We start from the raw sequence: 57,671 nt of genomic DNA on the forward strand, positions 1-57,671 counted from the left end.
ACGTCCTGTCACAGTGATTAGCCTCGTGGCACTGGTGGTGCAAATTCCACTCAACTTTATTTTTATGTATGGTATTGGACCGATTCCACATCTAGGGAGCGCGGGGTGCGGTTTCGCCACAGCATTATTGCAATGGCTCATGTTCATTACAATCAGTACTTATATTTTCAAAGCAAAGCGTTATCAGTCGACTCAACCCTTGAGTAAATTTGAGAAAATGGACAGTGTACTCATCAAGCGTATTCTTAAACTGGGTTTACCGATTGGTTTAGCGATTTTCTTTGAAGTGAGTATTTTTAGTACGGGTGCAATTGTGCTCAGTCCATTGGGAGAGATTACGGTTGCCGCACATCAAATTGCCTTATCCGTCACCTCTCAGCTGTTTATGATCCCAATGTCACTCGCTTTGGCGCTGACGATTCGTACAGGAACCTATTTTGGTGAAAAAAATTGGTTCGCCATGCGTAAAGTGCAAAAAGTTGGATTAATGACCAGTACCTTATTTGCCTGTACCACCATGTTATTACTGTTGCTATTACGTCCAGAAATCGTTTCTGTTTATACGCGTGATTATGATGTATCTCAAGCTGCCATTTATTTGATTCTATTTGCAATTGGCTATCAGCTCATGGATGCTTGGCAAGTGAGTGCTGCTGGTTGTTTACGTGGAATGCAGGATACCAAAGGACCCATGTGGATCACGATGCTGGCTTATTGGATCATCGCCTTTCCAATTGGAATCTATTTGGCACGTTATACTGATATGGGTGCGGCGGGTGTCTGGACAGGTTTAATTATTGGATTAACGGTTGCTTGCGTCTTATTGCTTATGCGCTTATATAACAATAACAAACGCTTAGCACAAAACTAATAATTAAAATTTTAAATAATGCTGTTTTATTAGCAGCATTATTTTTTCTAAATCAAGTCAACTCAAACTGAGTTATATCATCTAAACAATACATCATCTGTCTAAATCCTCAGGTGACTTGACCAGATCATATAAAGTTCATGATGAACTTAAATTTTTCCATCTATTCAGATTGAAGCTGATAGGCATGTTGAAATTTCTCAGACATTTCCGATACATCTGCAACCTCTTTGATGATTGCTTGCCCAACAATCACATCCGTACCATTAAACGTCATGGTTGGCGCGCCGTATAACGCATAACCTTCGTTAAGCGCTTTGCTCACCCTTGCACAAAAGTGAACATCATCTTTGCCCGTTAAATAACGATAAACTTTCATCCAACTACAACTATATGAATATGTGAAAACATTTTAATCCAAAATACACAAAAACAGGCTTATACTGTCCAACGAGTTTAAATATCAAAAATAGCCAAGCAGAAACAAACGCTTAACAAATTAGAGTAGGCAGTTTAACAATAGTCGCCTATGATCAAAATAAATGAAACATCTAATCTAAACTGAAGGATGATTACGAATGTCGAAAAGTACCAGTACACCCGGTCGCCGCTTTATGAAACTTGCCAGTATGACTGCAAGTATTGCGACAAAAACGGTATCAAATTCAATTCGTAACTTCAATGCAGATGAAGAGCAGAAAAATGAAGCGCGCAGCAAGCTGTTTCAAGATATTGGCGTACAAATCGCAGACACCTTAGGTGAAATGAAAGGTGCTGTAATGAAAGTTGGGCAAATCGCCTCTCAGTACAAAGATATTTTTCCGCCAGAAGTTGCTCGTGCCATTGCCAAATTACAACGCCAAGCACCTGCAATGCCCTTTATTGAAATTAAGCAGCAAGTCGAACGAGAGCTTGGCAAACCCATTGATCAAGCCTTTTTATATTTTGATGAGCAACCTTTTGCCGCAGCCTCAATTGGTCAGGTACATAAAGCAACTTTGAAAAATGGCACAGAAGTGGTGGTTAAAGTTCAGTACCCAGGTGTGGATGAAGCCTGTGAAAGTGATTTAAAACAAGTTCGCCTAGCATTACGTCTTATGGGGGTACTTAAAGTTGATAAGAAATTACAAGACCGCTTATTTAAAGAAATTCAAGACAGCCTGCATGAAGAATTGAATTACGAAATCGAAGCACAAAATTTACAAGTATTTCGAACTTTCCATCAGGCTTTGGATAGCAAAATTATTATTCCAAAAGTTTTTACTGAATACTCAAGTCGTCGAATCCTGACCTTAAGCCTTGAAAAAGGTGAAAGTATTGAAACTGCAAGCACTTGGGACTTAGATATTCGCAATGAAATTGGTCGTCGTTTGATTCTAGCACTGGGTCAACAGATCTTTTTCTTAAAACGCTTCCATTGCGATCCACACCCAGGCAATTTTGCTTTCCGTGAAGATGGTAGTGTGATTATTTATGATTTTGGTGGAGTAAAAACCTTATCCAATGAAATCATTACCCATTTTAAAGCTTTAGTCAGAGCTGCGAGAAAACAAGATATTGCTAGCATTGAAGAGCATTTAACCGCATTGGATGCATTGGCTGAAAAAAGCGAGTTCCCTGAAGAGCTTTATCAAGCATGGCTCGAAGTTTTATTACGCCCACTGACGACACATTATGATTTTGCTGAAAACTCAGCCCATCATGATGGTATTAAATTGGTGAAAAAATCTCTGAAATACTGGGATGTATTTAAGCCATCTCCAGATACTTTAATGGTAAATCGTACCATTTCAGGGCAATACTGGAATCTGATTCAACTGAAAGTTCATGATAATTTGAATGATCTTTTCGAAGAATTGGTTCCACTGCAAGATTAAGAAAAGGTTGATAACTAAGGTCATTTATACAGTGAGTGAATCAGGGGATGTATCGTTAAAACTCGAATTGAATAATCATTATCTCTCACGGTAGTGATTAATTTTATTTTAAGGCAATCATCTTAAATTAAAACCATATTTGAAACCTAAGCACCCTCCTCCTGCTTAGGTTTCTTTTTTATTTTCAGCAATATGAAATCATTTTTATCTGACAGATTGAACTCAAATTTAAATAGACTTTACAAATTATATGTTATGTTATAATATTTCATTAAGCCAAAATAATGAGAGGATCAAATCATGCGTCCAGGTATCCATCCAGAGTATCGTGAAGTGTTGTTCCATGACACCAATGCAAATGCATTCTTCGTAATTGGCAGTACGATCAAGACTGCAAATACCAAAGAACATGAAGGTAAAATATATCCTTATGTAACATTAGATATATCGAGTGCTTCTCATCCTTTCTATACGGGTGAAATCCGTCAAGCAAGCAATGAAGGTCGTATTGCCAACTTTAATAAACGTTTTGCACGTTTTAAACGTTAAGTTTAAAACTGTTGTTCAAGCCTAAGTTACCTCTCTAAACTTAGGCTTTTTTTTATTCTTAGATTCTCTGATGAAGTGCAACAGAGATTTATATTATTTTGTTGATAAAATCATTTGCACAATATAAAAACCAATCGCTAAAAAGACGACACCGACAATAACACTTGAAACTGTATAGGCCAGCGCAATAGGAAAGTGTCCTTGGCGAATGAGTTGAAAAGTTTCTAAGCCAAAACTGGAAAAAGTCGTAAATCCACCGAGGATTCCCACCATGAAAAACAAGCGTGTTTCTTGTTGTAGAATTGGATAACGCAGGGTAAAAGCAAAGAAAATTCCTGCCAGAAAACACCCTAAAATATTAATTGACCATGTTGCCCAAGGAAAAAGGCTGAGAGGTTTAGAAATCAAAAAACCAGCCCCATAACGTAAGCTTGCACCAATTGCTCCACCACATGCGACCAATAGCCAATTCATGTTCTAACGTCCTTCAATCTTCTTTAAATCAATTCTTTTAACACTAACGACGCAATGCCACTTTGTTTGTGTATAACCCAATAGTTATCCACAATTTTACACAACAATAGTAAGCAATCTAATCGAGTGGTGTCTCATTTTTTACATAAAAGTTCAATGCAGGAACCACAAATGCAAAGACATCTTGTTCCCGAACTTCCCACTGTTGTAGTAATGGACAATCAATATTTAGCACCTGTGCTGCTTGAATTTGATTAAAATCAAAAGGCATTTCAATATCACCTTGTGACAAATGTTCAGGCTGATCAACCCATTCCACCCAAGCATGATCTTGATCCACAAGATAGGCAATAGCGTCTTTCCATGAAGGAAACAAAGGGTGCCAAGCTTGAGGGAGTTGCTGATCTGTTTTGATCTTAACTGCGCTGGAAAGTCGATAAAGTGCATCTAGCTCAATCTGTGTCTGAATAATATCATCTTGTCTTTCATGGACAAATTGCAAGGCATATTGTGCAGGCATCGCATCACTTGTTAAACGCCCACTGAGTACATACAGTTTCTGATCAATCATGACCTGTTCAAAAATCACCGTTTTGTCTTGTTGCTCAGGTGCAATATAAAAACGCCAATTGCTTTGTCGAGGTGATGGCATGAGCTGACGTAAACGACCTAAAAAAGAAAAGCCAAAATGCTGGTGTTGGTAAGTCAAAATACTAAAAATCGTTTTACCTTGTTTTTCCCACAATTGAACATGACTCGGATAGCGTGAACGGACTTTTTCTATATCCACCAACCACGACAAATAAACAATATTTTTTACCTGACTTTGTAACTGCAAAAAGGGAATAAAACGCATCAAGATACGGCGTAAACGAAGTAAAAATGAGCATTGCGCAAAAAATGCAATGAGTTTTAAAGTAACGCCTGCAGTTTGTTTTTTAAGACGATGTCGGTTCATAAGACACGATGACTGTTCCCTTCAAGCATTTGATTCTAACAAATACCGTTAAAAAATAATTTATCTGGCAAAACACATGAGAACATTACTGATCTATGAACGATAGGTTATGCTATGTGCACGACTGAATATGGAATTCTCAAATCATGGTTCAAGATTTATTGAAACGACTTCAAACTGGCAAAGCAAAATTTGCCGATGTTATTCAACATATTGAAGCGCGTTATACACATACCCCAACCGCATTTCAAAATGGTCAACAACATAATGCAGCAACAGAAAACCAAGGCAGTGCTAAAGTTTTTTCTTTTGCTCAGCTAAATCAACTCGACCAACAGCAAACCTTGAACTTGTTCGCAGAACACTATGCTTCTGTTTTGGCGACTCCAGATGCGTCAGATCATCAAAATATTCGTCAATTTATGCAAAATGGTTGGGATGGCATTCAATTTGAGGGTGTAGCTTTAACTGCGAAATAATATCTATCATCATTGTAAACATCAATGAATTGGCTCAAGCTACATATCGCAATTAAAACAATAAAGGGATCAAATTGATCCCTTTATTCTGCGCTTATGGTCGCTCATCATATTGTGGCAAACCATCACAAATATGATCCCACTCTGCTTTATAGGCTGCATAAATATGCATGGTGGGTTGATGTTCCAATGCCGTGTCGAGTGTTCCAATTCTTAAACGATAGGTCTCTGGAGCTTCAGCTTTGATGCTGATAATCGGCGAGCCACACTCCTGACAAAAACATCGCGTGGTAGTCTCGGTTGATGCAAACTGTTTTAGCAACGACTCACCCTTTACGATTTTAAAGTCTGCTTTTTGAATGGGTGCATTGGTCGCAAATGCCGTACCATTTGCTTTTCGGCAACGTTTACAATGACATTGGATGACTGGACCTACTTCACCATGAACCTCATAATGAATCCCTCCACACAAACAACTTCCTGTATATAATTTTTCAGCAGACATTTTTGAAAATCTCACCATGTGCAAAATGATTAGTTACTCCATCAAGTTAGCACAAAATATCTACTTTTAGCGGAAATAAATCCTTTTTTATAACAGGTCAGAAAGATATTGATGCACGCCTTCACCTGCCGCTCGACCAGTAGCAAAACAAGCCGTCAATAAATATCCACCTGTCGGTGCATCCCAATCCAGCATTTCACCACAACAAAACACCGAAAGATGAGATTTGAGTTGTAAATCCTGAGTCAATGCTTGTTCTTTGACACCACCTGCACAACTAATCGCCTCTTCGATAGGGCGGAATCCCTGTAATTCGATTTTGAGGTGTTTAATCTGTTGCGCCAACTGTTCTGGATCATTCCAAAGCGCTTTATCAACCAATTCACGTAGCAAACTTGATTTTGCTGTGTCTAAGCCTGCTTTACGCCAAATATTGGCAGTCGACTGCTTTTTAGATGGCTGTAATTTTTGTACCAATTGCTGAATAGATTGATCGGGTAACAAATCCAGATACATGACGAGTGGTTGACTTTGTTGAATCAGTTGACGCAATGAGCGTCCTTGCTTATAGATGAGCCCACTTTCCAAGCCATAATGGGTAATAACGATATCACCTTGAGTTTTAACCGAAGGCTCAACCCAAGCATCTACGCGCTTTAAAGGCTGACCAAAAACAGACTGCATATAGTCTGACCATGGATAAACTACGCCCGCATTACTGGGTTGAAAAGTTTCAATTTCAGATGAGGACAACCATTTTTGCCATGCGCCATCACTGCCTAAACGAGACCATGACACAGCACCACATGCCAAAATAATCGCATCAAATTTCTGCTCATTGATTTGATTACTTTTTAAATCAATCATCTTGAGTTGCTGATGTTTCAGGTCAGTAACTTGATGACGATAATGAAACTTAACCTGTTGCTCAACTAAATGCTTCAACCATGCTCTTAACAGTGGTGCAGCTTTCATTTCTACAGGAAAAATCCGCCCAGAACTGCCTACATAAGATTCAATGCCTAAACTTTGCATCCACTTTTGAATCCAAGCAGCATCCCACTTTTCAATCCAAGGTCTCAACCATTCCACTTGATCATAACGTTGAATAAATTGCTCAAAGGTTTCAGCATGTGAGATATTCAGTCCCGTTTTTCCCGCCATCAAAAACTTACGTGCTGCCGATGGCTTTTGTTCAAAAACATGAATCTCATAATTTTTATATTGGCTTAAAACATCTGCCGCCATTAAACCTGCAGGACCTGCACCAACAATTGCAACTCTCTTAATCGACATGTGCTTGCTCGGATGATGTCTCGGCTGCCTGCCCATGACGAGGTTGCATATCATCAAAACGAGTTAAATAATGCTCAGGCTTACGAATAATCAATTGCTGACACAACTCACCACGTTCTAAGTATTTAATTTCAAAATGTGTTCGTGCTGAATCTGATGCAATAATTTGTTTCTCGTAAGGAAGTTTCCAAACGTCTTGTAACTGTTGCTCTGCTTCCGCGATATATTCGGGAATATTACTGGCCAATGTAATGCTGCCATTTGGCTGTAGCCTAGAAATCAAAAACTCAAAAAAAGGCATATTTAACCAGCGTTGTGCTGGATTATGCGGTTCAGGATTTGGATAGAGAATAAACAACTGTTGCACCTGTGCTGGGTACAATGCATGTACAACCCATGGCAATGCATCGGCATGAATTGGTGTTAAATTGGTTTGCCCTTCTAATTGATGCTGTTTTTGCATCGCCACAAATTTTTCACGTGTGCGCTCGATTGCAATCAGGCTCAAGTCTGGATGTTGTCCTGAAAACAACAATGCATGTTTGCCTTTCCCTGCCCCAATTTCCACACAAATAGGAGTATTTTCAATACATTGAAAATCACGGGGAGCATGCATACGCTGTGCTTGAAATTGACGAATCGGCATAATCAGATCAAACTAAGAAAAATCGCTGCAAGTTTAACAATTCTTTGCAGGTTTTGCTTTTCTAAATGAGAGTTTCTGTATGGCTAAAACATTTCCTTGTCCACGATGTGGTGAACCTTCAACATGGGAAGCAAATGAATTTCGCCCATTTTGTTCTGACCGATGCAAATTGATTGACCTCGGTGCCTGGGCGAATGATGAATATAAACTTCCTACTCAAGATGCGCCTCAAATGGATCAAAAACGACATGAAGATGATTATGAAGATTAATCAATCATGTGGCTGCCCAAATTCGTTTAAGTACCTTAAGCCAATTTTTAAAGCATATTTGTTCAATCAATTGATCTGAATAACTGCGTTGTCGCATTGCACTGATGAGTTTCGAAACTCCCATAATATCTTTGAGTTCATTACTAATCAGTGCACCATCAAAATCAGAACCAAAGCCGACATGTTCTTCACCTAAGTAGCGCATCATATATTCCAAATGATCTAAAATAATATTGATGGCCGTATCGGCATTGCGCTGTCCGTCTGGTCGTAAAAATGCCACATCAAAATTTACTCCAACCATACCTTGACTATCACGTATCGCCTTTAATTGAGTATCCGTTAAATTTCGTGCTTGTGGACACAATCCATAAGCATTGGAGTGAGTTGCAACAATCGGTTGCGCTAAAATCTCTGCTGTATCCCAAAAAGCACCCTCATTCATATGTGAGACATCAACGAGCATCTTTTTATCCGCACAACGTGCAATTAAAGCTTTACCCTCAACTGTAAGACCGGGACCTGTATTTGGAGAATGAGGAAATTTAGCATTTAAACCATGTCCAAACTGACTTGGTCTATTCCATAGTGGTCCTATACTACGCAACCCTGCATCATATAAGACATCCAATAGTTTAGGATCTTGTTGTAAAGCTTCTGCCCCCTCCATATGAAGGACAATACTCAACTTTTTTTCAGTGATACAAAATTCAATGTCTTCAACAGATGTACAGATTTGAATATTGTGCGAACGTCTAGTCAACTGTTGAGCTAAATCAAGCTGCTGCAAACAAATCTGTTCAATCTGTTGTTGGGTAAACTCATCAATGCTTTGATCGAATAGTTTATTCGGATGATGTTGCTTTACATAATCAAATGGCGGTAGAAAAATAGCAAAAAACCCACCTGCAAAACCTGCTTTCTGACAGCGTTTGAAATCAAGATGCCCAGGCAATCCTTGATGGATAAAAGCATCGACAGGATCATGATCATCAGATAACCACAGCCTTGTTAAAACATCATTATGACCATCGAAAATTGGAATTACATCGTGGCGCATACTGCACATCTCGCTAAAATTATCCATTTGATATGTTTAAAACAGAAATGTGATTATTCATTCGTTTAGAATTTTTACTATTGCGAAAAATCAAATTACTGAGGGAAACATCTTGTTCAGTTTCTGCTCGTGCTTGTTCAATCAAATGATGATATGGCGATTTAGCACAGACTGGATCAGCATTAGATGCATTGCCCGTTAACATATAAGCTTGGCAGCGACAGCCACCAAAGTCACGGTCTTTATCAGGACATGTACGACAACCTTCAGGCATCCAAGCATCTCCACGATATTGGTTAAAAGCCTTAGATTCATACCAAATTTTTGCTAAAGATTGTTGACGGACATTCGGAAAAGTCATCGGTAATTGACGAGCCGCATGACATGGCAGTGCCATGCCATCAGGCGCTATCGTTAAGAATATTTTCCCCCAACTATTCATACATGCCTTTGGACGCTCTTCATAATAGTCAGGTACCACAAAAATAAGCTTACAAGGACGCTTTTGCTGACGTAATTTTTCTCGATAAGCATTGGTAATGCGCTCAGCACGTATTAACTGGGTTTGAGTAGGTAATAAATACTGACGATTTAAAAAAGCCCATCCATAAAACTGACAAATTGCTAACTCGACAGTGTCCGCATTCAATTCAAGACAAAGCTCAATGATCTGTTCAATCTGATCAATATTATGTCGATGAATGACAAAATTAAGCACCATTGGATATTCATATTTTTTAATAATACGGCACATATTGTATTTTTGTTCAAAGGCATATTTCGAACCCGCCAATGCATCATTTACCAACGGATCGCTTGCCTGAAAACTCACTTGTATATGATCAAGACCTGCTTGTTTTAAACAGCTTACTCTTTGTTCCGTCAACCCCATACCCGAAGTGATAAGATTGGTATAAAAACCTTGTTGATGTGCATGTGCGACTAACTGATCTAAATCTTGACGAACCAAAGGCTCTCCACCAGAAAAGCCTAACTGCACAGCACCAAGCTGGCGAGCTTGATCAAAAACATCACACCACTGTTGGGTCGTTAACTCATTTTTATGTTGTGTATAGTCTAAAGGATTGGAACAATATGGACATTGTAATGGACAACGATAGGTTAACTCTGCAAGTAACCATAACGGTAGTCCAATATCGGTTGTCATTTAAAATCAATCCAATATTGTTGTTGAGCAACTAACATGTAATCAAAAACATCATTGTCTATTTCAGCAATATCTCCAAATTGTTGTTTTAAATAAGTAATAATATCTAAAATACTATTTATCCCATCAATACATTGCCCAATCGCACCAGCGCTTTCATTTAACTTGATCATGCCTTCAGGATATAAAATAACAAAACTATTTTGCGCAGGTTCAAACTGAAAACGGTAGCCAGGTCGCCAAATAGGAATAAGATTTTGATCAAGTGCTTTATTGTTCATCTAAATAATCCTTTATGCCAAACTCGTTGTTTAGTCACAGTATGATAAGGCGCTTCATGATGTATATAAGCCAAAGTTAAAGCATCTAAAATGCTCCATAAAACATCAAGTTTAAACTGTAGTATTTCTAACATTCGTTGCTGTTGCTCATAACTGGTGAAGGAATCCAGTGTAATCGTCAAACCATGCTCAACATCTCGTCGAGCTTGACTTAATCGAGAGCGAAAATATTGATACCCCTGATCATCAATCCAGGGATAATGTTTTGGCCATGAGTCTAACCGCGATTGGTGGATTTTAGGTGCAAATAATTCAGTTAATGAACTACTTGCAGCTTCCCGCCATGACGCTCTGCGTGCAAAGTTGACATAAGCATCTACAGCAAAACGTACCCCTGGGAGGACGAGCTCTTCAGAAATTACCTGTTCACGTCGAAGACCTACAGCTTCTGCCAAACATAACCAAGCCTCTCGCCCCCCACCATCGGGATACGTACCATCTTGATCAATCATTCGTTGAATCCACTCCTGACGTACCCGTTGATCTGGACAATTTGCCATGATCGCAGCATCTTTAAGTGGAATATTAATTTGATAATAGAAACGATTTGCAACCCACGCCTGAATTTGCTGTTGGCTTGCCTTTCCTTCCGACATCATGACATGAAACGGATGATAAATATGGTAATACTGTCCTTTGTCTATAATCGCTTGTTTAAATTCTTCTAGTGTCAACGCTTTTGGTATTTGATTCATAGGGCATCTTATTAAAGTTCAATGTGCATTCCGTCGTAAGCAACCTCTACCCCATTTGCTTGAAGTTCAGCAAATTGGATAGAGTTCTCATTTAAAATTGGATTGGTATTATTAATATGAATCAGTATTTTTTTTACGTCTGAGAGCTGATTCAAATAAGACAATGATCCACCTTCACCACTAATGTACAGATGTCCCATTTCTCTTCCAGTTTTTACGCCTACACCACATTTTTGCATCTCATCATCTGTCCATAGTGTCCCATCAATCATCACACAATCTGAGTTCCTCATCGTCGCCATAATCATGTCATCAACTTTTCCAAGACCAGGCGCATAAAACAACTGCTTTTGTGTTTTTTGGTCTTTAATAATTAAAGCAATATTGTCACCCTCATGCGGATCATGGCGATGGGGTGAATATGGCGGAGCCGCACTTTGAATCAGCAGAGGAATGAATTCCAAATGCTTAAAACCATCTATTCGAAAAGCATGATTTGGGTCAATCTGGCGATATTGCAGTCCACCATTCCAGTGCTTCAATATATTAAATACGGGAAAACCTATACTGAGGTCTTGGTAGACCATTTCAGTACACCATACAGAGATTGGACATCCTTCACGTAAAATAAGAAGCCCTGAGGTATGGTCAAGTTGACTGTCCATCAGAATGACATTCGTAATGCCAGTATCACGTAATTTACGCGCTGGTTGAGCTGCCCTAAAATCAAATAACTGTTGGCGAATATCTGGTGAAGCATTTAACAAAATCCAGTCCGTGCCATTTTCAGAAATGGCAATCGAGGACTGTGTTCGAGCTGTGGCTTGGATCGTGCCTTTACGGATACCATCACAATTAACACAATTGCAATTCCATTGTGGAAATCCACCACCTGCGGCTGAACCCAATACATAAATATACATAGCAGTAAGATCTGATGATGATAAAGATCTAAGCCCCAGATCAAGGCTAGGGCTTATTTGGGTTTGAAAGTAAAAATAATTAACGGGCTTCGAAGTACATGGTAACTTCAAAACCAATTCGTAAGTCAGTAAAAGCTGGTTTTATCCATTGCATAAAATTTTTCTCCAAATTCAATTCTTATTTAAAAAATTAACACCTAATCAGTACCACAACAGTGTTCAAATTTTATTCTAAATAAAAATACTATCCTTGTAGACCCTGTTTAGTTAATATTTTGTTCGATAGTCGTTATCGTTAAAAATGAGTAAAAATTATTCGCCATGTCCGACGAGGTAGATCAAAATCCAAAATTAAGACAATTTTTGTTCCATATTTTAATTCAGTGTAACTTTCTTACTCTGATTAAACAGTTTTTTTATAATTTAAACACAATAGACATATATATTTCACAATAAACGCCTATTTTTTAACACACGCTTAGCTATATGATCATTGCGTGCTAAATGTCACACTTTTCCATATAAAAAATTAAAAAAAGTTTCATTGAAACTAAATTGGAGTATCAAAATGTATATAGGTTTAAAAGTTTTTACTGCTATTTTAGCCATTTTATGTGTATTTTTTACCACGATAGGCATTTATGCACTTGATGCATCACTGATTATTATTGGTATTCTCTTTGCAGCTTCAATTCTCTTGATTGTTTTAGAGGCGCAAAATCGATCAACCAATCCGTTTATAAAACGCTAACACTACCATCGAATAAATAATTGAGAATGAACGATCATTAGCTCACTCATTGCATTATCCAACACTGACTGAGCTGTATTTTATTAGATGGCAAGTTTCGAAAAAATTACCCTGCTTTACTTGCCACGAATGGATTATGCTGTTTCTCAAACCCAATCGTACTCATAGGGCCATGCCCTGAAATAAATTGGGTTTCATCAGGTAAGCTAAAACATTCACGCTGAATAGAATCTAGTAATTGTTGATGATTGCCTTTTGGAAAGTCTGTGCGCCCAATTGAACCTTTAAACAATACATCACCCGTCCACAGCACAGCATATTTAGCATTGTAAAAGATGACATGACCAGGGGTATGTCCAGGCGCAAAACGAACTTCAAATTCCTCCTGCCCTAATTTCAAAGTTTCACCACCTTCAAGCCATTGATCAACTTTAACTGGCTCGGGAATAGGAAAGCCATAACGAGCAGACACTTCTTGAATCATATCTAACCAAAATTGGTCTTCTTTATGTGGACCAATCACAGGTACATTCCATGCTTTAACCAATGCACCCACAGCACCTGCATGATCCAAATGCCCATGCGTTAACCATAACGCTTTTACCGTTAAGCCAAGCGCTTCAACTTCTTGTTTTAATTTTTCAGGCTCACCACCTGCATCAATCAGTACCGCTTCTTTAGTTTCCGAGTCCCAAACAATCGAACAGTTTTGAGCAAACGCCGTTACGGGTACAATTTTGACTTGTAACATAATAATTTTCCTAAAAGAATAGCGTCTGTTGACATTGCAAAAAACGCTAAGCCTGTAACTGTGACTTGAGTGCCTCTAATTGAGTCTGTAACAGCAGTCCCAATAGATCAATATGGTCGTCTCGATCATTCAATGCAGGGATATAAGCATAATCTTTACCCCCTGCTTTCAAAAATAATTCAGCATTCTGAATTGCCAACTCTTCTAAAGTTTCTAAACAATCTGCTGAAAATGCAGGACTCAGGATTTGCACAGATGCTACACCTTGTTCTGCCCATGATTGCAATAATTGATCCGTATAAGGCTTGACCCATTCCTGTTTCCCAAAACGTGACTGGAAACTTATCGCCCATTGGTCATCACTCAACTGTAGTGCCTGAGCAACCTTTTGCGCAGTCACACGACAACGATCTGCGTACGGATCACCCTTATCTGCATAAGGTTGCGGAATACCATGAAAAGACATTAATAACTTTTCCGCTTGACCGTGCTGTTGTTGATAATCACGGACACTATTGGCTAAAGCCTGTATATATAACGGGTGTTGATAATAATCACGAATGAAGCTTAGACCTGGAATATTTCGTTGTTTCAGCAGCCATTTTGCCACTGCATCATATAACGGTGCGGTGGATGTTGCCGAGTACTGAGGAAATAGCGGAAAAAGAATAATGTGATCATAAAGCTGTGATTCAGCTTCATCTAACACACGATCAATACCTGGTCGACCATAGGTCATTGCAGGAACAATGGTTAAATCAAAATCAGTATTGAATACGCTCAATTTCTTTTGAAGTTGTTGAACCTGTTTAAATAAAATTTCTCGCATTGGAGAGTCATTCGACCATACCTGCGCATAGGCTTCCGCTACACGCTTAGGTCGGAACGGGAGAACAAAAGCATTTAAAATAATTGCCCACAAAATTTTGGGAATTTCAATAACCCGCTGATCCGATAAAAACTGCTTTAAAAAAGCCCGAACCGCTGGAGCTGTTGGTGCGTCTGGTGTGCCAAGATTGGCAATAATAATCAGGACTTTAGGTTTGGATAAAGACATTTTTACTCTGTTTGCACAATACCATGATCTCTAAATATCAGCTTAACAGAGTCAATCTATAAACAGAATTTTTATCTGTATATTCACACTGTATACCCTTAAAAAATAGAGGAACGATGACTGATACGTTGTGAATTTTCCAGCAATTTGACACATTTATCGGTCATTTGCCATAACATACGCTGACGATCATCACGCCCAACAGGGACAATCCATTCATTTTGACGAACTTGTTGTTTAATCGTATGTAAAGAACGTATATTGATCTGTGCTCTAGATACAGCATGCGCACGAGGCATGACTACTTGTGCATCTGTCAGACCTGTATTATTTAAATAGTCATTCAGCACTTTAGAGAAAAAATCCTCAGGTGTTGGTTTCCTGAATTCAACAGACAATATTTTTAATAACTCTGCCCAAGTCATTTCACGTGCTGGAGAAAGCTCCCTAAAATTACCATCTTGATAAGCATGCATACGGTAATCGAAGTTAAATACTTCATGCAGTGAAACTTTTGGTAAGGTTAAAAATGGATCTGCTTCTTTACGTCCTTGTTCAACTGAGACCTGTGCTAATTTTGCTTTTAAACGATCAATTTCGTCTTGCAAGACCTGAATATTTTGTGGTCTTACCCAACCAACAACAGGATAACGCTCAAGCATTTGTGGCATGTAAGAGCGTACAGCGAGCTCTAAATCTCGCAAGGTGCGATAGGTTACAACCTGCTCAACTTCTTTTTGTAGCTGATGACGAAATTCATTGAATTTGCCTTTTAATATCGCGCTTTCTTCTTTTAAATGTGGCTCACGAGAATCTGGATTTTCATGCATAAACACAATAATTGGCTTTTGTTTGGTCACTGCATAAATATATTCAAGATGTAAATAACTCACCCCTGAAACAGACTGCTCACCATATTGGCTCCCCAACAGCAATAACACATAATCACAATCATCAATCTGACGACGTGCAAAAGCGGTACTTAACGGTGTACGCTGTTCTAATCCCCAAGAAAAGAACCCCATCCCAATCAATGTTTGAGACACAACCATACGTTCTGGCTGCATTTCTTTGCCAGATGTTGTAATAAAAACTTGATAACGTTTATCGAGCATAGGTTAACCCATTCTTGTCATACTCAACTTAAATCCATCCTTGAGCTTTAAGTAGAATATGCCCTACACTTATTAAAAATATTAAATCTTTCCAATATTGAAAGAATTAGCCGAGTTTTTCAACAATATTTTCGATAGACCATGTAATTTCAGGTTGTATGAGATGCTTGAGGACGCTTTCTAATTCTTTTGCATTTTGCCCGCTCACAAAACATCGCAACCGCACGCCACTCTCTTGCGAATCAGTCGATATTAACTCATTTTTCAATAATATACGCGCCGTTTGTCGTGCAACCGCCAGACCTGAATCGATTAAGCTCAATTTAGCACCATAAAGCTCTTGAATACTTTGCTTTAAATACGGGTAATGTGTACATCCCAGAACCAAGTAATCTGCACCTTTTGCAACAGCAGGATCCAAAACCTTCTGCAAACTTTGTTTACACTCCAGCGTGTTATAGCGTCCAGATTCGACCAATGGAACTAGGTCTAAATTGGTAATGGTGAGTACTTCGACTTGGGCAGGCTCTGCAAAGCGTTGGATAACATCTTTAATCAGTTGCCCACGAAAAGTTGCAGGAGTTGCCAACACTGAAACCACTTTAGACTGGCTTTGTAAAACCGCAGGTTTTAATGCAGGAACCAAACCGACAATAGGAAAGTTTTCACCATAATGCTCACGCAAATAATCCAGACTAAAAGCAGATGCAGTATTACAAGCGACAACAGCAATCTTACAGCCTTGGCGATACAGCCACTCAATCGCTTGTGCTGTTAATTCTCGAATATTCTGATCTGTTCGTGGACCGTATGGAACATGTGCGGTATCTGCATAATAAACAATACGTTCATTTGGCAAATAATGGGCAATTTCTTGTGCAATTGAAAGCCCGCCAATTCCTGAATCAAAAATCCCAATAGGTGCATTTGCCAAAGCTTTTGGCATAGGATTTTCTAAAGGATACAGGGGAAGAATAGCGCTCATTTGATCCACTATGGATAGGTATTGAAAATAATTAACTAGCTTAAACCTCAAGTGCCTAATTGCAAGTGCAAATCACCACTTTGTAAAGACAAAATGGTATCTCCTTGCTCATTTTCAAGTAAGCTTCCATATTCAATTAAATGAAAAAAAGCATTGCGTTGAATTAACGCATTTATCCCAAAACGGATATGCACGTATGGTCTTAACTCACCTTGATATTCGCGCATAAAAATAGCATGTTCTTTATCCACCAAACAGATGTCTTGATTGGTGGTAGTGACTTGTAAATAAGTCTGTCCGTCGATCTCGACTTGATCAACCTGATTAACCAATAAAGGCTCATCTTCAACCTCGATTTCAATCTGCTCAACAGGTGTTTTTAAGTAGAATTTCCCTTGTTCTTTCCAAAGTACTTTTGTAAACAGGTCTAATAGTGCTTGACGCTTAATTAATTGACCTTCGTGCCACCATTCTCCATTGGCTTTTACCTTCAAATCCATTTTGCCACAATGCTTTGGCTGCCATTGCTCTAAAGGGGGTATTGACCTTTTGTGACCCGCCTGTACACCTTTTAAGTATTGTGTAATAGACATTAAGTTTTTATTATCAGAATCAGGCTGATTTTGAGCCGCTGATGTTGAATTATTTTGATTTACCATGGTTTATGCCTTGCTGACTAAAAAATAATACGACTCAGCCAATTGGCTAGATTGAGGTTTATAACTATACTAGCGCAAAATATATTATTGGTACGAGCGTTAATTCGTATCTCGGAATTTTTAGAACACTCATGGCAGCACCGATTTATTAATTCCCAATAAATGCTCACGGTTGCCACCCTTAGAAATATGAGGAGTCCTACATGGAACACATCGAACGCGAATCGATGGAGTTTGACGTAGTGATCGTAGGCGCAGGTCCTGCGGGTCTTTCTGCTGCGATTAAAATTCGTCAATTGGCTATTGAAAACAACCTTTCAGACCTTTCTGTCTGTGTGGTTGAAAAAGGCTCTGAAGTTGGTGCGCATATCCTTTCTGGTGCTGTACTTGAACCTCGTGCAATCAATGAACTTTTCCCTGACTGGAAAGAACAAGGTGCACCTTTAAATGTGCCTGTGACTGAGGACAAGACTTATTTCCTCATGTCTGCTGAAAAGTCTCAAGAAGCACCGCATTGGATGGTTCCTAAAACCATGCACAACGATGGCAACTATGTCATTTCATTGGGTAATGTTGTTCGTTGGTTGGGTCAAAAGGCTGAGGAATTAGAAGTTTCTATTTTCCCAGGCTTTGCTGCTTCAGAAATTCTTTATCATGAAGATGGTTCTGTAAAAGGGATTCAAACTGGTGATATGGGCGTTGGTAAAGATGGTGAACCGACGCATAACTTCACGCCTGGTTATGAACTTCATGCCAAATATACGATTTTTGCAGAAGGTTGCCGTGGACATCTCGGTAAGCGTTTAATTGCAAAATACAACTTAGACCAAGATGCCGATCCGCAACATTATGGTATCGGGATTAAAGAGCTTTGGGAAATCGACCCTGCAAAACATAAACCAGGTTTGGTGATGCATGGTTCAGGTTGGCCACTTGCTGAAACTGGTTCTTCAGGTGGTTGGTGGTTATATCACGCTGAAAACAACCAAGTGACTTTGGGTATGATTGTCGATTTATCTTATGAAAATCCACATATGTATCCATTTGCTGAAATGCAACGTTGGAAAACACACCCACTGATCAAGCAATATCTTGAAGGTGGTAAGCGTATTTCTTATGGCGCACGTGCAGTTGTAAAAGGTGGTCTAAACTCACTGCCAAAATTGACTTTCCCAGGTGGATGCCTGATTGGTGATGATGCGGGTTTCTTAAACTTTGCTAAAATCAAAGGCTCTCATACCGCAATGAAATCAGGTATGTTGTGTGGTGAGGCTGTATTTGAAGCAATCCAAGCAGGTCATGCAAAAGGTGGTGATTTAGCCATTGCTCGCGTGACTGAGGGTGAAGACTTCTTTGCGAAAGAGTTGACGGCATATACAGACAAATTCAACAACAGTTGGTTAAAAGAAGAGTTGCATCGTTCACGCAACTTTGGTCCTGCAATGCATAAATTCGGTTTATGGATGGGTGGCGCATTTAACTTTATCGACCAAAATATCTTTAAAGTTCCATTTACTTTACATGATCTTGTGCCTGACTTTAGCGCATTGAAAACTGTAGATGCATCTACTTTTAAACCGAACTATCCAAAACCAGATGGTAAATTGACTTTCGACCGTTTGTCTTCTGTATTCGTTTCTAACACGGTACATGAAGAGAATCAGCCAGCACATTTAAAACTGACTGACCCAACGATTCCTGTGAATGTCAACTTACCAAAATGGGATGAACCTGCTCAGCGTTACTGCCCTGCTGGCGTCTATGAAATCATGGAAAATGATGATGGTTCTAAGCGCTTCCAGATTAATGCAGCAAACTGCGTTCACTGTAAGACGTGTGATATTAAAGACCCTTCTCAGAACATCACATGGGTAACACCTGAGGGTGGTGGTGGTCCTAACTATCCAAATATGTAAATCAATAAACCCGCTTCGGCGGGTTTATTATTTCATATTATTTATAGATCAACATTTAATGTATCGTAAGAATCAATTAATTAAAAGCATGATATAAACAAGAAATATAACTAATGAACATTCAAAAATTTAAAAACGTTAGGATTTTGATAATCTTTGTTGATGCTGTAACCAAGCTTTTGCATTTTATTCTCAGATCTATCTCTTTCAATCTTCCATTTATTTAAATCATTAGACAGTAATGTGTTCCAATCTTTATCTCTAATTTTCTCATCATATTGGTAAAAATAATGAGAAAAGAAAGTAACGAAATCCAAATGAATTTTCACATCATCAATAGATTCACGAAAATTTATCGTTAAGATGACATTGTTTTTATAAAATCGAAGAGGTTGACGTTTTAAATCACTCGAATACTTCTCCCATTTTTCTTCACTATCTAAATAAAAACCATCCAAACTCCCGAGATAGTTAGGTATTTTATTATTCGCTTCAAATGATTGCTTTCCAAATATTCTTGGCTCAGACTCGAAGTAAAAGACTTTCCAACCATTTTTATTCAATTGCTTTACAATTCCCTCATAAGCAAGATAACTACTTTTTTCATTAATTTTTTTGGCCTCTATATTACTCATATCAAAACCTATATCAGTAATTCCTTGCTTTGGATAGTTAGCATCTGATACAAAAACTAAATTTTCTAAATGATTGAAAACTAAAACTGTATGGTCATATCCATCTTTTAAATTTAACTTAAGCTTTCTTTCTTGGTTAGTATCTAAATTTGGTCTTATAAAACCTACACTTGCACCTGAACTATATTGTGAAAAAAATTTAGCATTATTACTAATTAAATTTTCTCTAGAATCTCCAACAATAAAACTAATAATATAATCAGATTCATTCATTTTCTTTTCTTCCTGTTTACTCATTGTCTCTGAGGATGAATTACATGCTGCCAAACTGAATATTAGTGCAATTACCAAGACTTGAATGATTTGATTTGAATTCATTATGATTCCCGACTTAAATTATTGGCAATTTTTCAGTTATATCACCTTCAGCTAATCTGGCTAAACAATTTTCCATATAACCAGGATATTTTTTCATAACATAATGAAAATCTTCAGCAATGCGTGTAATAAATTTCATTCTTTCTTTAACTATATATAGCCTTTCGTTTTTTAGCATATCTTCAAAAAACTTATCTTTATCAGATAATCCATTTAATCCTATTGGCAATGTACATGAATTTGTAAATACTGCCTGCCTATTTTGAACGTCTGCAATTAAAGCTCCAAATTGTGTATAGTATGGATGATTACTTTCAAGCTTAGACTGTTTATCAAAGATATCTTTTAATCTCTGATCAGGTTGTCCATTCGGAGAATAAAAACTTTTTTCTAAAACAATATGTTGTTCATGAACAGCAATTGTCATTAAATTATTAAACTGAGCATCTTGTTTCTTTTGGATTATTTTTTCAGTTTCAAAAATTTTTACATATTGAAAAGCTTCTTTCAAATTATTCAAAATATTATCTGAGTATTTAAATTTTTCTAATTTATTATATGCTTCATTATATGGAATTTTATGCATATCATTTGCTACTTTAGTATCATAAGTGTTACCATCTCTTTTTGATAAACAGTCATTAAATGTATTAGAAAATCTACAATAATACTCATGATAAGGATATATATCTAAATAAAGCCAAAGATTACCCTTTAACATACAATATCTCATATAATCAAAATCTGATTTTGTGATCCCACCAGTCGCTATAAAACGTCTATCACTTATATCTATTTTATCTAAAACTTTATTGGCTCCATCAAGAATAACACCACCTCCAATTTTTGAAACAAAATCATCTAATGCTAAAATTCCACAATAAACTTGTTTTGCTGCAATCGCTCCTAAAGCCATCCAATAAAATCGCCCTTTATACTTAACATTACCTATTTTATTTTTTTCTAAATACATTTTCGCATATTGACTAGAAATTAATTTTACTCTTTTTTGATCATCACTTCCTTTATATAAAAATTCTCTCTTAACCTCTCCCCCATGAACAACTTTCTTTATAACTTCTAAGCTTTTATAACTTGTTAAAGCCATATATGATGAGTATTGAACTAATGACCACATATTTTTACAATCAACTTTAGTAATACAATTACTATTACATATTTCATTTGTATCTGTTTCTTGCAATATCGTCATTTTTGTTCCTCTTTATCTTCTATTTCATTAACTATTAAATCTTCGTAATTAAATTCAATCTTTAATTTTTGACTTGATACTGTACCCAATCTTTTAGTGAAACCATTTTTATCACTTTTCCCTAAAAATTGCTCATTAGAGGTAGTATTCGTTATTTTGTAATCTAAATCTGCAAGTTTTTTTCCTAGTGGATCTAATAATTGAAATTTATCATCAAAAATAGAACTTATTGGTAACTTATCAAAACCCACAGCAATTTCTTGTGGTCCCAAAAACTTATGTTGTCCAGCTTTAACTTCAAACAGACCTGGTGTGGTTGGCAAAACACCTGCACCACCAATCTCAATTTGAGTAGTATCAGCAATTAACACAATTTTCTTACTGGCTTTAATCTCAATACGATCTTCAGTCGAAATAATCTGAATGCCTTTACGGGCAATCAAATCTGCACCATCCCCTTGGGCTTGAATCTCCACTTTACCTTTTGCTGCATAAAGCCTTGCACCTTCTTGTGCTGCAAACATACTGATCTTGTTTTGTGCATGCACCAAGAAATTCTTTTGCGTACTCAGATTGACGCTATCCCCTGCACTAAGGCTAATTTGCTTATCCGCAGAGACATGAATGTCTTCATTGCTCGACAAGCCAATTGAATTCGGCGAGGCTAAAACCATCAAGGCTTGTTTAAATGCATCGGCTTGATTCTTGGATTCATCAGACTGATCTTTTTCCAAATCCGAAATAAATGATTTCAAATAATCTAGATTTTCTAAAGGATCAGTCTGTTGATTCTTGGCAACTTCACTTAAGGCTTTGGCATTGTTCAGGCTACTTTCTAGCTGACTTTTGGCTTCGGTTGTATCTAGATGATTACCTGATGCCCCATCTTGTGCATGCGTACTCAGCAGTAAGCCTTGACCTGCACGTACCGCACCCCATTGATCCGTTCTTAGCTCAAAGCCTTCTCCTCGCCCTTCACTACTATCTGTCTCTTTTGGATGACTGAGGTTGCCAAGATTGAGTTGAGTTGCGCCATGACTACTGTGTAACTGACTGCTGATCTGGTTGGTGGTATCATCAAATCTCAGTTGGTTATAGCCACTGCCTTGATATTCCTTGCTTTTAATCCCTGCCAACTTCTTGGTATCGGGCAACTTGCCTTGGTCATCAAACTTGCTCGGGCTGCGTTGCGCTTCATGGATTCGACCCACCACAAATGGTCTGTCAATGTTGCCATCAAAGAAGTCGATAACAACAATCTCTCCTATCCTTGGTAGGAAGCGAGCTCCATAACCTTCGCCTGCCCATGGGGTCAAGACATCAACCCAAGCTGAGTCGGTATCATTGTCATTCGAGCCTGCACCACCATCGTGACTGTGGTCTTCATTTCGGGTAAAGAGGAAGCGAACCTTGATGCGTCCCCATTCATCTACATGGATTTCTTCTCCACTCGGACCAACCACTTTGGCGCGTTGTGGATACGCCACTGGACGGTGTTTGAGTGGGTTGTATTCTGGTGCCGTACTGATGTTTCTGCGTTGTAAGATCAGCTGATTGGCTTGGCGTTCTTCACTGTTGTTTGTGGGGATACTGGTGAGCTGCCAATGGCTGTGTTCAACTAAACGATTGATTTGTTCGTTGAGGTCTTTGGGTAAATTATTTTGGTTATAAAAGTTTTTGGAGATGATCAAAAACTGCTGATCGGCAGAATCTTTTTGATCGATTTGAGGATGCCCTTTTAGCTCAAGGTAATAGCCGACCTGTGCATCTCGTACCGTCGATATTGCCGTGAATTGTTTGGCTTGGGCATCGTAGTAGTTGCTAAGGTTTTGGTTAAAGCGTTCGATCTGACTGTTGCCTGATGCCGTTGCACCATCTTCCCCATTCAAGTCAGGTATCCATGCAGGGCTAAAGTGCCATACTTGTTCTAAGCCTAGACTAGCATTGTCGTACTGGTCACTGTGCTGATGTTTGCTTTGTACATTGCCAGCACCTTCTTCGGTTTCAAGAATATCGGCTTGCCAACGGTGAATATGTACTGAAGTCGGTTGGAGTGAACGTATACCTGTAAATGATGTAATCGTGTCTTGTTGTTCTACCGCGGAGCTGCGGTGAAAGCGGATGCTTCTGCGTTCTAGCGCAGTGTATTGGCTGTTGTCATCAATTAAACGTAGTTTTTGGGCTTGGATCGGTGCTGAAATGTTGGCAACATTGAGTTCTGCTTCATCAATCAACCAGCTTAAATTTTCACTTCTCATCAAACGAGTAAGTAGATCGTGGTCGCTTTCGTTCATCTGTATAATTAATGGACGAACATCGTAGTCTTTGCTTAGACCAGTTTTATCTAAACTCAAACTAGCAGCAAACAGCGGACTTCTTTGCTGCCACTCTTTATGAAGTATTTCAATAACTTGAATCACCGACTTATTCAGAAACACTCTGCTATTACGGCGTTTATGCCACAGTGACGTTGCATCTTCAAGTTTGAGCTTATAGACCGTCAGTGCACCATCACTTTGTCCCTGTGCAGCTTTGGTAATGATGCCTGTGGTACGGAACAGTTGTCCTCGGTCGGTGACTTGGTCGATTGCAGCTTGGCAACCGATAAATTGTTTGAGTGGAATATTTGCAGATGTTGCAAGACAGATCAGTTCCGCAGACACGCCTTGATTGATGGCATGTTGTCCATCAATGCGTTGCAAGAACACTTGGGCGGTCAAATCAGGATTGCTAAACTGAATATGCAAAGCTCTTTTTTGAGCGGTTAATCCTAATTGATCCAATACTTTATAAATACTATTGACTAAACTATTCATTAGAATGATTTAATTATTATTAACAAATGTGTTTAGATTATACTCAAAAGTCAAAAAACTGTCATTGAAAATTTGTAAAATTTAATATTTTCTTATATTTATCAAAAATATAAAATAACTAAAACCAAGTACGAAGATTATCCAACTTTCTAGACACTCTCATTTGTAATTGATTTTAGAAAGAATTTATTCAAAATCTGTACCACAATTATCGATTATTTTTAAAAGCTTTATCTCTCATTTTTGTATTCAACTTTATATAGATGTTTACTTGTTAATTGGCTTTTAAACATTGATGAGCTGTTGAATATCGCTAGCCAGATGCACTTGATAAAAACAATAAAATTATGTTTATGCATCTGCCTCAACGAATGTTCTATGATTTTGCTATTGTTTAAGAATTAACCTTTTTTGACGAGATAATGAAATTCTTTATTGCCCGCATCATCCAAAATTTCTTCTTGTAAAACGAGTTCATGTCCCAAATGCATACAAAACTTAGGAATATCCCAAGAGGTTGAATTGTCTGTTGCAAAGATTTCAACAACATCGCCAGATTTAGATTTCCGAATTGCTTGATGCAACATCATTACAGGCTCAGGACAACGCAAGCCACGTGTATTTAATTGAATGTTTGCTATAGGCAATGGTTCAGACATATCTCATCTCAAAAAAGCTAAATCAGTCCAAGATTTTAACACAAACTCAAATAATCAATAAGGCTTGTTATATCTGTGTAAAAATGACGCATGCATTCATCTATTTACCTTATTTAATAGATAGACATCTGTATTTTCTTCGGTATGATAAAAAAACATTTACTAGATATTAAGAGTCTTTAGGAAAGATCATGCACGAGGAATCAGGCCCGTCGTGGGGAATGCGTGGCTTACGCAAATGGTTAGGTACAGCACCAGAAACCCGCGATGAACTGCTAAAATTAGTACAAGATTCACGTCGTTTTTTAGAACCCGATACTGTGGCAATGTTAGAGGGCGTGTTAGACCTTCCTGCCACAAAAATTCGTGAAGTAATGACCCCTCGCACAGCGATGGTGAGCTTGCAAGAAGACGACCAACTTCTTGATATTTTAGATGTGCTGATTGAGTCCGCACATTCACGTTTTCCAGTTTTCTCATCTGACCAACCTGAAAACGTGGTAGGGATTTTATTGGCAAAAGATCTATTGCCATTTTTAACCAATCGTAGCTCTGGTGTAGATGTTCATGCATTAATGCGCCAGCCTTTATTCGTCCCTGAAAGTGCGCGATCAGATCAAGTTTTGAGAATGTTAAAAAATACCCAGACTCATATTGCCGTTGTCATTGATGAATATGGTTCAACTGCTGGTTTGGTGACTTTGGAAGATATTCTTGAAGAAATTGTTGGCGAAATTGAAGATGAGCATGACAATGCCGATGAAGAAGCTCAATTTATCATTCCTGATACCACCCATAACATAGCCAATGCATGGATTGTGCAAGCACTTACACCAATTGAACATTTTAACAATGTTTTAGATGCTGAATTTTCCGATGATGAAGTAGAAACTATGGGCGGATTACTGCTTCAGGAAATTGGTTTGGTCAGTGATCTTCAAGGTCAAGTGGTTGAACTTGAAGATTGGCAATTTACCATTGTTGAAGCAGATGCCCGCACTATTCATCTGATTCGAGCTGTACGTAAATGAGAGCCTATTTTGACAAGCTGTTAAATTCATCACAACAACAAAAACAATTGCCCCTCATTTTCCCTTTAGTCATCGCATTAATCTCAGGTGCAGTGTTTAGTTTAGCACTCGCACCTTATTATTGGTGGTGGCTGGCAATCTTATCACCAGCCTTACTTTACGCTTGCTTAAAAGGTCGTAGTCCTCGTCAAGCCTTTGCCATAGGTCTTAGCTATGGCTTTGGACTGTGGTTTGTTGGGGCATTTTGGCTTTATACCTCCATCCACGTTTATGGTGATACCAATGCAGTCCTCAGCGTATTGATGATTGCAGTTATGGCATTTGTGATGGGGCTATTTACGGCAGTCCAGACATGGGTTTATCGTCGTTTTTTCCCTGAAACCCCATTAACGTTTACACCGCTTTGGATCATCTTTGAATGGTCTAAAACATGGGTGTTCACCGGTTTTCCGTGGTTGTTTGCAGGATATGCGTTCACTGAACGATTCTTAGATAGTTATGCGCCTTTATTTGGTGTATTTGCGGTGTCTTTTGCCGTTATTCTTCTTGCCTGTGCCGTGGTGGAAATCCTGAATAGGAAAGTGTTTTGGGTTGTCCCTGCGCTTGTTGTTTTGCTTGGCGCCTGGGGAGCTTCTTTTATCACTTTTGTACAACCGAAAGCTGAAAAACCGCTCTCTGTATCGCTCATTCAAGGTAATATTCCTCAAGATTTAAAATGGTTAACCGAATACCAAGTCAAGACTTTAGAAATTTATGTCAACTTAAGTCGTACTGAATGGGGTAGAGATCTTATTGTTTGGCCTGAATCATCCATTCCCCTATTTCAAACAGATATTGAACAATTTTTGGATATGATGGATCAGCAAGCCAAAAGCTCGGGTACTGCATGGGTGACAGGCATTCCTTATTGGGATTTAAAAGAATCAAAAAAGAATGGCTATCCAATGTATTACAACAGCATGATGGCTTCTGGTGCAGATTCTTCAGGTTTGTATAAAAAACAACGTTTAGTCCCTTTTGGTGAGTACATTCCACTTTCTGGATTGTTATCTTGGGTCTTACCCGCTTTGCAAAATGATCCATCGATGAGTGGCTTTTCTCAAGGTGCATCGAATCAAAAGCCTTTTAATATTAAAGGACATGATTTAGCTGCTGCGATTTGCTATGAAGTTGCTTATCCAAATCTTACCCGACGTAATGCGATCAACAGTGATTTTTTAGTGACTGTTTCGAATGATGCATGGTTTACGGGAACTGCAGGTCCATTACAACATTTGCAAATGGTTCAAATGCGTGCCAAAGAGAATGGGCGTTGGTTTATCCGTGCCACCAACACAGGCGTAACTGCTTTTATTGACCACAATGGACATATCGTAAAACAAGCGCCTGTAGATCAGAAAGCGGTTCTGCGTGGGGATTTACCTGCAATGCAAGGTGAGACGTGGTATACCCGTTTTAGCGATTATCCGATTTTAATTTTATCGCTTTTATTGTTAATTTTAGGTTGGTTTTATCGCCCTAAAACAGTCGACATCAGTTTTAAAGCACGACGCTAAAGCAGTCCCCCAATCGTATCAAAAGCACCTTCTCTATGCATCATAAAGGAGGTGTTTTTGATACGGATATATCATAATGTATTAAAGTAACTTGGTCCCCAAAGGCACATCCAAATCTGGGACACACAAGGCAACATGCCCATCTTGATTATGAAAACCTGTTACTAAACACTCAGATTGAATCGGACCAATTTGTTTCTTTGGGAAATTAATCACAGCAACGACCAACTTTCCAATTAAGTTTTCAGGCTGATAGAGTTGGGTAATCTGCGCACTGGATTTTTTAACACCAATCTCCTCTCCAAAATCGACATGTAAAATATAGGCAGGATTACGCGCCTTCTCAAATACTTCAGCTTGAATAATTTTTCCTACACGTAATTCCACTTTAAGAAAGTCATTCCATTCAATTTGTTGCATTTGGTTTCCCTCTTTCTATTGATCACCATAAATATCTAGGATCTGCTGACAATTCACCTATGTTTGCGACTATGTGTGTTTTTAGCCGACACTAGGCAAAAAATACGAAATTTAGCCACTCTAAATGATGAGAAACACTGTTTTACAGGGGAACGACGAAGCGATACAAAACACACGAGTCCCCCCGCTGCAACTTGCGCTACAAACAAAGTCATGCTTTTTTTGCTCAGGGTTGTGGTTCAAATTATCTCAGCCGGTGTTATGAAACTTGAAAATAGTCTCGCTATTCTCTTCCTTTCCTTGCGGAGTATATTCCTCATGCCTGCTCAATTTTAACCTACAGCGCAAGCCATTTATGAAATGTCAACAGCCCTAACATCTTAAATAAATTTAGCCCCATCGACCTTATATGAAATGGACAATGAATCATTTAAAAAGGACATTTATTCAACATATCAAATTTTTAAAAAACGAATCTAATTCAATTATATGTCGCTATACTTTACCTGCCATTCACTGATTTTTTCTTTCAATTGTTTCTCGCTTTATGCTACATTAGCTGTGCTGATCATAAAGCCGTAAACGTTTACGTCAATCAACGTGCCAACATATCTCCAACAAGGCTTGGAGCTATTTTTTTTCAAAATTTGAATATTTTGATGTGGCACTGGCGTTTGTTGGTTTACGGAGTAAAAAATGCAAAAATCTCAATCTTTTTATTTAAGAAAAATTCCAAATCGTTATACTGCAATTGTAATGCCTTTCTTTTTATCAATTATTATGACCTTTATTGTGTCATGTATTAGTACGTTGAGAAGTATGGGTTTCGACAATTTTTCCGTCAATACGTGGGTTTCAGCATGGGGAATTTCATGGCTGATCGCATTTCCAGTATTGCTTCTGGTTTTACCGATTGTGCGTAAAATAACGATGCTTATTGTTCAACCGAGTTAATTGGATTAAATTTCAGTTTTTAATCAAAACAGTAAAACACAGAAACGAAAAACCGAGGACATTTCCTCGGTTTTAACGCACCAATTAAATTTGAGTCACTAAATATGACAACATGCCTGCTAGAAACAGCATAGGAACATAACGGTATAAACGTACTAAATATTGTTCTAATAATGATGAGAATTCAGTTTTTAACTGAATCACCGTTAAATTTAAAGCATTATAAAAACTGATAATAGATAATGCACTAAATACGCTAATCGCCATAAACCCAATCACGATTTGACTACTGGCATCAGCATTTTGCCAAAGGTTTAAAAAAAACTGGCTAATCGGCAATAAGCTCAAAATTAAAAGAACAGATTTGAGCATCGTCCAATGAAATTGGCTAATTTCATCTGATAATAATAATGCTTTCATCTCATCCTCCAAGCAATTTAAATTGCCTTGAGAACTATTATGCAAGCTTTTTAATAAATAAAAAGTCTATTTTTATTCACAATTTATCATTCTTGTAACTATCAAATATGGGAATAATTCTTATTATAACTCTCAAACATTAATTATTTAATATAATTGATAAATTTCAATGGCTTATAATATATTTATCAAATAAGAAATATTATCACTTCACTCCACATTTATTATCTCGATAAAGTGAAGTGATTAATTCCATAAAGTACTGCAAAAAATACTTTTAATTATGGCTGGTAATAAATATCAGCATCGTTTCCTTCGCCGCCCTGTTTACCATCGGCACCAAAAGAATATAAATCAAACTTACGACCTTCTGAACCCGGAATGACATATTGAATATCATTTTCCCAACTGTCTTTTGGATAGCCACCTTTAACATAACCACCTGGTAACCAGTTTTTCGCTGTTGCAGGTTGGTTGACCAACGCATCTAAACCACCTTCTTGGCTATTTGGATAATGACCATTGTCCAACTTATATTGATCAAGTGCACCTGCCACACCTTTTAAAGTAATCTTTGTGGTATCAACTTTGGCTTTTTCTCCACGTCCCATCACATTCGGCACGATCAAAGCGGCAAGTACACCTAAAATCACAATCACAACCATCACTTCAATTAAGGTAAAACCTGACTGACGAGTCCTATTCATCTTACGTAGCATCTACTTACTCTCTATTCTTTATAAAAATAATTGGCTTAAATCATATTGTTCATATTGACGATTGGCAACATGACAGCAATCACAATCACTAAAACAATACCCGCCATAAATACCAACATTAACGGTTCCAACAAGGCCAATAAGGTTGAAATAAATGAAGATACTTCTCGATCCTGCATATCTGATGCACGACTTAGCATTCGATCTAACTCACCAGAAGCTTCACCGCTTTTAATCATTTGTACCATCATTGGTGGGAAATAACCACAGCGCTCCAATTGCGTTGCCAAATTCCCACCTTCTGTCACTTTTTCTGCAGCAACATTGACTGCATCACGAATGACCCAATTGCTACTCACGGCTGCGCCAATTTTTAAAGCATCGACCAAAGGCACACCTGATTGAGTGAGAATGGACAAGGTACTGGCAAAACGTGCAGCATTTATACCACGAGATAATTTACCAATTAATGGCAGTTTGAGCGTTAAACGATCAAAAGCATAATGCCCTGCCGATGTTCGTAAAAAACGAATCAGTAAGAAGATTCCCACCACACTGGCAACCAAAATAAATGGCCAAGCTTGCCGAATAATTTCACTGGCTTTCATCAAAGCCACCGTAATCCAAGGTAAAGCCTGTTTGCTTTGGTCAAACGTTTTGACGATGTCTGGAACAACATAAGTCATCAAGCCCATAACGATTGCAAAAGACATAAACATGAGAATAATCGGATAGATCATTGCACCTTGAATTTTCTTTTGCATCGCAAAACGGTTTTCCGTGTAGTCTGCAAGTTGGTCTAAAATTAAATCTAAATGCCCTGAACGCTCACCCGCAGCAATTGTCGCAATATATAAATCAGGGAAACGCCCTATTTGTTGCATCGCTTGTGCTAGAGAATGTCCTTCTAAAACTTTGGAACGTACAGAAAGCAAAAGATTTTGCACGTAGACTTTTTCACTTTGTTTGGCAACGGCACGTAAAGCCTCCTCAAGTGGAATTGCAGCAGCAACCAAAACGGAAAGCTGACGTGTCATGAGTGCCAAATCATAGGCTGAAAATTTACGTTGAAACAAACCCGAACTTTTATTTTTGTCTTTTTGTTCAACAGCATCTACGCTTACAGGAATCCATTCTTTATCCCGTAATTGTTGACGAATCTGGCGAGCTGAATCACCTTCTAACACGCCTTTGTGCTGCTTTCCTGAAGCATCAAGCGCAGTAAATTGATATGCTGGCATTGTTATGCTCTAATTTTCCCAAATTTTTTGATTACGCTGTTGCGTCATACCCTATAAATCATTCATATTCATGTCTATCAATGACGGTTACACTCTAACACAAGCCGAATATGGACATGAAACAATTTCATCACAGCCTCACTAAATTAATGAGCCACTGAATTTAAAATGCCGAATACCATTGTTACACCACAAACTATTTATCGTGTTCAAGTTGCTGTTCCAGTGTATTTGAATGACTGTTTTGACTATCAAGTGAGTGCTGAACAGTACGCACAGGCAGAAATCGGTGCACGTGTTGCTGTGTCTTTCGGACGACAAAATCTTGTTGGGGTGATTGTAAAAAAAATTCCGATTGATGAACCTATAGACTCTCATTTTAAACTCAAAGCAATTATTGAACTATTAGATGATCACGCTATTCTAGACAGTAAAGTTTTAAATTTATTGACATGGTCATCGCAATATTACCAATTCCCAATTGGTGAGGTGATTCAAACTGCCCTTCCTACATTACTCCGCCAAGGTAAACCTTATGATTTATTGGCTCGTGTTTGGAAAGTGATAGATTTACATGCTGAAGACAAAGTAAAGCGTTCTGAAAAACAACAAGATGCTTATAAAATTCTAAAATTACATCCAAAAGCAACGCAGGAAAATATCCTAAATCTGAGTGGTATTGAAACAGCAACACTAAAAGTGCTTGAGAAAAAAGCAATTATCCAATTTGCACTTGAACCTCAAAATACTCAACCTGAACCAGTTCAATTGGCTCAGTTGCCACTCACTCCCAATGAAGATCAAAAGAAAGCCATCCAAACGATTTTAAAGGCACTAAAGAAATATCAAGCATTTTTGTTAGATGGTTTAACGGGAAGTGGTAAAACTGAGGTTTATTTACAAGTGATGCACGAAGTACTGAAACAAGGCAAACAAGTGCTTGTTTTAGTCCCTGAAATTGGCTTAACACCACAAACCATCAGCCGTTTTCAGTCACGCTTTCATTGCAATATTGCATTGCTTCACTCCGGTTTAAATGACAGCAAACGTTTACAAGCATGGCAACATGCACAAACAGGTAAAGCCTCTATTATTTTAGGGACTCGCTCTGCAATTTATACACCCTTACCTAATCTCGGTTTAATTATTCTGGATGAAGAGCATGATCTTTCATTTAAACAACAAGAAGGTTTCCGTTATCATGCCCGTGATGTTGCGTTATACCGTGCGCATTTAGAAAATTGTCCAATTATCTTAGGTTCTGCCACACCAAGTATTGAAAGCTATTATTTGGCTCGTCAAGAAAAGCTGACACGTATTGAATTAAATCAACGTGCAGGCGTCGCATTGATGCCGAAAATGCATTTGATTGATTTAAAAGTTGCTAAGAAGCAACATGGCTTAAGTGATGTTTTAATCGGGGAAATTAAAAAGCGTTTAGATAAAAAAGAACAGGTCTTAATCTTTTTAAATCGTCGCGGTTATGCACCTGTATTAATTTGTGAAAGTTGTGGATGGCAAGCCAACTGCCCAAATTGTGATGCACACTTTACCTTACACTTAAAACCTTATCAGCATTTACACTGTCATCATTGTGGGACGATTAATCGCTTGCCTGATGCCTGCCCACAATGCAATCAACAACAATTAAAACCAATCGGCATGGGAACTGCAAAGGTTGAAGAAACCTTAATTGAATTATTCCCCAACTTTCCTGTACTTCGCGTCGATCGGGATTCAACTAGCCGTGTCGGCAGTTGGCAGAAAATCTATGATCAGATTCAAAAAAGTGAACCCACGATTTTGCTTGGGACGCAAATGCTCGCTAAAGGGCATCATTTCCCCTATGTCACTTTGGTTGCAATCTTAGATATAGATGCAGGTTTACTCAGTGTCGACTTTCGAGCAACAGAGCGTACAGCCCAATTGATTATTCAAGTTGCAGGTCGGGCAGGTCGTGGAGAGAACAAAGGAGAAGTCTATTTGCAAACACTTCGACCTGATCATCCTTTATTAAATACTTTGATTCACAATGACTATCGAACCTTTGCCAAGCAAACCTTAAAAGATCGTCAAGCCGCTTTGCTTCCCCCTTTTCGCTATGCCAGTTTGATACGTTGTGAATCTAAACATCAGGAAGAAAATCTAAAGTTTTTGACTGAAATGACGCAATTACTTCGTCAAATGTCGGAACCACATTTAATCGATATTTGGGGACCTATTCCAGCTCCAATGGAGCGGAAAGCAGGTCGTTACCAAGCACATGTGGTATTGCTTTCACAAGATCGAGCAAAAATGCACTTTTATGTGCATCAATGGTGGACCCAATTACTACAGCAAAAACCCTCTACAATGAAAGTAACGATTGATGTTGATCCACAAGAGTTGAGTTGAGTCGCTGTTGTTTGTGTTCGGTATTTTAGAAGTGGTGTAAGTATTCAATATCATTTAAATTTTTCTGGTATTTCAAAACCACCTCTCAGAGCAATTTTGTTTAACTCATCAAGGTAGATACATTCTTGTTTTTCTTTATCCCAACGACCACCTTTATCCAAACAGCGGTCTACCTTCATAAAGTTGCACCCAGTAATCATCAGACAAATAAAGCTAATTATGGATATTTTCATAGCTTTTCTCTTTTAACTTCACATTAAAATATTCCACCCATTTCTCTAACATTTGAATTTCACCTCCAGATACGTTTTTATATTTATGCCTATTTATAAATTCTTTTAAGCTATTTATTAATAATTCAGTATCTTCAATTTTTACATTTTCGTAAAAAATTAAGCTTTGCTCATGATTTCTTGAAATTTTATCACCACAGACAACTAAAATAGCAGTATAAAATTTTACTCTTTGATTACGATCTATAAATTTAATTCTTTTAATTTCATAATCCATCGAAGTCCAAAAATAACTAGGAATTTTCTCATTTGGCATCCTCATGCATACATTGATAACTCTAGATTTTAATAGATTAGACTCCACAAAATTTAATTTATGAAATGTAGAAATCAAATAAATACATCCTATTAAAAGAATACCTATAATTAAAGAAAATAAGAATAATATGTTTTTAGTCAACAATTTCTATTTCTCCATTACAAGTCATCTCTTTATTTAAGGATTACCGCGCTAATAAAAATTTAATAATTTATTTTACCCCAGTCCTCTTCATTCAACATACTTTGAACTTAGCTCTTTACAGACAAAAAAAGCTATTTTTCTTGCCGATATAATAGTTTTATAATTTCGCAAAAAGGTAATTAATTCTGAAGACAAAAAATAGTCAACATCCCATACCTCTTCTTTTTCTTTATCTAGCGGTAGATTGTGTATTAAATTCAAAATCATTCCAGCACTACGAAAATCCGAAGAATGAACTTGTAATAATACCTCTTTTAAACAGAAATCAAGTATTCTACGCGTACTCTCTACAGGAACGAATGAGGAATTATCAATAACATATTGAAGACAATCAACAATATGCTCTTTTGGATTTCCATTTAACAAAACATTTCTACAAGAGATTATGTTTGCGCGAATAGAATAAATAATATCCATTAATATCCTCCTGGTGTGTACATAAGATCTGCTGGTGTTCTGTAATAACCGTATGGTAATTCAACTCTTTCAATCGGTACTTCAAATATTCCCGATCGGTTAGCTCCAATTATTCTATGATGACCATCAAGAATATATAGTTGACCATTATATTTTGTTACAGTAACTGGTACTTTCACACCTTGTTGCCTAATACTTTGCGTTAGCTCTTTTAAATCTTTCCTACTCATTGTTGGACCATGAGTTGGTCTAAGATTAGTAATTTTTTCATATTCATTAACTCGTCTTGGATTAGCGACACCATTTCCACATTGACCTGATGCTTGGGCATTACGTAGGTTTTGGTTTAATTCATTAATATCATTTCGAGTATATCTTGCTGGGCTATAAGTATTACTAATCGTTGGATAGCTAAACGAAGGATCATATCTCCGAATTTGATTTATTAAGGATGCCGCTTGATAGTTAATAAAGGCTGATCCACTAGATGGATTTGGAAGTCTTCGGTTAAGTCCATTTTCATCAATAAAACTAATCGGATTATTTTCTACATAAGCATAGGTATTTAAACCACCCGCCAAGCCAATCGGATCACTCTGAGTATAACGCCCTATACTGGCATCATAGTAACGATTCCAGTTGTACCAAAGCGCACTTTCAACATCAAAATACTGCCCCGGAAAACCTAAGTTAAAGTCCCCAATACTACTGTGAACTACTGCACTGTCATAACTACTGAGTTGTGCTTTCCATACTATAGCTTGATTTACATCTGTAATGATCTCTGGGCGACCTAAATGATCATTATGGATATAGTAAAATTGATTGTTTGTAACGAATCCAATCGGTTGACCACCCAACCAAATATAAATCTTAGACAAACTACCATTTTGCGAACTAGATAGTGGGCTTTCAGCCAATAAGCGACCATCAACCGAATAAATATAATTAATCGTTCCGCCACTGCCAGATTTACGGCTACGGAGATTAAAAACATCATAGTCATAACTTACCGTAGTACCGGTATTGACACTTTTTAAACGGTTAAAGCCATCATAAGTATAGTTAACTGTTCCGCCATAACCAGTTTTCTGGATTAGATTACCAACACTATCATAGCTAAAACTTTTTGCTTCAGCGCCCGTGGTACTACTTAAGCGATTTCCTTGACCTATTACATAATTCGTCACAGCATTGCTATGACCTGTACGACTGATCCGATTGTGATTACTGTCTTGTTGCCATCTTTCAGTGTATTGCACTGAAGAAGCAACATTGAGTTGTCCTAAAGCATCATAGAGATAACTAGTTGTTTTATTACCATCTAAACCATTATTAATTTGAGTCATCCAGTTATTGGCATTATAACGATGAATTAAATTTTGTACGCCTTGTGAGTTTATATTTGTTAAACGGTAGTCTAGATCATAGCTGGTTTGTCGTGACAAACCATTGCCATAAGTCCAGCTTTTAATGCCACCATAGGGTTCATAAGTGACATTATTGACTACTGTTTGTGTGGATGAACCTGTCTTAAATTTAACCGCACTCACTCGATTTAATTGGTCATACTCGTAAATGACTTTGTTGTTGTCATTTTCACGGCTTTCACCAATCAAATTGCCGAGATTGTCATAGCTCCAATAGGTTGAATAAGTAACGCCAGCGATTGTTTTGATTTCTACCGCAAGCTGACTGTCTTTGGTATATCCATAACCTGTGGAAGTCACTCCATCTGCTGTTGCACACAATTGTCCAATACCATTAGTACAATTGTCATAAACCCAAGTTTGAACTTGATTGCCTGATTGTGCCTTTATACGACGATTTAAAGCATCATAGCTATACGTTGTAATAACATTATTTGCTCGTGTTAAACGAATTAAATTACCATCATTATCATATTGATATTGGGTCACTCCTGTATCAGGACTGTTTGTTGATAACAGTTGACCAAACCCATCATAAGCATATGTCGTTATATTCCCTTTAGCATCTTTGATATTAGTTAATTGTCCAAAAGCATCATAGGAATAAGTAACAGATGAGCCATCACTACGAGATTCTCGACTAATATTGCCTTGTGAATCATAAGAATATGACGTTATATTGCCCAAAGAGTCTGTTTGTTTGATGACATTTCCATTTGCATCATATTCATAACGTTGGTTTTGCCCATTGTTACCGAGATCCGCAGTGGTCCAACCAAGTTGATTATGTTGATTGGCTTTGGAGTAACGAACCGAACCGCTTTCTTTATAGCGAACGCTCAACAGTTGCCCAAGATTTGAATACTGGTATTCTTGGCTATTTAAAACCTCGCGTCCCCGACCATGAGTAATTTGAGAAACTGTGCCATTATTATTGTAATAGATAGATTCTCTCACGCCATTACGGTCAATCTGCGTGGCACCAAATGGTCCATATTCAAATATTTGAGTCCGAATCTGATTCTGATCAAGTATTTGTGTAATTTGAGTCGTTTGACCACGAGCATTGTAACGATAGTTTTCGATCAAACCATTTGGATAGGTAATTTTACCGACCAATCCTAAGCCATTATAATTTGAATAATATGTTACATGCCCTAATGCATTGGTGTTTTGAATCAAATTCCCTTCAGAATCATATTGATAAATTGTATTTTTACCATTACTGTTGATCACAACAGCACTCAACATTCCATTGCTGTGTAAACTATAGCCATAGCCCGTTGCACGACAATTGACTGTCCCTGTTTTATTACAGATGTTCTGACTTTTAAGTCGATAACTCGCAGATTCATTCACACCATAGTAGCTATATACTTCATCCCGAATTAAACGATTAGAACCATCCAATATTTGGATTTGAGTAATTAAATTTGTTCGTTCAAGATAGCTATAATTTCTGATTTGAGCATTGGCAAGGTTATTGTTCTGGATACCTGATATTTCTTGTGTAATTCGTCCAAAACCATCACGCTGATAGCGTGTTTCTATACCCTTCCAGTCTTTTTTGGAAATCACATACCCATTGTCATCATAGGTGGTGGTTGCACTGCTATTTGGACAATTATTGACCCCACTTCTTTCTATTTTTGCGAGTTTATTTTTTTGATTATTGGTATAAATATACTTAAATACAGCACCTAAAGGATTTGTCACTGTTGTATAATTATCGGCAAAAACCAAGTTATCAACTTGTGTACCATCACTACGACCACTTTGAATCGCTTTATTTCCATTAAAAGAATAACTATTGTAACGGGTACCGTTTACAGAGATCCCACTCAGTACCTGACTACCTGCACCATTCTCTCCATAATGGTATGCTCGCGAACCTAAACTATTTGGATAAGTGACAGAAACAAGATATGGGATTTTTATTTTGGTGAATCCAATTCTTTTAGAGTATCTATATCTATAATCGTAATTATAAAGATAAATATTCCCTGATGGATCTGTCACTGAGCCCAACATACCATCTTGATTCCATGTTAAAACCACCGTTTTCCCATTGGTATGTGTCACTTTAATTAATCTTTGCTTTTCATCATAAGAAAGTACCCAGCCAATATTATGAGCATTCTTTTTACGAAGTAGCCGTCCATCTAGTGTGTAGGTTTCAACACCACCATCGGGTAAAATAACATTGGTTTCTGTACGAGTTCCCTGAAGCAGCATCAACTCATTGAAGTAGTAATTTTCACCGTTTGGTAATTTTCGAATTTTTCTTCCTTGAGCATCATTGGCTAAACGATAGTCAAAATTGTGCCGCCACTTACCATTGGCTGAGAAGTTCGCAGAACCACTCGCAAAAGAATCATAATATCGAACAAAGGCTAATGGCATTTCACCAGAGCCTAGAAAGTCCTGCTCTTGTTGGATCTTTTTTCCATTTGCAATCACGATAGGATTAGCAGTAGTGTCTGTAGAACACTCCGTTTGTGTTGAATTGGGAAAAATAACCTCACGATCACCAGAACCCGAATTTCCCCCACCGCTACCGCCACTCCAAGGGTAATAAATTCCACTAGGAAATGGATCGGGTTTTGTCGCTGTGACGGTTATTGTCGGCAATGACCCTATGCCACTATTCCCACCGTAAATACACTCATTGTATTCCTCTTCCGAGTCCGAACCCATTCTGCATTCTAACGTTGACACAGCAAACGTTTTAATTGGAAAAAAAATTAAAAAAATCAAAGATACGAATATTTTCATTGTTATTCTCTATAAGTTCGAGTTATAGGACACGCTAACACAACCAATTCAGTAATAATAATCATTATCAATTGTATTTTTTAATTACTTTCTGATTTTATTAAGTCTTTCTAAATAACGGTTGGTTGAAAATTCTTATTAAAAATCCAAGTATTAAAAGCCAAAATTTATAAAAATAAAGTAAAAAAATTAAAATTCATCCCTAATAATCCACCCTATCGTAGACATCTTACAAAAGTCAAAAATATCATATGTTATTAATAATATTGATCTTGATGGTAACCTCACACATCGATAAAAGGCTAGGTTTAGAAGTATTTAGATGATTTTTGCTTTAAAAAGCACGTTAAAAAAATCCATTATTTTAAGGCTTTAAATTTAAAGAAATTATTTACTTTTATTCTACTCACAAGCAATTTCTCAATAAATATCTCCAAGTCAGTCACAAAATCAAGCTACAATTTCCTGAGAAAGAAAAGAATGTAAGGCACGTGAATGTCATTGTTACTCCAAATCACCATTTTTCTTGGTGCAGCTTTAATCCTTGTTCCCCTCGGGAAAAAACTGGGCATTGCGACAGTGCTCGGTTATCTCTTTACAGGAATATTGCTTGGTCCAAGTGCGCTGAATATTGCCAATGACCCGGAAGAAATTATGCATCTCGCTGAGTTTGGCGTGATTCTGTTAATGTTTCTAATTGGCTTGGAACTTCGCCCACAACGTTTGTGGGAAATGCGTCAGTCGATTTTTGTCATGGGGAGTTTACAAGTCGTTGTGACCGGCGTGGTACTGATGGGTACGCTCTTTTTACTGTTTCAACAATCACTGCCCGCAAGCTTTGTCATCGGCTTTGCTTTAGCATTGTCATCAACTGCTTTCGTTTTACAGCTTTTGGAAGAAAAACAACAACTCAACACCACCCACGGTCAACAGTCTTTCTCTATTTTACTTTTTCAGGATATTGCCGCAATTCCCTTACTTGCTATCATTCCGCTTTTAGCAGGCAGTGAATCTAGCCATCACGGTGTCGCTTACTTTGCTGCGATTGTCGCGACATTTACAGGTTTATTTCTTTTTAGTCGTTATGTCATGCGTCCCTTTTTCCGCTTTGTGGCAAAAAGTGGTGCTACAGAACTCATCACCGCAGTGGGATTATTTATCGTTCTGGGTGTGGTTTTATTGATGGATACACTGGGCATCAGCACGACATTAGGTGCATTTTTAACAGGTGTATTGCTAGCAGACTCAGAGTTTCGTCATGAACTAGAAGCCAGCATTGCGCCATTTAAAGGATTATTACTCGGTCTCTTCTTTATGACTGTGGGTATGACCACACAAATCTCATTAGTCATAGACATGCCGCTCCTGATCGTCGGTGGGGCGATTGGTTTAGTCCTGATTAAACTGCTGACCATGCTAGCGATTGCACGCTATAAAAAAATGACTTGGACCAACAGCTTGATGGTTGCAAGCTGTTTGGCTCAAGGTGGTGAATTTGCATTTGTGGTTTTGAATGTCGCCAAGAGTGAAAAAGTGTTGACTGAAGCAATTTTGGAACCGATCACCTTGATTGTGACTTTGTCCATGATCTTCACCCCTGTTGTATTTTGGTTGGTCAGCAGTTGGCTTTTACCCTTAATCAATAAAAATACAGCACCTAAATACGATGACATTCCCAATGAACATCCTGCTTTAATTATTGCTGGATTTGGTCGTGTCGGACAAATCGTTGCACGTTTAGCACGTATTCGCCATTTTCCATTTACTGCAATTGACAACAATCTGCAGCAAATTGACTTTGTTCGCCGTTATGGCGGTACTTTATATTATGGTGATGTCACACAACCCGATTTATTACGTTCAGCAGGAATAGAACAAGCCAAAGTTTTTGTTTTGGCGATTGACGATGTTGAGGACTCCATGAATGTTTCTCGCCATATTTTACTTAATTACCCCAACCTGACATTATTGGTACGTGCTCGTGATCGCTATCATATGCATTTACTGCGTGATGTGGGGGTAAAACATATTTGGCGCGAAACCTATTTAACCTCATTGGGTATGGGTTATCGAACACTCTGTGAACTGGGCATGAGCAAAGAAGAAGCTTATAAAAGTGTTGAGTTGTTTAGAAACTATGATGAAGAACTGTTAGCACGCCAACAGCGCATTTATACGGATGAGCAAAAAGTTTTTGAAAGTTACCGTGATTTTATTTCTGAACTTGAGCATCTATTTGAAAGTGATGCCCAAGTAGAACATCAAAATCTGGAGAAATACAAAGATATGCCAGATCTGGATGAATCAGGTCTAGAACGTCCTGTGGCTCAATCCGAAAATGCATCAACCCAATATGATCGTATCAATATTGCCCGTGATGACGAAAATTAACTTTAAGAAGCATAGTTTTTAGGGTGAAATGAACTTGTGATTTATAATATCGTCACCATCTAAACAGGGATTTGGAGAATTTTATGTCTGATTTACGTCAACGTTTTTATATTGAAGATAGCCCTGTGCGTGGTGAGATTGTGCATTTAGATACTGCACTACAAACCATTTTGTCACAACGTAATTATGCGCCTGCTGTGCGTATCTTACTTGGTGAAATGTTGAGTGCTACCGCATTATTGGCAAGTACATTAAAAATAAAAGGACGTATTAGCTTACAAATTCAAGCCCAAGGTACATTTAAATGGGCGATGGCTGAGTGCAATCATTTAGGTGATGTACGTGCGCTTGCAGATTATGAAGAAGATCCACACTTTATGTTGAGTGAAGACAGCAGCACTGTACTCAGCACGCTACAACAACCTGTTTTATTTATTAACATTGAACCTGAAATGGGTGAACGTTATCAAGGAATTGTACCACTTGATCAACCTACCCTTGCGGGTTGCTTAATGCAGTACTATGACCTTTCTGCACAAATTCCAACACGCATTGTTTTAGCGAGCACCCACCACAATGCGGGGGGACTACTGATTCAGTTATTACCACGTAATAATGAAGAAGAACAACAGCGTGTAGATGAAGATTTGTGGCCACGTTTGATTATGTTGACCCAAACTCTCAAACCTGAAGAGTTAACCGACTTGACTGCGCAAGAAATTCTGTATCGTTTATACAATGAAGAAGAAGTTCGCTTGCCTGATGTTGAACAACTTCAATTTAACTGCACTTGTTCACGTGATAAATGTAAAAATGCATTGATTCAAATTGGCTTAGATGCAGTGAAGGAAACTTTGGAAATCCAAAATCCAATCGAAATGGATTGCCAATTCTGCAATAAAAAATATCAGTTCACAGCAAAAGAAGCATTAAATCTCTTTGGTGAACATTTAAGTTAATTGATCGACATTTTAGTGATTTATATTTAAGTTTCCAACCCTTTAACATATTGATTTTAATTTAAAAAAGAGCAAACTAATTTGCTCTTTTTTTATTCTATTTCAATTCATCACAAGGATGTCCAATGAAAATAAAAGCACTTGTTATGTTCAGTTTCCTGTTGTTTACAGGTTTGACACAAGCAGCAGATCTTGCAGGTAAATGGAAGGCGATTGATGACAAAACTGGCTATTCCAGAGCAGATGTTGAAATCAGTAAAAATCCAAATGGGACTTATAGCGGTAAAATTTATAATACCCGCCCCCTGCCCAATAGCCCTTTAGTGGGATATTGCCATAAATGCAAAGGTAATCTTAAAGACGCCCCAATCGTTGGCTTGAAAATTATTGATGACTTTAAACAAAGTCCAGATAATCCTAGTGAATATGTTTCAGGACATGTTTTAGACCCATTATCTGGCAATGTCTATTCGGGTAAAATTAAAATTAATCCTAAAGGCAACCGATTAACACTCCGTGGATATATTGGAATTTCCTTATTGGGTCGATCTCAAACTTGGGTCAGAATTGAATAATTGTGGTTAATTATAAAAAAAGCGCTTTGGCGCTTTTTTTATAATATTTTTGATGTGAGTTCACAGGATTCATCTTTTTGGATACATTTATTTTTCAATGAATATTACATGATACAAAGCCGTCATCATGGCTTATACCCTTTTTTATATTAATGCATTTTGACTCACGATGATGCCAATATGACTCAAAAATAAGTTTTGAAACAATAACCACACTAAGTTACTCTTCCATCTGCCTAAAAAAAGGCATAAAAATAGAATAAAGTTAAACAAAATAATGACCTGAACTATGGCAAAAAACTATTACGAAGATTTAGGTGTTTCTCGAACTGCGACACCAAATGAGATAAAAAAGGCATATCGAAAATTAGCGCGCAAATACCACCCTGACGTGAGTAAAGAGGCAGATGCCGAAGTCAAAATGCAAGCAATCAATGTGGCTTACGACACCCTAAGCAATGAAGAAAAGAAAAAACAATATGATTTTGAGTTAGACAACCCTTATGCAAATGCAAGTGGCTTCGGTGGGCAATCTTCAGGGCAAGGTGGTTTTGATGGTAGCCAGTTCCATCGCAGTTATAGTCAAGGTGGTGGCGAAGACTTTAGTGGCTTTGAAGACCTATTTGGTCGCTTTGGCAGTGGTTTTGGTGGTGGGCGCTCACAAGATTTTGGACAAAGAGGGTCTCAACAGCAACGCAGTTATCGAGGTGAGGATCAACATGCCAGTATTCAAATTCCTGTAAATATTGGTTATGAAGGTGCAACACAAAGCATTACCTTGCAAATTCCCACTTACAATGCTTATGGTGAGCCTGAAGTACAGCGAAAAACATTGCAAGTTAAAATCCCAAAAGGCATGAAAGAAGGACAGCAAATTCGTCTGTCCAAACAAGGGCAAGCGGGTATCAATGGGGGTGAAAATGGTGATCTGTATATTGAAATTCAATATCAAGACACTGACCGCATTCGCGTTGAAGGCGCTGACGTTTACTACACAGTTGATGTCACACCTTGGGAAGCAGCGCTTGGTCAAAGTATTGAAATCGACACCCCTGCTGGTAAAGTCAAAGTCACTGTTCCTAAAAATGCCAAAAACGATCAACAGTTACGCCTAAAAGACAAAGGCATACCCAATAAGACACCCGGGCATCTTTATTTGGTGATCAATATTGTTTATCCCAAAGTCACCACAGACCAACAGCAAAAAGCATATCAAGATTTTGCAGATGCTTTTAATGACTTTCACCCACGTTCATAATTTTTATAGATGCATATAGCGATGCTAAAGGAGAGCAATCATGACAACCATTCAATATCGTGAAATTGTCTATGACGGTTTCCATGATGCGGAAATCGTAGATGAAAACATAAATTTAGATCTCAAACATTTTGCTGAAGCATGCGGTCAAAGCCCTGAATGGATTTTGCAATTATTGGAATATGAGATTTTACCTGCACGCCCAGAAAATCGTATCCATCAATTTTTTGGAGAAGATATTTCACGAGCACGTCGAGCCTACCGCTTGCAACGTGACTTTGAAGCCAGTCTATCTGCTGTCGCGATGATGATGGATTTACTTGACGAGGTTCAACAATTACGCAAACAAGTCAAACACCTTCACCTCCATGTTCATTAATTCATTTCAAAATGTTAATGCCTAGTGACAGGTTAATATTTAACCTGTCATGATGCAGAACTTGTCTTTCCGTTTTTGTTTGATTGTTAGAATTTTTATGCAAGAGGTTATAGGCGCTAATGAATTCGAAAGTAATGAATAAAAAGTTGAAACACATGTTCCCAGAATATCGTGATCTCATGTGTATGCTAAAACAAGAAGATCCGCATTTTGCCAAGCTTTTAATTGATCATGATGAACTGGATCGTGAAATCAGTCATCTTGAACTTGATCCCCTCAATCATATTCATGAAAATATTGAGCAACTTAAACGTAAAAAATTGAGATTAAAAGATCAACTCTATTTGATTTTACAAAAAACAGCTCATATCAATCCTCAACCAGAATAATATTTAATTATTTCAGTTTTGTGATTTTTTCAACTTCCTTCATGGTTTGTTTGATCGGCTCATAATCCAAAAACCAGAGTAAATTCACGTGTTGATTTTTATGTTGTTGTGCCAACATATCAATCACACTTCTTTCACCACGTCCAACCAAATGACGGCGGTAAAAGTAGATTAATAAGCCGATCGTACATGCCAGCATCACCCCAAGCATAATCCAAAATCCCATGGGACTACGCAAACCTGGTATAAATTCAAAATTCATTCCATAAACACCCGTTAACAAGGTGAGTGGTGCAAATACCGCAGTAATAATGGCAAGTATTCGCATGTTTTCATTGGTTTGATTGGCGATTGCTGAAAAATGTAAATCAATTGCTGTTTGAATGGCTGTGCTCAATCTCACCGTATACTTTTGGATACGCTCGACATGACTCACCAAATCATCGACCCGAACCAAAATAATATCTTGCTTTTCACTATGCTTTTTACCCTTTAAATGGGCATAGTTTTCAACAATTTCATCTCGAAGTTCCTGTAAAGAATCAATTTGTTCTTCACATAGGTTTTCGATTTGTTGAAACACCATATTCTCTTGAAATAGCTGATGCCATTTTGAAAAGCGACGATTGCCTTGCAAAAGTTCTTGTTGCCAAAACTCCACACGGCGTGAAAGCGGATTGCGCAAATCTAGATAGCCATCAATCATACTATTTAATAAACGTAACGCTAAATCTAAGGGTGTTCTCGGGAGTTTGCGTGGTTTGTTTTGCTCTTCTAAATCCTTATTCATGATGTTCAGGATACGAGCTAAATAGCTTTCAAAGGCATGATTGCCCTGCTCACGTACGGTGATTAAAGCTTGAGGGGTAATAATAAAACTGACTGGAGATGTCGCTAAACCAAAAACACGATCATGTTGTTCTAATGCCGTGTCACCACTACTGATCTGATCATCTGGAGTAATCAGTTTCCGAAAAATTAATAAATCATAATCTTCCATCGTATCAAAGGCACATGGGTGTTCGATGTTTAAAATATCTCGAATATGATATTCATTGAGATGAACGTCCGTATCATTATGAATTTCTTTTTGCCATTGCTCCGCACGATTAACTACATCTTCACGCGTACAATCCACCCAAACGAACTGTTGTTCTGCATCGAGCACAGGTTGTTTCTGTATACAAGTATAAGGTTCATCAGGATGCTGAAAAAAATAGAAACTTTGCATATTCACAGTAATTATTGATCTTTCTTGCTATGCATCATGCCATAAAAAAAGCCCTGAGCAAGCCAAAGTTGTTACTTTGGCAAAACTCAAGGCGGGCTTTTTTTATTAGACTTTAAACAAACTAAAAAGGTCTAAAGCCTAGCAAGCTTATGCTTGGTCTACATCTTTCATCGTTAATTTAATACGACCACGGTTGTCTACATCAGCAACTTGAACTTTAACATCTTGACCTTCAGCCAAAATATCTGTCACGTTTGCAACACGTTCATTTGAAATTTGTGAGATGTGAAGTAAACCATCTGTACCCGGCATAATGTTTACAAATGCACCGAATTCAACAATACGAATCACTTTACCTGGGTAGATTTTACCTGGTTCAACTTCTGCTGTAAGTGCTTGGATTTTTGCAATCGCTGCTTGAGCTGCTGCTTTAGTTTCACCAAATACACGTACTGTGCCGTTGTCTTCGATATCAATTGCCGCTTTAGTTTCTTCAGTGATTTGACGAATTGTCGCACCACCTTTACCAATCACATCACGGATCTTATCAGGGTTGATGTTGATCACTTGGAATGTTGGCGCATGCATTGAAATTTCAGGGCGAGCACGTGAAATCACTTGGTTCATTGCGTTAAGAATATGCATACGACCTGCATATGCTTGATTCAACGCAACTTCCATAATTTCTTCTGTGATTCCTTCGATTTTGATGTCCATTTGAAGTGCAGTAATACCGTTTGCAGAACCTGCGACTTTAAAGTCCATATCACCTAAGTGGTCTTCATCACCTAAGATGTCAGAAAGCACAGCAAAACGCTCACCTTCTTTTACGAGACCCATTGCAATACCAGCAACTGGCGCTTTAAGCGGAACACCTGCATCCATAAGTGACAATGATGCACCACATACAGAAGCCATTGAAGATGAACCATTTGATTCAGTAATGTCAGACACGATACGAATCACATACGGGAAGCGATCAGCGGGTGGAAGTACCGCTTGAACACCACGGCGAGCCAAACGACCATGACCAATTTCACGGCGTTTAGGACCAGATTCACGACCTGTCTCACCCACAGAGTATGCAGGGAAGTTATAGTGCAACATGAAGTTGTCAGTTTTTGTACCCGCTAAAGTATCAACCATCAATGCATCACGTGTATTACCTAAAGTCGTTGTAACCAACGCCTGAGTTTCACCACGCGTAAACAATGCTGAACCATGAGCACGATCCAATACACCCACTTGTACGTCTAATGCGCGAACAGTTTTGGTATCACGACCGTCAATACGTGGTTTACCTGAAAGGATGTTGTCACGCACTGTACGGTATTTTAAATCTTCAAAGAGTTCATTTAAGTCGTCAGCGATACCATCAACATCTTCTTCTGGAACAAACTGCGCAACAGCCTCAGCTTGTAAAGCATCTAATGCAGCATAACGGTCATGTTTAACCGCAATGGTATATGCTTCAGAGATTTTCGCTTCAAATGCGTCTTTTAATTTTGCACGAAGGTCTTCGTTTTTAACTGGAGCAGTCCAAGTTGACTCTGTTGCACCAGCGGCAGCAGCAAATTCTTTAATCGCTTGGATCGCAATTTGCATTTCATCATGACCGAAAAGCACAGCACCCAACATTTGGTCTTCTGAAAGCTCTTTCGCTTCAGACTCAACCATCAATACCGCAGATTCTGTACCTGCAACAACAAGATCAAGATCAGATTGAGCAAGCTGTTCTAAATTTGGGTTAAGAACATATTCACCGTTGATTAAACCAACACGCGCACCACCGATTGGACCACGGAAAGGTGTGCCAGCGATAGCTAAAGCTGCTGAAGTACCCAACATTGCAGCGATATCCGCTTCCATTGTTTTATCAGAAGAAACAACTGTAGCAGTCACTTGGATTTCGTTATAGTAACCTTCAGGGAACAATGGACGAATTGGACGGTCAATAAGACGAGAAATTAAAGTTTCTGACTCTGAAGCACGACCTTCACGCTTACCATATCCACCTGGGATACGACCTGCAGCATATTGTTTTTCTTGATAGTTTACTGTAAGTGGAAAAAAGTCTTGTCCTGCTTTAGCAGTAGGTTGTGCAACGACAGCTACAAGAACAGTTACACCACCCATAGTGATCAATACAGTGTTTGCTTGACGAGCAACGCGACCTGTTTCTAATACAACTTGATGTTGACCATATTGAAATTCTTTACGAATAACATTAAACATTGACATGTATTTTTGTTTCCTAATTTTATTCTAGTGGAGACCCCTAAGGTTTGGCATTCATATCTGTTACATAAATGACAAAGCTTAGAAGCCGACCTCACTAGACAATAAATCTTTATTTAGACTAATTTTAAACACGAAGAAGGAGCGAATATTCGCCCCTTCCCTTTTATCCAGTAAATACTGGATAGACTTTAGTTTTCATCAATACAGCATTCTGCATGCAATAATCCGAAAATAAAAGTTTAAATCGAATTAACGACGTAAACCTAAAGCAGCAATCAAATCGCTATAACGAGTAGCATCTTTACCTTTAAGGTAGTCAAGAAGCTTACGACGTTGGTTAACCATACGGATCAAACCACGACGGCTATGATGGTCGTGTTTGTGTTCTTTGAAGTGACCTTGCAAATCATTGATTTGAGCAGTCAATAAAGCAACTTGTACTTCTGGTGAACCAGTGTCATTTTCAGCACGAGCGAATTTTGCAACGATCTCTGCGCGATCTGCGTTTGTTAAAGCCATTCGATTTCTCCGAGATGCTTAATTTAAATACTTGATACAAATCAAATTGATTCTTCAAAACCAATTTAACTGCCGTGCATCACTACAGCAGAGGCTTATTTTAAAGGAAGTATGTTGAGATTGCAAAAATATTGTACATCTCACTTCTAGCAAGTTTCACTTGATGATAAAAGCACATCAATATTGCACTTTTTTTACACAGTGCATGGCAATTCGGACACAGACATTTATCTCGACTCAGTTCACACTTGTTCTGAATAAAAATAAGCATGGACAACGATTGTGAAGTTATTTTCGACCAACACCTGTTTTGTACCCAAGGATTTGGGCAGCATCACCAGTAGTAAAAATGAAGTTCATCCTGAACTCGGGGGAATGACCGTAAAACAAGTAGATAAAATCTGGCAGAGTATTGAGCACCTTTATCAAACAGGTAATCACCCCCTGATCAGTGTGTGTTTAAGACGTAAAGGTCAAATCATATTGAACCGCAGTTTGGGGCATGCCTCAGGAAACTCTGCGGATGGTTTAGCCAAAAATGCTGTGATTGCAAATCCAGATACCCCCATTTGCTTATTTTCAGCATCCAAAATGATTACCGCCATCTTGATTCACATGTTAGATGAAACAGGTGAAATCAACTTATTGGACCCGATCAGTCATTACATTCCTGAATATGCACAAAATGGCAAACGCCGTGCCACAATCTTTCATTTACTGTCGCATCGTGGTGGCATTCCACGTATAGAAATGCAAGTCACCCCAGAGCTCTTATTTGATAAAGATCAAATTTTACAATATCTCTATGCTGCACAGCCGATTTCCCCTGCAGGCTCACATTTAGCTTACCATGCAGTCACAGCAGGTTATATTCTCGGTGAATTGATCGAGCGCGTGACTGGACAAGATCTCCGTCAATTCCTCCATGAAAAAATTGAAAAACCCATGAATATGCCGTTTTTCAATTATGGTTTAAAACCTGAATATCGCGATCAAGTCGCGCTGAATTATCCGACTGGTGTACATCCAAAACTTGGAACTGATTTATATTTAAATCATGTTTTAGGTGGGGGATTACAACTTGCGGTAGATGTAACCAATGATCCACGCTTTATGGATACTGTCTGCCCTGCTGGCAACATTTATACCAGTGCAGAACAAGCCAACCGTTTTTTTGAAATGTTGTTGAATGGCGGAGAATATCAGGGCAAACGGATCATGAGCCCAGAAACGGTTTTCCGTGCAACGCTACCAACATCCACCACCAATATTGATCGAACACTACTTGCCCCTATGCGCTATGCATTAGGTCCAATGTTAGGCAGCAATCCTTTGGGTATTTTTGGTCCAATGACAGGACAAGCGTTTGGTCATCTTGGATTTTCCAATATCTTATGCTGGGCTGACCCTCAACGTGATATTAGTGTCAGTATTTTAAATACAGGAAAAGCCGTCATGGGTACACATATTCCTGCTTTGGCACAAACACTTTACCAAATTTCCAATAACTGCCCTAAAATCCCGAAAGCACAACGTCGTGCTGTATTTGGTACAGATCGTACTGAAACAGAGTTGGTTTAAATCAAAAAATAAGATATGAAAAAGCCCTAAGATTACTCTTAGGGCTTTTCCGTTGCGCTGTAGTTTCTTGTTTAGTTATTGTCGGTATCTTATTTATTATCTTTATTGTGCTCTCGACACTTATTATTTTATCACTGACATTCATTTTCACGACCATGTGACCAATTATGTCCATATATGACTTATTATGCATGTCAAATATGTAAGACAAAAGTCGTATTTAACTCATCTTTATGTGAGAAATTGCGTACAGAAAAATGACCGTGGTGAGTTTCATAAAAAGCCTTTTAAAATGTGATAGATGACATAATAAATGTAGATTTCAAGTATAATTTTTAATCTAAACTAACAAAAATAAAAGATGAACCTATCATAATTTGAAAACTAGAGTGGCAATCCCTTGGCAATAAAAAAGCCCTGTAGTCTCTCCCAAAACTACAAGGCTTAGCGGCTGTAAGTTTCCTCTTTTATTACTTACTTTCTTGTAAGTTCGCAGTCTCACGACTTCAAGTTGTTCTTATTTTGCGATTTTACTCAACGATCCTTGCTGAGCTCTTTATGGCTTCATCATCTCAAAAACTAACATGAAGCTCTATGCGCAAATCTCTCGAATTCATGTAAGCAATTTCGTACAATGTTCAAATTATCAATTTAAACTTCAAAATAATTATACCGCATTAACCATCCTAACCAATCCACTAGTACGTGTGGTTGCTATATTCAGAGATTGTACAAATGCGCTTTGATCCACCAAGAGACTGACCACAGATTTGGCTCGTGTAATTGCGGTATAAATCAACTCTTGACTTAATAGCCGAGTTGCTGCCGAATCTAAAACCACTGCGGTATGGGTAAATTCTGAGCCTTGTGATTTATGAATCGTCAGTGCAAAAGCCGTCTGCATTGCTTTAGGCAAACGAGTTGCAGGAAACCATTTATCCAGGCTAGGGAAATAGACTTCGAATTGTCCCTGCTGTTGACGGTGTTTCAGACAAATCCCAATATCTCCGTTAGAGAGTCCTAATTGGTAATCATTGTAGGTCATCATCACAGGACGCCCCACATACCAATCACCTCGTTTGGATAGGGTCGGAATATATTCAAATAAAGCTTTTTCCATTTCTGTATTTAAACTGTTTAAACCCATTACCCCATGACGTATCGCGGTGAGAATCCGGTAACTGTCAAACGCGTGTACAACCATCTTGGCTTGATCATGTTCTGTGTCGGTATTCAAATAAACCTGAAGGCTTTCAAAATAAGTATGGAAACCTAAACTTAATTTCTTGTAGTAGCCCGCTAAATCAGCTTGCGCAATTTTTTCAGGAAGATACTCAAGTTGAATGACATCTTGCATGTCTGGTAATAAATCGACTGGTTTAAGTTCTCGTGCAACAACCACCTCTTGTTCAAAGTGTGCTAAAAGTTGCGATGGAGCAGTATCCAGCGTTTTTTGCATTTGAATAAACTTTGCCATTTTCCCAATCAATGCACCTTCTTTAAAGCGTTGACTGGTCATTAAATTGACCCGATGATCAGACAAAGTTTCCATCTGTTGTAGATCAGCAAGGACTGCACCGACATCCACTGAAGCCAATTGATTTGCATCGCCCAACAGGATCAAACGTCCATGTTCAGGAATCGCCTCAAACAGCATGGTTGCTAAATTTAAATCCAGCATTGAAGCTTCATCTACAACCACAACGTCATAAGGCAGTGGTTGGCGTTGGTTAAAGCGCGGGGTCTGTTGATGACCTAATCCCAACAAACGATGCAAGGTCATCGGATTAAATAGATTTTGACTTAAACCAAAATGTTGTAATTTAGGATCAGACAAGGACTTCTGCAAAGCTTCCCCCATACGTTGTGCAGCTTTTCCTGTAGGTGCTGCCATCGCGATTCGAATATCTGGAGTTGCTTGATATAATACGGCAATGATTCTTGCCAAAGTATAGGTTTTACCTGTACCCGGTCCCCCCGTAATCATGCTCAAAGCCGATTTCGCGACCATAGCCAAAGCCGCTTTTTGATAAGCATCAGTCAATAGTTCATCAAATTCCGAAACATCCACCTGAGTAGTAGATTGCACACTCAGACGTTTAATTTGTTGTGCCAAGCGTCTCTCAAGTTGCCAATAACGATAGAGATAAAGATATTCATGATCTTGTACAAACGGCGCAACTGCGCTTTCTAGATTGTCTGCCTGAATCATCAAGGACTTTAACCCTGTTGTATTTTTATCCTTTGCGGGAATACAACTATCACCCTGAGTACTTGCCAAAAGTATTTCTTGTGCCAGTTCAAGTGCATGTTCATCTAATTTAGGGCTTGTGGAATACTGTGTTAAAACATATTTACTCCATGTCTCAATCCATTGTGGGACTTGACTTTCTAAATCCTGTTGATTTTCCACACAGTTATCCTCAGAGTTATCTACAAGGTTTTCAACACAGTTATCCACATGATAACCTATTGTTTATACAGTTTTTCAAACAACTATTCACACAATTTCACTAGATTTATCCTCAACAAAATAGCCCAGTATCGCATCTAATCTCAAAATAAACTCTGTGGTGGGGCGCCAGAAATAATAGCCTTGATCGACTTGAGCATTCATACCACGTAAATACAAATAAGTTGCACCACCTAAATCCCGTTCAATTTGGTAGTCTTCAAGTTGGATTTTTAAATAGCGATGTAAAGCCACCAAATATAACGCTGCCTGCAACCAATAACTGGCATGTGACATACTCTCTTGCACGGCTTCTGAGGTATAGTTGTGTTGATCCGCACCCAGAAAATTACTTTTATAATCGGCAATATGATATTGCTGCCCATCAAAGAAAACCAAATCAATTGAGCCATTGAGATAACGGGCTGAACGAGCATCATTAAACTCAGGCATTTTTATTCCGTACTCATCAAATAACTGATAAATCCGTTGAATTGCCAAAACTCGATCTGAAAGCGATAAATAGAATGGGAACTCAGCCAAATGTTGATGAGGTTCAAGCTGTTTTAATTGGAAATTTTTGAGAATTGGTGTGGATAAGACCTCAGCCAGCCACTCAGCAACCCAAGTCAGCAAAGTTTCTTCAGCATTGGATTGTGCTAAAGCATTCTCCTCGACAGTTTGGTTTAAAAAAGCCAGTCGGTATTTTTCAAGCAATTCTGTCCACAAACTGGAGTAGTCATTTTTAAAACGTCGACGAATTTCAAGATGCCAATATCGTGTATTCTGAAAATCAATATGTTCGAAGATTTCATGCAAGAAATTTCCTGCAATGGTACCCATTGGAAAATTGGCTTTGATCCATGCAATCGGTTGCTCAGGCTGTGTTTGCTGAATAATTTCAATCATCGGCTGTTGAATTTCATCTTCTGCACGGTCTTGCTTTTGTTCAGAAACTGCCAAGGCATCTTGAATTTGTTGTCGTGTTAAATGTTGGGCCAAAGCACTAAAACTGGTTTTTCCCCGCGGATAAAAACGCTGTGTTGGAAATGCTTGCGCAATTAATGGTAAAGGATGTTCAGACTTAGGTTTTTCCAGTGCTTTAGGACGCTCAGTCAGTAAGTCTTCCATACAGCTACCGATATGCTGAAAAACATCAGCACCTTGACCCCGCCAAAATGCCAAGCCTGTTGTCGACTTTTCTTTGGTATCACTCAACATGGCATAAACACGATAACTGGCACGGGTCAACGCCACATACCACAAACGATGATGTTCTGCTAAAGCACGCTCATTATGTTGTTCGATATCTTTTTTATCCAGTAAATTACTGTCATTAACAGCCACCACACGCTGTTGTTCAGTCTGCCCTGTCTGGCTATTTAATTGGACTGCTGTCGAAAAGTTCAAGGTCTTATTGATTTCTTTAAATTCTTTGTCTGCACCCAGTAAAAAAACAAATTTAAACTCTAAACCCTTCGATTGGTGAATGGTCATCAACTGGACCCCTGCCTCATTGGACAGTTTACGCTCCATTTCCCACTCTCGTTCCATTGGTGCAGTCAGCTGTTTTAAATACCAATGATAAAGATTTTGCGCACCTTGATATGTTTCACTGTGTTGGCTGAGCAGTTCAGTTAAATGACGTAAATTCACCACCACACGCTCATTATCACTACTACGCTTTTCCACCAGTTTTTTCCAGACCGCACACTGATTGAGTAGATATTGCCAAGCAGTTAAGAAACCTTGATTCAGCCATATTTCACGGACCTGATCAAACAACTCAATGTATTCACTTAAGCCATCTGCATGCTGTTCTAAGGCAATCAAATCTTTTAAGCTCAAACCAATCATACGACTTAATACGGCACGTTTTACTTTCGCTTCATGGTAAGGGTGCAAAATTGCAGTCAGTACAGCCCCAACATCATGTGCAATCTGACTTTCAAAAACACTTTTCTTTGAAGGTCGATTGGTGCGAATCCCCAGAAATTCTAACGCAGCTTGTGCCTTATCCAGCCCATCGTGGTTTTTCGATAAAATAGCAATGTCATTTTCATCTAGCGGACGCTGCGCGGATTTCTCCTTAAACAATAAACTGCCTTGAATACCTTGATTGAGCAAATCACGGATTTTCCATGCCACTTGTTCTGCTTCAAGCTGTTTATCTGCTAACTTGAGCCATCTTAAAGGTTGAGGATTTATCTGTCCCTGATCAATCAAATCTGGATGTGGGCGACTGCCTGCTTGCACAGGGGTATAGATCACCTGCTCGCCAAAATCCATTTGTCTTTGAAATAAGGCATCGACCACCTCAACCAAGGGTTTTACTGAACGATGGTTATAGATCAAGTTATATTCGTTGCCATCTTTACCAAACACATCCTGATGTGCTTTTAAAAAAGTCAGCATGTCCCCACCACGGAAACCATAAATCGCTTGTTTACGATCACCCACCATGATCATACAGCCATTCTTAACTCGACTTGGATGACGCCAAATTTGCGCTAACATATCGTCTTGATCTTGGTTGGTATCCTGAAACTCATCAACCAAAATTAAGGGATAACGTGCATGGACAAAAGTAGCAAACCGTTGTCCTTGTTCACCTTGTAAAGCTTCCGCAAGCGTTCGAATTTGCTGGGCAAAGGTGGTTTCGCCCTTTTGTTGTAATACTTGTGGCAAGCGCTGTTTCACTTCTTGCGCCAAATAATATTTAAGAAAAGTATTGGTTCCGAGCAACTGATTTTCAAATACTTCGATTTGCGCATAGATACTCAACAGCTGTTGAACAATCGGATGTTGATAAAATCCCAGCTGTACATGTTCAGGGGCTGCTTTCTTAAAGATCTGTTGTTCACGAAGCACTTTGATCAAAGTGGAAAAATCAGACTTTTCCACTGTCAACCCGGAACTCAAATAATGTTTATAGCCCTGTTGTTGGGTGGTTTGAATAATTTGTGGCAGACTCTTGGTAAAAATACGATGAAAACGATCACTCCTAAATTTTGTCCCATTACAAAACTTATAATAATCACCGTCCAATAAATAATAAGCTTCAAGTGTTTGTAACTGTTGCAATTGAATTTGCGACAGTTGTTCTATTGCCTGTTGAAATGATTGAGCATCCACAGTAGAAAATTGTGGCTCAACAAATTTTGCCGATGCGAAATTTAAACTTTGCTCAACTGTCGATGCATAGTAGTCGACACCATGTAACTCTCCTGCAAACATCAAACTATCGACAATATCTTGCGGTTGTTTTTGAATCCATGCCCTTAAAACATCGTGAATTAATTGATAAGTATAGCTTTTTGCATCATCAGTAATTTCTGCACGTTCAATCTTGCCACTTTCAAAAGCAAATTCACGTAATAGTTTTTGACTAAAGCTATCTAAGGTCCCCACAAACAATTCATCAAGTTGATCAATCACCAGTTTTAGACGTTCACAGGCATAAGCCACTTGCGATGCAAATGTTTTCAACAACTTAGAAAATAAAGGATCGGTTTCCTGCTGGGCTTTGTTTAAAACCTGTGATTCAGTCAGCTCTCGACAGGATTCAAAATAGTGAAACGTATCTTGTAAACGTGAACGAATCCGACTTTTCAACTCTGCAGCAGCTTTTCGAGTAAATGTGGTTGCAATCACTTGGCTTGGTAAGTATTTTTCTAAAAAAATCCGCACCATCAAACTGGACAAGGTATAGGTTTTCCCTGTACCTGCAGAAGCTTCGATCCAATGTAAACCAGCAAAGTGCATATCTTCAATCGGTTGAATCGAAACCTGCTTTTTTTTGCTACTGGCTGTGTTACTAAGCGATAAATTTACGGAAGTCATCATGATTCCTCCGCAACAGTTTGATACTGATAAATGGGTTGATACAGATCATACGCAAATTGATCACAAGCATGCTTGAGCAGTGCAGTCGTATCTTGTTCTTGCAAAATAAATTGCCAATCCCGATGCTTTTTACTCCACTCCATTTCCGTCAAATCATAAGGTAAAAATGCATCACTTTTATTCCACTCATTGAGTATTACTGTGAAATCCTCAATCACTGAACGACCAGAGTCTTCAGCTATCCAGGTCAATGTTTTATTATTTTCACTGAGCTTCAACAATAATGCAGCGGGCAATACCAAAGGCTCAGACTGTCCATAAGCAAAGGCTTTAAACCATGCCAATAAATATTGTTTTGCTTGTGCTGAACTTAATCCTGTATTGATGATCGTCACATCACTAAATACCGCAATCCGTTGTAAACCTTTCGACTGTTCGGCATCCAGATTTAAATAACTCAGCCACAACAAATACTCTAACCAAACTTTAGTACGACGTTTAGCACGACCACTTGAGGCATCTAAACTGACCCAATCTGTGCGCTGCTGTTGAGGCAAGGTAATGTTCATAACCAAACCAGATTCAATCCGCCACTGACGCTGTGTGGTCAATGTCACTTCAGGCGCATAACGCTTTAAGCGTGCTTTTAAACTATCTTGTTCAGCCAAGCCGATTTGCCATGCACTGAG

At 38.3% G+C, this 57,671-nt stretch carries 53 protein-coding genes (2 of these 53 running past the window's edge); 18 read left to right on the top strand and 35 right to left on the bottom strand.

Annotation, left to right across the window (positions count from 1 at the left end; genetic code table 11):
- Positions 1 to 871: the 3' portion of an MATE family efflux transporter gene (locus F938_RS18510; protein ID WP_004825259.1), read on the top strand. The gene continues 485 nt to the left of window position 1, outside the view; 871 of the gene's 1,356 nt are visible here — the last part of the coding sequence; the start codon falls outside the window, past its left edge; its stop codon occupies positions 869 to 871.
- Between the two features lie 163 nt (positions 872 to 1,034).
- Here the strand turns inward: F938_RS18510 and F938_RS18515 are convergent, their stop codons facing one another.
- Entirely contained in the window at positions 1,035 to 1,250 is a 216-nt protein-coding gene (locus tag F938_RS18515) for a DUF1737 domain-containing protein (protein ID WP_005034198.1), read from the bottom strand.
- 199 nt (positions 1,251 to 1,449) lie between these two features.
- Here F938_RS18515 and F938_RS18520 point away from each other — a divergent pair, with 199 nt between their 5' ends.
- On the top strand, positions 1,450 to 2,748 hold the full coding sequence (locus F938_RS18520; protein WP_005034200.1) for an ABC1 kinase family protein: 1,299 nt from the start codon (positions 1,450 to 1,452) through the stop codon (positions 2,746 to 2,748).
- Positions 2,749 to 3,048: 300 nt separating this feature from the next.
- Positions 3,049 to 3,297, top strand: a complete 249-nt coding sequence (locus F938_RS18525; RefSeq protein WP_005034202.1) for a type B 50S ribosomal protein L31 — start codon at positions 3,049 to 3,051, stop codon at positions 3,295 to 3,297.
- Between the two features lie 93 nt (positions 3,298 to 3,390).
- Here F938_RS18525 and crcB read toward each other — a convergent pair whose 3' ends face one another.
- Together crcB and F938_RS18535 are read right to left on the bottom strand one after the other, a co-directional pair.
- Complete coding sequence (crcB, locus tag F938_RS18530; protein WP_005034204.1) at positions 3,391 to 3,771, bottom strand: fluoride efflux transporter CrcB; 381 nt, start codon at positions 3,769 to 3,771, stop codon at positions 3,391 to 3,393.
- Between the two features lie 118 nt (positions 3,772 to 3,889).
- Complete coding sequence (locus F938_RS18535) at positions 3,890 to 4,729, bottom strand: DUF2071 domain-containing protein (RefSeq protein WP_005034206.1); 840 nt, start codon at positions 4,727 to 4,729, stop codon at positions 3,890 to 3,892.
- Positions 4,730 to 4,875: 146 nt separating this feature from the next.
- Between F938_RS18535 and F938_RS18540 the strand changes: the two genes are divergently transcribed.
- Positions 4,876 to 5,208 (top strand): HopJ type III effector protein, encoded by a 333-nt coding sequence (locus F938_RS18540; protein ID WP_005034208.1) that lies wholly within the window; start codon positions 4,876 to 4,878, stop codon positions 5,206 to 5,208.
- Positions 5,209 to 5,302: 94 nt separating this feature from the next.
- Here the strand turns inward: F938_RS18540 and F938_RS18545 are convergent, their stop codons facing one another.
- The 3 genes from F938_RS18545 to F938_RS18555 form a co-directional block, all read right to left on the bottom strand.
- Positions 5,303 to 5,713, bottom strand: a complete 411-nt coding sequence (locus F938_RS18545; RefSeq protein WP_005034210.1) for a GFA family protein — start codon at positions 5,711 to 5,713, stop codon at positions 5,303 to 5,305.
- 87 nt (positions 5,714 to 5,800) lie between these two features.
- Positions 5,801 to 7,009 (bottom strand): TIGR03862 family flavoprotein, encoded by a 1,209-nt coding sequence (locus tag F938_RS18550; RefSeq protein WP_005034212.1) that lies wholly within the window; start codon positions 7,007 to 7,009, stop codon positions 5,801 to 5,803.
- A complete protein-coding gene (locus tag F938_RS18555) occupies positions 6,999 to 7,661 on the bottom strand; it encodes a class I SAM-dependent methyltransferase (protein WP_171064878.1) in 663 nt (220 codons plus the stop codon). The genes F938_RS18550 and F938_RS18555 overlap by 11 nt, the downstream gene beginning before the upstream one ends.
- A 73-nt stretch (positions 7,662 to 7,734) precedes the next feature.
- Here F938_RS18555 and F938_RS18560 point away from each other — a divergent pair, with 73 nt between their 5' ends.
- Positions 7,735 to 7,926: a DNA gyrase inhibitor YacG gene (locus tag F938_RS18560; RefSeq protein ID WP_005034213.1), complete on the top strand. Its 192-nt coding sequence runs from the start codon at positions 7,735 to 7,737 to the stop codon at positions 7,924 to 7,926.
- A gap of 4 nt (positions 7,927 to 7,930) precedes the next feature.
- On the opposite strand, the gene F938_RS18565 is transcribed toward F938_RS18560, so the two are convergent.
- The 6 genes from F938_RS18565 to pqqA form a co-directional block, all read right to left on the bottom strand.
- Entirely contained in the window at positions 7,931 to 8,986 is a 1,056-nt protein-coding gene (locus tag F938_RS18565; RefSeq protein ID WP_005034214.1) for a dipeptidase, read from the bottom strand.
- Positions 8,987 to 9,005: 19 nt separating this feature from the next.
- Positions 9,006 to 10,154, bottom strand: a complete 1,149-nt coding sequence (gene pqqE, locus F938_RS18570) for a pyrroloquinoline quinone biosynthesis protein PqqE (protein ID WP_005034215.1) — start codon at positions 10,152 to 10,154, stop codon at positions 9,006 to 9,008.
- On the bottom strand, positions 10,151 to 10,435 hold the full coding sequence (gene pqqD, locus F938_RS18575) for a pyrroloquinoline quinone biosynthesis peptide chaperone PqqD (RefSeq protein WP_005034218.1): 285 nt from the start codon (positions 10,433 to 10,435) through the stop codon (positions 10,151 to 10,153). Before pqqD ends, pqqE begins: the two co-directional genes overlap by 4 nt.
- The gene (gene pqqC / locus F938_RS18580) at positions 10,432 to 11,190 is read right to left on the bottom strand and encodes a pyrroloquinoline-quinone synthase PqqC (protein WP_005034221.1); all 759 of its coding nucleotides are present in this window, start codon (positions 11,188 to 11,190) and stop codon (positions 10,432 to 10,434) included. Before pqqC ends, pqqD begins: the two co-directional genes overlap by 4 nt.
- 11 nt (positions 11,191 to 11,201) lie before the next feature.
- The gene (gene pqqB / locus F938_RS18585) at positions 11,202 to 12,113 is read right to left on the bottom strand and encodes a pyrroloquinoline quinone biosynthesis protein PqqB (RefSeq protein WP_005034224.1); all 912 of its coding nucleotides are present in this window, start codon (positions 12,111 to 12,113) and stop codon (positions 11,202 to 11,204) included.
- Positions 12,114 to 12,192: 79 nt separating this feature from the next.
- On the bottom strand, positions 12,193 to 12,267 hold the full coding sequence (gene pqqA, locus F938_RS23985; RefSeq protein ID WP_009584944.1) for a pyrroloquinoline quinone precursor peptide PqqA: 75 nt from the start codon (positions 12,265 to 12,267) through the stop codon (positions 12,193 to 12,195).
- A 414-nt stretch (positions 12,268 to 12,681) separates the two neighbouring features.
- Here pqqA and F938_RS18590 point away from each other — a divergent pair, with 414 nt between their 5' ends.
- Positions 12,682 to 12,864 (top strand): hypothetical protein, encoded by a 183-nt coding sequence (locus tag F938_RS18590; RefSeq protein WP_005034225.1) that lies wholly within the window; start codon positions 12,682 to 12,684, stop codon positions 12,862 to 12,864.
- A gap of 106 nt (positions 12,865 to 12,970) precedes the next feature.
- Here F938_RS18590 and F938_RS18595 read toward each other — a convergent pair whose 3' ends face one another.
- The 5 genes from F938_RS18595 to F938_RS18615 form a co-directional block, all read right to left on the bottom strand.
- Positions 12,971 to 13,615, bottom strand: a complete 645-nt coding sequence (locus tag F938_RS18595; RefSeq protein WP_004825281.1) for an MBL fold metallo-hydrolase — start codon at positions 13,613 to 13,615, stop codon at positions 12,971 to 12,973.
- Between the two features lie 46 nt (positions 13,616 to 13,661).
- Positions 13,662 to 14,672, bottom strand: coding sequence for a ferrochelatase (gene hemH / locus F938_RS18600; RefSeq protein ID WP_005034227.1), 1,011 nt, complete (start codon positions 14,670 to 14,672; stop codon positions 13,662 to 13,664).
- Between the two features lie 98 nt (positions 14,673 to 14,770).
- Complete coding sequence (locus F938_RS18605; RefSeq protein ID WP_004825284.1) at positions 14,771 to 15,787, bottom strand: DUF4062 domain-containing protein; 1,017 nt, start codon at positions 15,785 to 15,787, stop codon at positions 14,771 to 14,773.
- A 106-nt stretch (positions 15,788 to 15,893) separates the two neighbouring features.
- The gene (gene murI / locus F938_RS18610) at positions 15,894 to 16,772 is read right to left on the bottom strand and encodes a glutamate racemase (protein ID WP_005034228.1); all 879 of its coding nucleotides are present in this window, start codon (positions 16,770 to 16,772) and stop codon (positions 15,894 to 15,896) included.
- Positions 16,773 to 16,819: 47 nt separating this feature from the next.
- Positions 16,820 to 17,431, bottom strand: coding sequence for a DUF1285 domain-containing protein (locus F938_RS18615; RefSeq protein WP_005034231.1), 612 nt, complete (start codon positions 17,429 to 17,431; stop codon positions 16,820 to 16,822).
- 203 nt (positions 17,432 to 17,634) lie between these two features.
- Between F938_RS18615 and F938_RS18620 the strand changes: the two genes are divergently transcribed.
- A complete protein-coding gene (locus F938_RS18620; protein WP_005034233.1) occupies positions 17,635 to 19,347 on the top strand; it encodes an electron transfer flavoprotein-ubiquinone oxidoreductase in 1,713 nt (570 codons plus the stop codon).
- Between the two features lie 110 nt (positions 19,348 to 19,457).
- On the opposite strand, the gene F938_RS18625 is transcribed toward F938_RS18620, so the two are convergent.
- The 4 genes from F938_RS18625 to tusA form a co-directional block, all read right to left on the bottom strand.
- The gene (locus F938_RS18625; protein WP_005034234.1) at positions 19,458 to 20,360 is read right to left on the bottom strand and encodes a hypothetical protein; all 903 of its coding nucleotides are present in this window, start codon (positions 20,358 to 20,360) and stop codon (positions 19,458 to 19,460) included.
- 13 nt (positions 20,361 to 20,373) lie between these two features.
- Complete coding sequence (locus F938_RS18630) at positions 20,374 to 21,573, bottom strand: DUF2515 family protein (protein WP_005034235.1); 1,200 nt, start codon at positions 21,571 to 21,573, stop codon at positions 20,374 to 20,376.
- Entirely contained in the window at positions 21,570 to 24,389 is a 2,820-nt protein-coding gene (locus F938_RS18635) for a type VI secretion system Vgr family protein (RefSeq protein ID WP_005034236.1), read from the bottom strand. The genes F938_RS18630 and F938_RS18635 overlap by 4 nt, the downstream gene beginning before the upstream one ends.
- Before the next feature lie 401 nt (positions 24,390 to 24,790).
- Positions 24,791 to 25,048 (bottom strand): sulfurtransferase TusA, encoded by a 258-nt coding sequence (tusA, locus tag F938_RS18640; protein ID WP_005034237.1) that lies wholly within the window; start codon positions 25,046 to 25,048, stop codon positions 24,791 to 24,793.
- 191 nt (positions 25,049 to 25,239) lie between these two features.
- Here tusA and F938_RS18645 point away from each other — a divergent pair, with 191 nt between their 5' ends.
- Both F938_RS18645 and lnt read left to right on the top strand, forming a co-directional pair.
- The gene (locus F938_RS18645; protein ID WP_004825299.1) at positions 25,240 to 26,079 is read left to right on the top strand and encodes an HlyC/CorC family transporter; all 840 of its coding nucleotides are present in this window, start codon (positions 25,240 to 25,242) and stop codon (positions 26,077 to 26,079) included.
- The gene (gene lnt / locus F938_RS18650) at positions 26,076 to 27,635 is read left to right on the top strand and encodes an apolipoprotein N-acyltransferase (protein WP_004825301.1); all 1,560 of its coding nucleotides are present in this window, start codon (positions 26,076 to 26,078) and stop codon (positions 27,633 to 27,635) included. Before F938_RS18645 ends, lnt begins: the two co-directional genes overlap by 4 nt.
- A gap of 81 nt (positions 27,636 to 27,716) precedes the next feature.
- Here the strand turns inward: lnt and F938_RS18655 are convergent, their stop codons facing one another.
- Positions 27,717 to 28,055 carry a tRNA-binding protein gene (locus F938_RS18655; RefSeq protein WP_005034238.1) on the bottom strand — a complete coding sequence of 113 codons (339 nt, stop codon included), beginning with the start codon at positions 28,053 to 28,055 and terminating at the stop codon, positions 27,717 to 27,719.
- A gap of 696 nt (positions 28,056 to 28,751) precedes the next feature.
- Here F938_RS18655 and F938_RS18665 point away from each other — a divergent pair.
- On the top strand, positions 28,752 to 29,009 hold the full coding sequence (locus F938_RS18665; protein ID WP_005034240.1) for a DUF2798 domain-containing protein: 258 nt from the start codon (positions 28,752 to 28,754) through the stop codon (positions 29,007 to 29,009).
- Positions 29,010 to 29,093: 84 nt separating this feature from the next.
- On the opposite strand, the gene F938_RS18670 is transcribed toward F938_RS18665, so the two are convergent.
- The 3 genes from F938_RS18670 to gspF form a co-directional block, all read right to left on the bottom strand.
- On the bottom strand, positions 29,094 to 29,429 hold the full coding sequence (locus F938_RS18670; RefSeq protein WP_005034242.1) for a hypothetical protein: 336 nt from the start codon (positions 29,427 to 29,429) through the stop codon (positions 29,094 to 29,096).
- 281 nt (positions 29,430 to 29,710) lie between these two features.
- A complete protein-coding gene (gene gspG, locus F938_RS18675; protein WP_004825310.1) occupies positions 29,711 to 30,148 on the bottom strand; it encodes a type II secretion system major pseudopilin GspG in 438 nt (145 codons plus the stop codon).
- 35 nt (positions 30,149 to 30,183) lie between these two features.
- Positions 30,184 to 31,389 (bottom strand): type II secretion system inner membrane protein GspF, encoded by a 1,206-nt coding sequence (gene gspF / locus F938_RS18680; RefSeq protein ID WP_005034243.1) that lies wholly within the window; start codon positions 31,387 to 31,389, stop codon positions 30,184 to 30,186.
- A gap of 168 nt (positions 31,390 to 31,557) precedes the next feature.
- Between gspF and F938_RS18685 the strand changes: the two genes are divergently transcribed.
- Positions 31,558 to 33,783 carry a primosomal protein N' gene (locus F938_RS18685; protein WP_005034245.1) on the top strand — a complete coding sequence of 742 codons (2,226 nt, stop codon included), beginning with the start codon at positions 31,558 to 31,560 and terminating at the stop codon, positions 33,781 to 33,783.
- 50 nt (positions 33,784 to 33,833) lie between these two features.
- On the opposite strand, the gene F938_RS24885 is transcribed toward F938_RS18685, so the two are convergent.
- From F938_RS24885 to F938_RS18705, 4 genes are all read right to left on the bottom strand, one after another.
- On the bottom strand, positions 33,834 to 33,962 hold the full coding sequence (locus tag F938_RS24885) for a hypothetical protein (protein ID WP_009587170.1): 129 nt from the start codon (positions 33,960 to 33,962) through the stop codon (positions 33,834 to 33,836).
- A gap of 34 nt (positions 33,963 to 33,996) precedes the next feature.
- Positions 33,997 to 34,293, bottom strand: a complete 297-nt coding sequence (locus F938_RS24805; protein WP_227567252.1) for a hypothetical protein — start codon at positions 34,291 to 34,293, stop codon at positions 33,997 to 33,999.
- Positions 34,294 to 34,566: 273 nt separating this feature from the next.
- The gene (locus F938_RS18700; protein ID WP_005034252.1) at positions 34,567 to 34,956 is read right to left on the bottom strand and encodes a hypothetical protein; all 390 of its coding nucleotides are present in this window, start codon (positions 34,954 to 34,956) and stop codon (positions 34,567 to 34,569) included.
- Positions 34,956 to 39,083 (bottom strand): RHS repeat-associated core domain-containing protein, encoded by a 4,128-nt coding sequence (locus F938_RS18705; RefSeq protein WP_227567250.1) that lies wholly within the window; start codon positions 39,081 to 39,083, stop codon positions 34,956 to 34,958. Before F938_RS18705 ends, F938_RS18700 begins: the two co-directional genes overlap by 1 nt.
- A gap of 573 nt (positions 39,084 to 39,656) precedes the next feature.
- Between F938_RS18705 and F938_RS18710 the strand changes: the two genes are divergently transcribed.
- The 6 genes from F938_RS18710 to F938_RS18735 all read left to right on the top strand — a co-directional run bounded on the left by F938_RS18710 (position 39,657) and on the right by F938_RS18735 (position 45,112).
- Positions 39,657 to 41,552 carry a monovalent cation:proton antiporter-2 (CPA2) family protein gene (locus F938_RS18710; RefSeq protein WP_005034260.1) on the top strand — a complete coding sequence of 632 codons (1,896 nt, stop codon included), beginning with the start codon at positions 39,657 to 39,659 and terminating at the stop codon, positions 41,550 to 41,552.
- 83 nt (positions 41,553 to 41,635) lie between these two features.
- Entirely contained in the window at positions 41,636 to 42,511 is an 876-nt protein-coding gene (gene hslO, locus F938_RS18715) for an Hsp33 family molecular chaperone HslO (protein WP_004825322.1), read from the top strand.
- Between the two features lie 125 nt (positions 42,512 to 42,636).
- On the top strand, positions 42,637 to 43,086 hold the full coding sequence (locus F938_RS18720) for a DUF2147 domain-containing protein (protein ID WP_005034264.1): 450 nt from the start codon (positions 42,637 to 42,639) through the stop codon (positions 43,084 to 43,086).
- Between the two features lie 289 nt (positions 43,087 to 43,375).
- Entirely contained in the window at positions 43,376 to 44,344 is a 969-nt protein-coding gene (locus F938_RS18725; RefSeq protein ID WP_005034267.1) for a DnaJ C-terminal domain-containing protein, read from the top strand.
- Positions 44,345 to 44,384: 40 nt separating this feature from the next.
- The gene (locus F938_RS18730) at positions 44,385 to 44,723 is read left to right on the top strand and encodes a chaperone modulator CbpM (RefSeq protein WP_004825327.1); all 339 of its coding nucleotides are present in this window, start codon (positions 44,385 to 44,387) and stop codon (positions 44,721 to 44,723) included.
- Positions 44,724 to 44,842: 119 nt separating this feature from the next.
- Positions 44,843 to 45,112: an HP1242/YdcH family protein gene (locus F938_RS18735; RefSeq protein WP_004825328.1), complete on the top strand. Its 270-nt coding sequence runs from the start codon at positions 44,843 to 44,845 to the stop codon at positions 45,110 to 45,112.
- A gap of 7 nt (positions 45,113 to 45,119) precedes the next feature.
- Here F938_RS18735 and F938_RS18740 read toward each other — a convergent pair whose 3' ends face one another.
- The 3 genes from F938_RS18740 to rpsO all read right to left on the bottom strand — a co-directional run bounded on the left by F938_RS18740 (position 45,120) and on the right by rpsO (position 49,103).
- Positions 45,120 to 46,343 (bottom strand): magnesium transporter CorA family protein, encoded by a 1,224-nt coding sequence (locus tag F938_RS18740; protein WP_005034269.1) that lies wholly within the window; start codon positions 46,341 to 46,343, stop codon positions 45,120 to 45,122.
- A 147-nt stretch (positions 46,344 to 46,490) separates the two neighbouring features.
- Entirely contained in the window at positions 46,491 to 48,578 is a 2,088-nt protein-coding gene (gene pnp / locus F938_RS18745) for a polyribonucleotide nucleotidyltransferase (protein WP_171064930.1), read from the bottom strand.
- A gap of 255 nt (positions 48,579 to 48,833) precedes the next feature.
- Positions 48,834 to 49,103 carry a 30S ribosomal protein S15 gene (gene rpsO, locus F938_RS18750; protein ID WP_004725514.1) on the bottom strand — a complete coding sequence of 90 codons (270 nt, stop codon included), beginning with the start codon at positions 49,101 to 49,103 and terminating at the stop codon, positions 48,834 to 48,836.
- 282 nt (positions 49,104 to 49,385) lie between these two features.
- Between rpsO and F938_RS18755 the strand changes: the two genes are divergently transcribed.
- Positions 49,386 to 50,684, top strand: coding sequence for an EstA family serine hydrolase (locus F938_RS18755; RefSeq protein WP_005034271.1), 1,299 nt, complete (start codon positions 49,386 to 49,388; stop codon positions 50,682 to 50,684).
- 667 nt (positions 50,685 to 51,351) lie between these two features.
- On the opposite strand, the gene recD is transcribed toward F938_RS18755, so the two are convergent.
- The 3 genes from recD to F938_RS18775 all read right to left on the bottom strand — a co-directional run.
- The gene (gene recD, locus F938_RS18765; RefSeq protein WP_010591334.1) at positions 51,352 to 53,097 is read right to left on the bottom strand and encodes an exodeoxyribonuclease V subunit alpha; all 1,746 of its coding nucleotides are present in this window, start codon (positions 53,095 to 53,097) and stop codon (positions 51,352 to 51,354) included.
- Between the two features lie 87 nt (positions 53,098 to 53,184).
- Positions 53,185 to 56,979: a UvrD-helicase domain-containing protein gene (locus F938_RS18770; protein ID WP_010591333.1), complete on the bottom strand. Its 3,795-nt coding sequence runs from the start codon at positions 56,977 to 56,979 to the stop codon at positions 53,185 to 53,187.
- Positions 56,979 to 57,671, bottom strand: the 3' portion of a protein-coding gene (locus F938_RS18775) for an exodeoxyribonuclease V subunit gamma (protein WP_005034276.1). The gene runs 3,033 nt beyond the window's last position; only the last 693 of its 3,726 coding nucleotides appear in the window; its start codon lies beyond the right edge, outside the window — the gene reads right to left on this strand; it ends in the stop codon at positions 56,979 to 56,981. The genes F938_RS18770 and F938_RS18775 overlap by 1 nt, the downstream gene beginning before the upstream one ends.

Origin of the sequence: Acinetobacter bereziniae LMG 1003 = CIP 70.12 (assembly GCF_000368925.1) — a bacterium.
GTDB classification, from domain to species: Bacteria; Pseudomonadota; Gammaproteobacteria; order Pseudomonadales; family Moraxellaceae; genus Acinetobacter; species Acinetobacter bereziniae.

Coding starts and splice junctions, on each gene's coding strand:
- F938_RS18515 (WP_005034198.1), bottom strand. CDS start 1,250: ATGAAAGTTTATCGTTATTTAACGGGCAAAGATGATGTTCACTTTTGT.
- F938_RS18665 (WP_005034240.1), top strand. CDS start 28,752: ATGCAAAAATCTCAATCTTTTTATTTAAGAAAAATTCCAAATCGTTAT.
- F938_RS18705 (WP_227567250.1), bottom strand. CDS start 39,083: ATGGGTTCGGACTCGGAAGAGGAATACAATGAGTGTATTTACGGTGGG.
- murI (WP_005034228.1), bottom strand. CDS start 16,772: ATGAGCGCTATTCTTCCCCTGTATCCTTTAGAAAATCCTATGCCAAAA.
- F938_RS18700 (WP_005034252.1), bottom strand. CDS start 34,956: ATGGATATTATTTATTCTATTCGCGCAAACATAATCTCTTGTAGAAAT.
- F938_RS18655 (WP_005034238.1), bottom strand. CDS start 28,055: ATGCAACAAATTGAATGGAATGACTTTCTTAAAGTGGAATTACGTGTA.
- crcB (WP_005034204.1), bottom strand. CDS start 3,771: ATGAATTGGCTATTGGTCGCATGTGGTGGAGCAATTGGTGCAAGCTTA.
- F938_RS18540 (WP_005034208.1), top strand. CDS start 4,876: ATGGTTCAAGATTTATTGAAACGACTTCAAACTGGCAAAGCAAAATTT.
- F938_RS24805 (WP_227567252.1), bottom strand. CDS start 34,293: ATGGATTATGAAATTAAAAGAATTAAATTTATAGATCGTAATCAAAGA.
- F938_RS18615 (WP_005034231.1), bottom strand. CDS start 17,431: ATGGTAAATCAAAATAATTCAACATCAGCGGCTCAAAATCAGCCTGAT.
- F938_RS18565 (WP_005034214.1), bottom strand. CDS start 8,986: ATGCGCCACGATGTAATTCCAATTTTCGATGGTCATAATGATGTTTTA.
- F938_RS24885 (WP_009587170.1), bottom strand. CDS start 33,962: ATGAAGGTAGACCGCTGTTTGGATAAAGGTGGTCGTTGGGATAAAGAA.
- F938_RS18685 (WP_005034245.1), top strand. CDS start 31,558: ATGCCGAATACCATTGTTACACCACAAACTATTTATCGTGTTCAAGTT.
- F938_RS18720 (WP_005034264.1), top strand. CDS start 42,637: ATGAAAATAAAAGCACTTGTTATGTTCAGTTTCCTGTTGTTTACAGGT.
- F938_RS18625 (WP_005034234.1), bottom strand. CDS start 20,360: ATGAATTCAAATCAAATCATTCAAGTCTTGGTAATTGCACTAATATTC.
- tusA (WP_005034237.1), bottom strand. CDS start 25,048: ATGTCTGAACCATTGCCTATAGCAAACATTCAATTAAATACACGTGGC.
- F938_RS18635 (WP_005034236.1), bottom strand. CDS start 24,389: ATGAATAGTTTAGTCAATAGTATTTATAAAGTATTGGATCAATTAGGA.
- F938_RS18645 (WP_004825299.1), top strand. CDS start 25,240: ATGCACGAGGAATCAGGCCCGTCGTGGGGAATGCGTGGCTTACGCAAA.
- pqqE (WP_005034215.1), bottom strand. CDS start 10,154: ATGACAACCGATATTGGACTACCGTTATGGTTACTTGCAGAGTTAACC.
- F938_RS18590 (WP_005034225.1), top strand. CDS start 12,682: ATGTATATAGGTTTAAAAGTTTTTACTGCTATTTTAGCCATTTTATGT.
- F938_RS18620 (WP_005034233.1), top strand. CDS start 17,635: ATGGAACACATCGAACGCGAATCGATGGAGTTTGACGTAGTGATCGTA.
- F938_RS18605 (WP_004825284.1), bottom strand. CDS start 15,787: ATGCTCGATAAACGTTATCAAGTTTTTATTACAACATCTGGCAAAGAA.
- F938_RS18525 (WP_005034202.1), top strand. CDS start 3,049: ATGCGTCCAGGTATCCATCCAGAGTATCGTGAAGTGTTGTTCCATGAC.
- F938_RS18740 (WP_005034269.1), bottom strand. CDS start 46,343: ATGCAAAGTTTCTATTTTTTTCAGCATCCTGATGAACCTTATACTTGT.
- F938_RS18670 (WP_005034242.1), bottom strand. CDS start 29,429: ATGAAAGCATTATTATTATCAGATGAAATTAGCCAATTTCATTGGACG.
- F938_RS18545 (WP_005034210.1), bottom strand. CDS start 5,713: ATGTCTGCTGAAAAATTATATACAGGAAGTTGTTTGTGTGGAGGGATT.
- pqqC (WP_005034221.1), bottom strand. CDS start 11,190: ATGAATCAAATACCAAAAGCGTTGACACTAGAAGAATTTAAACAAGCG.
- F938_RS18770 (WP_010591333.1), bottom strand. CDS start 56,979: ATGACTTCCGTAAATTTATCGCTTAGTAACACAGCCAGTAGCAAAAAA.
- F938_RS18725 (WP_005034267.1), top strand. CDS start 43,376: ATGGCAAAAAACTATTACGAAGATTTAGGTGTTTCTCGAACTGCGACA.
- gspG (WP_004825310.1), bottom strand. CDS start 30,148: ATGCTACGTAAGATGAATAGGACTCGTCAGTCAGGTTTTACCTTAATT.
- hslO (WP_004825322.1), top strand. CDS start 41,636: ATGTCTGATTTACGTCAACGTTTTTATATTGAAGATAGCCCTGTGCGT.
- F938_RS18730 (WP_004825327.1), top strand. CDS start 44,385: ATGACAACCATTCAATATCGTGAAATTGTCTATGACGGTTTCCATGAT.
- F938_RS18595 (WP_004825281.1), bottom strand. CDS start 13,615: ATGTTACAAGTCAAAATTGTACCCGTAACGGCGTTTGCTCAAAACTGT.
- F938_RS18550 (WP_005034212.1), bottom strand. CDS start 7,009: ATGTCGATTAAGAGAGTTGCAATTGTTGGTGCAGGTCCTGCAGGTTTA.
- F938_RS18630 (WP_005034235.1), bottom strand. CDS start 21,573: ATGACGATATTGCAAGAAACAGATACAAATGAAATATGTAATAGTAAT.
- pqqB (WP_005034224.1), bottom strand. CDS start 12,113: ATGTATATTTATGTATTGGGTTCAGCCGCAGGTGGTGGATTTCCACAA.
- F938_RS18535 (WP_005034206.1), bottom strand. CDS start 4,729: ATGAACCGACATCGTCTTAAAAAACAAACTGCAGGCGTTACTTTAAAA.
- F938_RS18560 (WP_005034213.1), top strand. CDS start 7,735: ATGGCTAAAACATTTCCTTGTCCACGATGTGGTGAACCTTCAACATGG.
- F938_RS18735 (WP_004825328.1), top strand. CDS start 44,843: ATGAATTCGAAAGTAATGAATAAAAAGTTGAAACACATGTTCCCAGAA.
- pnp (WP_171064930.1), bottom strand. CDS start 48,578: ATGTTTAATGTTATTCGTAAAGAATTTCAATATGGTCAACATCAAGTT.
- gspF (WP_005034243.1), bottom strand. CDS start 31,389: ATGCCAGCATATCAATTTACTGCGCTTGATGCTTCAGGAAAGCAGCAC.
- F938_RS18710 (WP_005034260.1), top strand. CDS start 39,657: ATGTCATTGTTACTCCAAATCACCATTTTTCTTGGTGCAGCTTTAATC.
- lnt (WP_004825301.1), top strand. CDS start 26,076: ATGAGAGCCTATTTTGACAAGCTGTTAAATTCATCACAACAACAAAAA.
- rpsO (WP_004725514.1), bottom strand. CDS start 49,103: ATGGCTTTAACAAACGCAGATCGCGCAGAGATCGTTGCAAAATTCGCT.
- F938_RS18520 (WP_005034200.1), top strand. CDS start 1,450: ATGTCGAAAAGTACCAGTACACCCGGTCGCCGCTTTATGAAACTTGCC.
- hemH (WP_005034227.1), bottom strand. CDS start 14,672: ATGTCTTTATCCAAACCTAAAGTCCTGATTATTATTGCCAATCTTGGC.
- pqqD (WP_005034218.1), bottom strand. CDS start 10,435: ATGAACAATAAAGCACTTGATCAAAATCTTATTCCTATTTGGCGACCT.